This is a genomic window from Desulfoluna butyratoxydans (assembly GCF_900699765.1).
Lineage (GTDB): Bacteria > Desulfobacterota > Desulfobacteria > Desulfobacterales > Desulfolunaceae > Desulfoluna > Desulfoluna butyratoxydans.
In genome coordinates this window covers 1-57,671 of the sequence record NZ_CAADHO010000007.1, presented here as the reverse complement: position 1 = coordinate 57,671, position 57,671 = coordinate 1, and the positions used below count along the sequence as shown (strand labels likewise).

Here is a 57,671-nt window from a genome sequence, read left to right as displayed (position 1 = left end):
AAAAACCAATAAATATACACGTCACAGCGGCGACCAGCTTTCAAGATGGCTCACCTTGCCGCCGAAGGCATCGCTTTTGTATGTTTTATTGTAACTATTCAGCCTATGCCTCCGGCGGCCCTGCCGGGGGCTAAACTTTTGCCTGATTTTATAAAGGCGGGTTTAACAAACAGGTTTTAAAAAATCTTTTTGAGTGAACTTTTACTTTAAAGGCGGATGTGATTTGACCCGAGGAACGAGGGGCAAAACACATCTGCTATCTGCTTTCAAGGTGGCACACCTTGCCGCCGGAGGCTGTTTTTTTTTGAGCTGAATAGTTACGTTTTATTTTTGTACCGTCCCTTGCTTTTGCGCCGCTCTCTATTATCTATTCACCATTCACTACTTACCATTCACTACTTCCTATTCACTCTTCACTATCCCCCCATACGCCCCAACCCTAAGATCACCTTAAGCACCTTCTTTTTGCGTTCCTTCTTCCAGGATTTTACGCTATGACAGCTTTATGACCACTCTCATCCTCACTGAAAAGCCCTCCGTGGCGGTTGACTTCTCCAAGGCCCTGGGCGTCCGCACAAAGCGCGACGGCTATTTCGAGGGCAACGACACCCTGATCTGCTGGGCCGTGGGCCACCTGGTGGAGCTGTTCGCCCCCGAGGATTACAGCCCCTCCTTCAAGAAATGGTCCCTGGACACCCTGCCCATCCTGCCGGAGCCCTTTAAGTACAAGCCCATCAAAAAAAGCGGCAAGCAGCTCTCGGTCATCAAAAAGCTCCTCAAAACCCCGGGGCTCTCCCGGGTAATTATCGCAACGGACGCAGGGCGCGAGGGCGAGGTCATCGCCCGGACCATCCTGTTGCAGGCGGGCTTTACGGACAAGGGGCGGATCATGCGGTTCTGGACAAGCCAGGCCCTGACCCCTGCCGTGGTGAGAAGCACCTTGAATAAGCTGAAGCCCATCACCGACTACGACCGCCTCTGGCGTGCGGGGTACTACCGGCAGGTGGCGGACTGGATGGTGGGGATGAACGGAACACGGGCCCTTACCGTGCGCCTGGGGGATCTTTACTCCGTGGGCAGGGTGCAGACGGCGGTCCTGGCCCTTCTGGTGCAGAGACGGCGGGAGCGGGAGAACTTCAAGCCCGAGCCCTACCTTCTGATAAAAGTTCACTTTCAAAACGAGAAGGGCACCTGGATCGGCACCTGGTTCAAGGGCAAGGAGACGCGCCTCTTCGACCTGGAGACGGCCAGAGCCCTTGTGGAGCGGCTCACCGGCGACAACGCACCGGGCACGGTACTCTCTGCGGAAAAAGAGAAAAAGTCGGAGCCCCCGCCCTTTCTCTTCTCCCTCACCGACCTCCAGCAGGAGGCCAACAAGCGGTTCGGATTCCCCGCCAAAAAGACCTTGAGCGTAGCCCAGGGGCTCTATCAGGACAAAAAATGCCTCTCCTACCCCCGCACCGACTCCCGGGTCCTGGGCACCCAGAACCTGGACATGGTCAAAAAGCTGGTGGAAAAACTCGCCCCGTCAGCCCCGGCCCTGTTTGAAGGGGTGGACCACGGACGCATCTCCCTTAGCAACAAGCGGGTTTTCAACGACGCCAAGCTCACGGACCACCACGCCCTGATTCCCTTAAAGAACCTTCCCCCCAGCGCATCGGCGGACGAGGCCAAGATCTTCGAGCTGGTGCTCCGGCGGTTTGCCGCGGCCTTTCACCCCAACTGCCACTACGAAAACACAAAGATCGTCACCGGGTTCTCCCAGGAGACCTTCCAGACCACGGGCAAGATCATCCTCTCTCCGGGCTGGCGCGCGGCATGGCCGGTGAAAGCAAAAAAAGAGGAAGAGGCCCACATCCCGCCCCTGGCCAAGGGGGATCCCGCCCACAAACAGAAGGTGGCCCCGGAAAAAAAGGAGACCACCCCACCCCCGGCCTACACCGACGCCCTGATCTTGAAGGAGATGACCAACCCGGGCCGCTACGTCTCGGAAAAGGCCATGAAGGACCTCTTCCGCGGTGAGATCGGCATCGGCACCCAGTCCACCCGCGCCCAGATCCTGGAGATCCTCATCACCCGCGAGTACGCAAAACGCGAAGGCAAAACCCTCAACGCCACTGACAAGGGCTGCTACCTGGTGGAGATGCTCCAGAAGACCGCCGTCAGCAAGGTCCTCACCTCCCCTGAAGAGACCGCCCGCTGGGAGATGAGCCTCAACCGCATTGCCTTAGGGGAAAACGACGGCTCAAACGACACCTTCCTTGCCGCCATCAAAGGGTTCGTCGAAAAGTCCATGGAAGAGCTGAAAACCCTTGCCATGGAAGGCAAGGCTCCGGCCTCCCGGAAAAAGACCGGCGAGGTGGTGGGCCGCTGCCCGGCCTGCGGGGGCGAGGTCATCGAAGCTTACAAAAACTACACCTGCACCTGCGGCTTCACCATCTGGAAAAAAATGGCCGGCAAAACGCTGACGCCCAACATGGTGGGCCACCTCCTGCGCACAAAAAAATCCGGTCCCTACAACGGATTTCTCTCCAAAAAGAAAAAGCGGTTCTCCGCTGCCATCGTTCTTGTGCAGAAAGAGGGCACCTGGCAAACCACCTTTGACTTCGACTCCAAGCCCAAAAAGAGCGGCAAAAAAAACGACGGCCCCGTGCCCTGGGCCTCGGAGCGACCTGCCTCCGAATCAAACCAGGCCCAGCCGCCTGCACCCAGAACCCCCAGGCCCGACGCCCCCCAGAAGCCCCTGCCCCCTTGCCCGGCCTGCGGCGGCACCATCATCGAAGGCAAAAGAGGCTTCGGCTGCGCCAACTGGCCTGCCGACAAAGGCGGCTGCCGCTTTGTCATCTGGAAAACCCTCTTCGGCAGGGAGCTCACCCGCACCCAGCTCATCAGCCTGCTCTCCATGAAACCCACCCGGCCGTGCAACCTCACGCGCCCCGACGGCCAGCCCGTCAAAACCCGCATCCGCCTCACCAACACCCCCCAGGGTTGGGTGGCCATGGCAGACCCGGACGAGCAGGGGTATCATCATTTCCAGGCCGTTGCGTGCAGCCACGGATAAAAGACAGACAAACCGTCAGTGGCTACACTCTTAAACGAACGACATCGGGAGACTCCTCGTTGCTGCATTCACAGACAGACGCATTTGAACTGCTGAAAACCATGGGAGCACCCGGCCATCTCATCACCCACGCCAAGCTGGTGGGTGAAGCGGCAAACGCGCTTCTGACCACATTCGAAAAACTGAACGTTCCCGTCGATTCCGAGTTTGTACAGACCGCGGTTGTCATCCATGACATAGGAAAAATCGTCCACCCCCAAGAGATGTCGACGCCCGGTTCAAACCATGAGCCCCAGGGTGAAAAAATGCTGCTTGACCAGGGGGTTTCTCCGAAACTGGCCCGGTGCTGTTTGTCCCACGGCCGCTGGCATAAAATGGAATGCTCCCTTGAAGAGCTGACCCTTGCGCTGGCTGACACACTCTGGAAAGGCAAACGCATTGATGCCTTGGAGCTTAAGGTCATTGACCTTATCGCAGGTCACCTTCACAAGGACAGATGGGATGTGTTTCCCCAGCTCGATTCCCTGTTTGAACGTATTGCAAACGAAGGGGATAGCCGGTTAAGGCGAAGCATCGGCGGTTAGCCCGGCAGGCCCGGATAGTACCCGCCGGATTTGTTCGCCAAGATCAGTCTGTATTGGGCTCAAGGCAGATAACAAGCACACCCGAAACAACACCTGCCAGGGTCTCCAAAACCCGCTCCAAAATATCACGGTTCTCTTCTGGGCATTTCAGTGCATGGTTGTATAATCCCCCAGAGCATCCGGAAATATCTTTTTTTGTCTGTATGTAAAAATGCTGATGGCCCCTCCGGCCTATGCCTCGCAAAGACGGCCTGTCCCATCGTCTTTAGTTGCCTGACGCAAAACGCGAAACGTCAACAAGATGATTTGTTTTCCCGGAGGCAACCATCAGGGTGTGCATGGAAGGAAAGAGCAGTGGAACGCAGTGTGATGCGACACGTTTAAAAACAAGCCTGTTGCTTCCCTTGTCCAAGTCTATCAACTCACCGTGGCTATATCCTTGTCCCCATTTATCTTTAGAGCCCATCAGGATAATTGAGTTCGGCCGCCCTAAGGGAACGGCGGAATAGGCATGCTTGATACCCGACACGAAATGATATTCTCTCTCAAGGCCCGGGACACGCCAGCTGTCGATCTGGCCTTTTTGTGTCACGGTATAGAGTTTGTCGCATGTATCGTTAAATGTAACGCTGATGATCCAGTTCCCTTTTTCATAGGGTTGTATGGCCCCCTGTTTCACAAGAACAGGTTTATCGCCCTGACGCGTCACTTCCCAGACATCAATACCACCCGCCGAAGAGCCCACGGAGAGCCAGCGCCTGTCAGAACTCAAAGCCATTGATGTAGCAGAGGCCTCGAATTTATAAATATCGTCATAAATACCCCATCGGGTGTCAAATATCTTTACGCGGCCTGAGCCGCATGCAAATACGACCTTATAATCTATAGTTTCCTCATAGATTATTGACGCTTTACGCGCATCGGCAATTGTGGTTACCAAAGACCCTGTCTTGAGATCCCAAACTCTCGTTGCATCGTCAAAATAAGAATTTGTAAAGCCCATGGCACCGTCATCTGAGATGGCGATGTTGCTCACCCGCATGTCATGTGCCTTGAAGTTTTGAGGTGCTTTCATTCCGCTGGTATCATGCCACTCAACCATTCCGTTTTCATACCCCACACCCAGCATTCCGCACGTGGGGTTGTAGGCAAGCGCTTTAACCGAAGAGCCTTTATCATACTGCAACCCTTCGAGGTATGTCCGCAGATCGGATTTCACGGTTTCTGGTTTGACTTTCGGGGTTTCCGGAGCCTTTGATTTTACGAACTGAGGGACCAGCAGGATGCAGAGGGTAACAAGCAGGACGGCCAACAATCCCTTTTTTTGATTTTCATTCATCATATATTTTTCTTTCAGCTTACGCTTAAATGATCCATCGTTTCCACTGAAACACCGTGCTTTCAGTGGATAGCGGCCACATCAATACGAGAAATCAGCCCGAAGCATATTTTTCTCTTTATACTCATAATCAAATGCTTCCGGGAGCATGCCTTGATACACGGATCGATCAATTGCTTCCACGTGATATACAGGTGTATCTTCGCGGATCCCCGTTACTGTGGAGGCTCCGGAATCACAGCAGATAAGAACACCGCTTACCCTGACGTCGCTCTGATTATAAAAAGTCCAGTTAATCGATGTCTGGCTCTCAAGAACCAAAAAAACCGGGCCCTCGTCGGGTAAGTATACATGGACATTATTGTTATAGTCGGTGGTGGTTTCACCTGAAATGTGAACGGACCTGGCTGAATTACTTAACGCTTTTTCAAAAAATACCTGGAGGTCGCCTTTGCTGGATGCACCGGGATAGTTCACCACCGCTGCGTTAAAATTTGCTCTGTACCCATGGTTTTTGTACTCAATTCGCAGACGATGCGCTCCGGTTTCAAGGGGAATGGACAGGCTCCCATTGGAATCCAGCCCGTTGGGTATGGACACATCATCCAAAAAAAAGGCAGCCATACCGTGTGTTGTCGAAGCGAACGATATGGGCAGGCGGCATGCCTCCTGGGCGTCAATGTTCGCCTCCCAAACGGCCTCAAAGCTGCTGGCAGGAATTTTACAAAAAACGTCATTCTCATAATTAATGGAAGGATGCGTGACCATTTCGGAACTCACATGGTCCGTCCCGTTAAAATACATGGCTGAAAAGGTGCTGACTTTGTAAGGCCGTGGCAAATTCAAGAGAGGCGGGTCCAATGGTTTGCTGGTATCGGAAGAAGCGCTAAGGCTGACGTCCCCCGATTTTTTGAATCGCTGAAGCTCTTTGTTCAAATATGACAAACGCGATAGAGTTGATTGCGTGGCAAGGTTAAGATCAATGAAAAAACGTCCCTCATGATCTATAGAGCACGTCGCATTTCTCTCTTTCATCCATTGGATCTGTTCTTTATTTAGCTGTCTTTTCTGATCATCGGTCAGAAAGGAAATCAATTCACCATACGTTTCATTGAGCCGGGTATCTACGGCCAGATAATTTTTGGTGAGACAATAGACGCCATCAAAATCATTTGTTGGGTTGTCACAGTTTCCCGCCAAGACAAGCGAGGGCAGGAGAATAAAAGCCGTCAAAATAGCAAGCCGAAGTGTTTTCATCATATCCTACTTTTCAAAGTTAAACATCACTCAACATCCTCAAACTATAAACAACCTTACCCACCATTTTTCAAACATAGCGTATAGAACAAAGAGCAAAAAGTATATCTATATTATTCAACACTAAGAAACTCTACCCCCCCAAAAAAAACAAAGCAAAGGAGCCAGGCAAACAGCAAAAACCAGATAGCCGGGCCGTGTTATTTGTACGTGTGGACATACCGAGTATCCCCCGGCTCGGTGAAGCCGGCGACCTGCTGCTTCAGCCACCCCCAGAAACCTGCGATCCTTTACCTGAAGAGGCCAATACGGCCCATCCCCCTGACTCCGCCTGGCCACCGGCCTGTTCGATGCGTTTGGGCCCTATCTCCCCCTCATCCTCTCCTGCTCTTCCTTATAGATTGCCGCCATCCGATCGATCTTGGCATACTGACGGGCCAGGAGGTCCTCGGTGATGGTTCGGATGCCCCATTTCTTGAAATCGATCTGAAGGCCGTTGCCCCCGGGCGCTTCCGCGGCATCCAGCTCCGCATAAAAGGATCCGACGGACCTCAGCAGGCGGTGAATGTCCTTGATGGAGTCGCACAATTCTGAAATTTCGGTACCCTCAAACATCCCCGGGGAAGAGTCCATATCGGTTAAAGCCATGACAACCTCCTTTTATTCTGGTGAGAGGAAAACAGACACGGCCCGCATCTTCAGGCTGTTGCAGAGACCATCCCCTGATCCCCTCATCACGATCCGCCGTCATCGCGCATCCGTGGCGTCTTGCTCGTTCACGCCCCCGAAGGAAGGCAAACCAACGCGCGACAAATGTTTTTTTATAAGGAATAGCCGCCCCTCAACGAGGGAACAGGCTTGCCCTGAAAAAGGAAAAAGGGAAAACACCTCTTCGGTGAGAACATGAGGAAAAAGACGCAGCACCGCTGCCACCAACGCAGATCGAATACGCGCAGAATTCCGAAGAGGCGTCTTCCCCCGCCGTCAGTCAGAAATGCACGTGTTCACTGGCCATTTGAATCGGCAATTGTGAAGGTAAAAGGTGCGCGATGTGATGCGCATAAAGGAAAATACGACTTGAAATGGATCGGGGGGTGGTGTAAAAAACCGCTTAGCCATGACGACCTCCACGTAAGGTTGTTCTGGTCAGGCCTGGCAGGATGTTCCAGCATCCTGTCGGGTCGCTTCTTGATTCCCACAATAACTAGTTATTACGACTCACCATAATTTCATCCCGCCTGCGTGTCAATAGTTTTTTTAACGTAATAGTCTGTATTTATTCATTTCAACAACAATGGAAACAACATCCACTGCCCCGGATGCCTGCCGAAACCTTTCGCCCTCCACCGGCTCGCCCGAAGGGTGAGAAAATCAAACAGCAAACGCTGATTTACATTTTGCATTTTCACATCACTGAATCATACCCCACACAAAACCATAGTCACTCTTCATTTAGTTGTTGCCCCTGCCCATTATCTTTCATAAAACAACAAAGATAAATAATTCACCGTCAGACAAAGACCCAATCAGTAAAATCATGTCTTGAAATCTTACAGAGGAAAAGAATGAAGCCACAGCAGATCGCTCCGGTGGAAAGCAGCACCGAAACACACAAGCAGGATGCCCCGTCCGTATCCCTGTTTATAACCCTTCTTATCCTTTACTCAGTTGTCTGTTTTTCCATTGAAACCATACCGGACTTATCGGCGGGTATGCGTCGGTTTTTATGGTATTCCGAGGTATGTGTCGTAGGCATTTTCACCATCGAATACCTCTGGAGAATCTACACCGCCGAGAATCGCCTGAAATTCATTTTCAGCTTTTACGGTATTGTGGATTTCCTGGCGATTTTCCCCTTTTATATTGCTCCGGCCGTGGACCTTCGAACATTGAGGATTTTGAGACTTCTCCGGCTGACCAGGCTCTTGAAACTGGCTCGATACAACAGCGCTCTCCTGCGGTTCAGCAAGGCCATTGCCCTGGCCAAGGAAGAGCTGCTGATTTTCACCGTGGGCAGCATGGTCATGCTTTACCTTGCAGCGGTGGGTGTCTACCACTTTGAGCATCAGGCACAGCCCGAGGTGTTCCGCTCAATCTTTGACTGCCTCTGGTGGGCAGTGGCAACCCTTACGACGGTGGGTTACGGAGATATTTACCCCATCACCACGGGTGGACGGATGTTTACCTTTGTTGTTCTGATGCTGGGCCTGGGACTGGTTGCCGTGCCAACCGGTATTGTTTCGTCCGCGCTTTCAGCAATCCGACAGGAGCAGGAATCAAAGGGGTCGGGAAAAAGGTAAACCCGCTACCGGGAAGCACAGTCACTGAACGTCAGCCCATGGGGGCAGGGATTGGCGGGAAAAGAAGGTAGGAAAACCGTTTTTACAGACTGTAATAGACTCGTTTTTAAGCGGCTCCGGGGAGTTTCCCGGAGCCGCTTTTTTGTTTTCCAATGCCCAAGGCATGGCCGTTTAGATGGGATACATGCGATCACCCCAGATCACCTGGCCGATGATACGCAGGGCCTTGGCATCGGCTTCGTATGCGGGATACTGGGGGTTCTTGGAGATGACGCGGACACGGCCCCCGGGGATACGCTCCAGCTCTTTTATTATGATGGTGTCCTCCAGGCCCAGGGCGTAAATGCAGTTGTTTTTAATGTGCCTGCGGCCCAGGTCTATCATGACAGTGGCCCCGTTTCGGATCTCGGGCTCCATGGATTCGCCGGAAACACGCATCAGGATAAGCTTTTTCACCGATGTGGCGACGTTGGCAATGAAGGCCTTGCGGAAGGCATAGTAATCCCTGATCCGCTCGCTGGCCATGAAGGAGCCCCCCCCTGCCGACAGCTGGGCCTCAACCATGGGGATGTAGTCGTAGTGATCCACCTCGGGTGCTTCAAGGACGGGGACCTTCAGCTCCCCGTTCTCATCCTCTTCAATACGGCCTTCCTGGCGAACGCACGGCGGCTTGACCTGCTGTGACTCCTCTTCAGGCTGATGGCATGCACTCCCATCCTTACCGTCCCTGCCAATATATTTCGGCCCCACGCCATCCCTTATCCATTTGGGGTTAAGGTCATGGCTGTCACAGAGAGTCAGGAGCCAGGGGGCAGGAATCCCCTCTTTCTTCTTTTGATTCGAAATAGATTGAACAGAAACATTCAGCAAATCCGCAAGCTCTCTTTGCGAGCTTAAACCTGTGGCTTCCATGATTCTATCAATGGCCTTTACCGAATCCATAGCGCCTCCAAACCGGTTGCAACCGTTTAAACTTAAGATGCAATGGCACGCTCAAAAATAAACCTGAAGTGTAACCAGCAATTATTATTCATTATGTACATACCGGGGCCTTAAGTACACCAAAAATTAAACTTCATCATCAAAAATACACTTGACGTGAACAGATTTGTGGGCGATAAATCAACCCACGGTGTACACAACCCAGCGACTTGCACAATCATACATTTCATGTGTAGGTCAAATTGTAACCGAATCAAAGAGACACTAACACAAAAGTGTATTCCGTAACAACGGCCAAGCTGGTGGAAGATCCAATTCGACCACCATGGAATCAAACGATGAGTGTGAACTGGCCGCTGTACAGACAAAAGGCGCTCCCAGAGATTGCCGCCGCCCGAAAGGCCCCGGACCGGGCCGAAGACCTAATTGATCAATGGAGGTGAAGAGTGATGCAGGTACCTGAAGGATACATGAAGGACATGAAAGGCCACCTGGTCCCCATGGAGCAGGTAGAGGAACTGGACCTGATGCGGGACGACCTGGTCAAAGAGATCGTTGAGAGAGCCAAGGCCACCCAGAAGGTCCTGGCCGACTTCAAGGGCAGGGCCATGGCGGACACGGCGGCCTTTGTCCAGCTCTCCGGTGAGAAGTACGGGGTAAAAATCGGCGGTAAAAAAGGAAACGTCACCCTTCACTCCTTTGACGGACGATACCGGGTCGAACGAGCCATGGCCGACTACATCGTCTTTGACGAGCGCCTCCAGGTGGCCAAGGAGCTCATTGACGAGTGCATCCACGAATGGACGGACGGAAGCCGAAGCGAGGTAAAAGCCCTTGTGGACCACGCCTTTAAAACAGACTCCGAAGGCAAGGTAAGCACCTCCCGCGTCCTGGGCCTTCGCCAGCTGAAGATTGAACACCCCAAATGGAAAAAAGCCATGGAGGCCATCACGGACAGCATGAAAGTGGCCGACACAAAACCCTATTTGCGGGTGTATGAGCGGGACGAAGAGACCGAAGCCTACAAGCCTGTGGCACTGGCCCTGGCGGCGGTGTAGCGGATAGGCGAAAAAAACACGTACGGGAGATCGCAGGACGGGATGACCTGCCCTTGCATGACAGCAGAATACGGAGGAGAGATGAAACGAAACGCCGAACAATCAAAACTGTTTGACCCCAATACCATGGATGCAAAGCAGGTACTGAGCGGGCTGGACCCGTCGGTGAGGGATGACCAGCGCCTGTGGCCCACCCTCCTGGCCGAACTGGTGGATGTGGTGGATGATCATTTCCAGGACTGGGCCAAAATGGAGCCGGAGGAGGCCCTGGAGTGGTCCCAAAACGTCATCGTGGTCATTGCCCACTACCTGGGCGGACGCAACGTCTACCTTCCCAGGGACGATAAGTTAAAACGGGCCATCCGGGATGCCATGATCTTCCGGCTCTTTGACGGATGCAACCAGCGTGAGCTTTCCCGAAAGACCGGGTTAACCACGGCACAGATTTACAACATCATCAGCAAGCAGCGGTCCCTGCGAAAAGATCGAGACCAGCATAAGCGGTCCTTTGATTAGATGGGTGTACCGGCCTGCCCGGGCCGCCCACCAGGGCCAACGCATTGAACCATTCAGTTGCCCCCGGCGGCCAGGTGGGGGCACCTGGGAGCCTGTCAAAATACGTTAAAACCCTTTAAACCCACCCCCTGTTTTTTCTGTGTTTTTATACCTGCATGGAAAAAACACTCACCCTATACCTCACCCGATTACGCCAATCCGACCAGGGCACCGAAGGCATCCTGACGGTCCCCGAGCTTGGCTTTGCCTGCTTCACCCTGGAGCTGCCCTGGCGGGAGAATCGACCCAACGTGTCGTGCATCCCGCCCGGGACCTACCCCATGGCATGGCGGGTCACGCCCAGGCGTGCCACCTACCACATCCGCCAGGTTCCCCACCGCACGTATATCCTCGTTCACTCCGGCAATTACGCCGGGGACATCCGCAAGGGCCTCAAGACCCATGTGGAGGGATGCGTGCTGCTGGGAAGGCGCATGGGCTGGCTCAACGGCCAGCGGGCCGTCCTGGTGTCACGGGCCACGGTGAGGCAATTCAACAACCTGATGGCGGGCCGGGACGCCCGGATCACCATCATCGACCCCTGGGAAAACAACCATGCTTGAAGGAACCCTTTTGACAACCCTTTTCGGCGGACTGACCGGCCTTATCGGCACCGTCTGGTCCTCGTACAACCAACGCAAAATCAAGGCCCTGGAGATGGACGACCGGGACAGACAGCGGGCACACGACGTGGCCATGGTCGAGGCAGAGAGCGAAGCCATGATGGCCGAGGCCGAAGCCAACATCAGGGTCACCCGCACCCGGGTGGCAGGAGAGATTGAAGTGGCCGAAGTGGCGGCCTTTACCGAGAGCCAGAAAGCAGGTCAGGTGCGCATCTTTGACAGCGGCTACATGGACCGGCTCCTGGACATGACAGGCTGGGCAAAATGCCTCACCGTGCCCTTCGGGGTGCTCCTGGCCCTGTTCTTCGGACTGGCCGATGCCTTTAAATCCATGGCCCGGCCCGGGATAACCGCCTACCTCCTGGGCGTCTCCACCTGGATCACGGCAAAGGCGTGGCAGCTCCTGGAAGCGGTAAACGGCCCCGCCCTGACCCCGGCCATGGCCGGAGGCATCCTCTCGGACACCATCAACATTGTGCTGTACCTCACGGTGACAGCGGTCACCTGGTGGTTCGGAGACCGCATGGCGTCCAAGGGCCTTGCAGGCAACCTGAAGCTGGGGAGGGCGTAAGGCAATGGATATCTGTGACAAAGCAAACGATTACGCCGACCACCTGAACCGCAACGCCATAGCCAACCAGCTTGCAATGGTCCGGTCCCCCGCCGCCGAATCCCTCACCGAATGCGTGGATTGCGGTGAACCTATCCCCATGAAACGGCGCCAGGCCATGCCGGGCTGCGTGCGATGCGTCTCCTGCGAATCCCGGCATGAAAGGAAGAAAAGGTGAGCACACAACCGACGGACTATTCAGCCCTGCGGTTCTGGTTTGACGCGGGCCAGTACGGCCTCACCCTCGCCATCGGGGCGTACGTGTGGCTCGGCAGCCGATTCAACGCCAAGACCCGGGAAGTCAAAGGGGTCCATCAGGAGGTGTCGGTCATTGCCGAGCGTGTCACCAAATTGGAGACAAACATGGCCCATGCCCTCTCCCACGAAGACCTGGCAGCAGTCTACGACCGCATCAACGACGTGGCCGAAGAGGTCGCCGGGCTCTCAGGGAAAATGGACGGCGTCAAAGGGACCGTTGAAATGATCCAGGAATACCTCCTGAACGATGGATGCAAACGATGAACCGATTCTCATAACTTAAAAAAGGCCTCCGGCACCCCGCCGGGGGCCACGCTTTTACCTCATTTATAAGAAGCGGGTTTGAGGACGCCTTCGGCGCTCGCTTCCAGGCCTGGCAAACAAAAAGCCCCCCTGCTCTCCGCGCATTTCACCACATCACCCCAAAATTCCGGTTCCCCGACCATGGTGCACAGAGTGCACCCGACCAACACTCACGGGCGCAGCCCGTCAGCACATGTGACGCACCAGAGGAACGAAGGTGCGGAGCATGTGCGCACCTGGGGTCAAGGGACATAGCCCCTTGCCGCCGGAGCCATGCATTAAGAGTAAAACGCTTGAAACCCATGCCCCCGGCCACCCGTGGGATAGTACAGGCGTCAACAACGAAGGAGCACGACATGAAACGAATCAACATTTCCGAGAAGGAGGCATAGCCATGGCCTGGTGCACACAGGAAGACCTGACCCTGTACGTTTTGCAAGCTTACCTGTCGGTGGCTGAAGAAAAAAGCCCCGGGATCATGAATCGTGCCGTGGATGCAGTGAATGGGGAGATCGACGAGGCCCTTCTTGCAGGCGGGTATGCGGCCTCCGGCGCTTCGGCCACCCTCTGTCGCATTGCGGCGGCCCTTTCGGCCTGGCGAACCGTGGCGGCGGTGACAACCCTGGTGACGTCCGAGGCCGACACCGACAACGAATGGCTGCCCCTTCTCCACGAGCGCAACCGGGCGGAGTCCGATCTTGCTGCCATCCGCGAGGGCAAGCTTGATCCCTTCCCCAAGGCGCAAAGCAGCTAAGGAGGATGTTCAGGTGATGGAAGCACTCAACACCTTTGACAAAACAAGGCACAGCATGGAGGTGGCATGAGACAGCAGGCGGAAACATGGATCAGGGAAGTGGCGGTTCAGTGCGGGCTCAGCGCAGACAGCGTGATGGCCAAGCCGAACAAGCCGTCCCCCATCGATCCCAAAAAGCGCATTGAGCTTGAGTACCTGGCAGAAACCTTCATGTACGCCCCCCGGCCCCTTGCCAAGTGGACGCTGCCGGAAGGGACCCATCAGCGTGTCCGCAACCGGGTCTACACGGGCCGGCTCCCCGTGCGAGTCGAGGTGATCTCAGACGATGAGTCATGGCTGGACGCATTTGTCAACGCGTTCATCGTCACCCTGCCCCCCAAACGGGCAGACGCAGACAACAACCTTGTACAGATTCGCGTGGAAAAGGCCACGCGAGATGGCTTTACCGGCAACAGGACGGAGGTGTTCGTGAGGCGGAGCAACAGCCTTCACCTCACCTTTGAGTGGATGCTCTGTAAAGAGACCGACCTGCCCTTGATCCGCAAGGTGCAGTTCACCCCCAAAACCAAGGAGGCTTAAATGGCCAAAAAACAACAGACAAAGGCAAAGGAAGAGGAGCTGGACCTGGCGGCGCTGGCAGACAAAAGCGCCCTGCCGTCCTGGGAGCTTGCAGGACTGATGCAGGCCGCAGGCTGGGCTCCCGGCAAACAGATTACCGAAACCGCGTTTAACGACGCATTGAAACGATTCCGCAACCGCCCCCTGGGCGGTGGCCGAATCGTGTAAGGAGCGATTATGGGCGACGTATTGGAATTTTTGGTGGACGGGGCCAGCGGCCTTGCTCCCGGCGGGGTATCGGGCACGGCCATTGTGACCGGTGTCTGCTCCAAGGGCACCGTGGGCAAGGCATACCTGCTCGGCAAGCACTCGGACCTCGAAGGTCTCCTGGGTGTCGGCCCCCTGGTGGACACCCTCAAGGACGTATTTGCAACAGGGGGCCAGGAGCCTGTGGTCATCGCCGTGCCTGTTGAAGGCCTCTCCGGCGGGTACATCGGCAGCGTGCGCCACACGGGCACAGGACCTTCCGCAACGGCAACGGGTTCTCCCGCAGGCAACCTGGACGCGGTGCTGAAGATCAAAACCGCCGGTTCCCTGGGCACGGCCACAAGCGAGCTCTCCCTGGACGGCGGCAAGACCTTCGCCTCGGCGGAAGCCACCCCGGCCAACGGCCAGGTCACCCTGGGGGACTCCGGGGCCACCCTGGTCCTTACGGATGAAGAACAAAAAGAGGGCGACACCTACAGCGTCACCGTGCGCACCCCCATCGGCCCTGTGGAGAAAGTCGGCACCGGCCCGGACATCGATGTGGCCGGCACGGTAAAGGCAGCCGGTGAGCTGGTCCTGAAGATCGTCAAGGCCGGTGGCCGGAACCAGGGCACCTACCAGCTCTCCCTGGACGGCGGTGACTCCTGGGATGTCGAACGCACCCTCCCCGCCGACGGCCTGATTGCCGCCGGTTCCACGGGAGTTACCATCACGGTTCCCGCCTCGAACATGACCGTCGGCACGGTGTACACCTGCCGCCTGGCTCCCCCTGTGCCCAGCATCAGCGGGGTGATGGCGGCCCTTGAGAAACCCCTGGAGCGCTATGACGTGGAGTTCGTTCTCATCGTGGGCCCCTCGGACAGCAGCGATTGGGCGGCAGCCGGTGCCAAGGCCGATGCCTTGTGGAACCTCCACCGCCCCACCTACTTCAAGATGGCCTACCGCCTGCCCCAGGACGGAGAAACCGTGGATGACTGGACCGCGGCCTGCAAGGCCGAGCTGGACAGCTACGCCCACCGGTTTGTTCAGGTGTGCGCGGCCTACGGCGAGGTGTCGGACCCCTCGGGCAAGCGCCTGATGCGCAACTGGGCCGGGCTCCAGGCAGGTCGGGTGCTCTCCATTCCGGTATGCCGGGCCACGGGCCGCGTCAAAGACGGTGGCATCTCCCAGGGGACCCTGGACGAGGACTTCAACGAAGCCCACCAGAAGATCCTGGAAAAGGCAGGCGCCCTGACGGCCAAGCGTTATGCGGGCCTCTCCTCCGCCTACTGGGGGGACTCCAGGACCCTGGCCGATCCCACCAGCGACTTCCAGTACGAAGAGGTGGTGCGAACTGTTTTCAAAGCGATTCGGCTCTCCCGCATGGCAGCCCTCAAGAGCATGTACGACGAAGCCGGGGACCCCACCCTGGCTGACAACGGAGGCAGCGGCCTCAACTATCTGAAAGCCTGCATCGAAGGGGCCCACGGCACCATGATCGCAGCAAGACCCCAGGAGCTGGCCGCCTCCAAGGTGGAGATCCCCGCCGGCCAGGACATCGTTAACAACGGGGTTGCCGTTGAGTTTACCCTCATCGGCCTGCCCATTATCCGAGAGATCCGACTCTTTGCCCAGTACGTGTACGCGGGCAGCCGTCAGGATCCGAGACTGGAGGTGGCCTAATGCCCATCAACGGAAACACCTATGACTGGGAATCGGTAACCATTGATCTTAACGGCACGACGGCAATCGATATCGAAGAGATCAGCTACAACGACAGCCGGGAAATCGATCTCGTCTACGGCAAAGGCAGTATTTCCACGAAATACGGACGCAAGAACTACAGCGCTTCAGGGTCCATGAGCCTTCTCAGGGAGGAGTTTCAACGCCTTCGCAAGAAGCTGGGCGGCAGCGTCTACAAGGGTGAACCCTTTCCCATCAGCGTGAGCTACGGCGACGAGGGCATGGACACCGTCACCGACACCCTGCCCAAGGTGAAAATCACCAAGCAGGACACCAGCGCCAAGCAGGACGAGTCAGCCACCGGCAAGGTGAAACTCGACTTCAAGATCCTCTCCCCCATCAAGTGGGGAGGAGATGCGGCCCTTTAACCCCAACCGCCCCATGCCCTTGCATGGGGCGAACCGGTAACGATTCAGCCCATGTCTGCCTCCGGCGGCAAGGTGAGCCACCTTGAAAGCTGGTTACCGCTGCGCTTTAACCCTCGTTCCTCGGGTTAAATCACATCGGCATTCATGTGTGATGTGAATATTTATTTTTTGTCTGAACCCTTACACCATCCAAGGAGAACAAAGCATGACCACAGAAAATCCCAATACAACCGCACCCGAAGCAGACATCTCCTACGAAGGCTACACCCTTATGGAACACACCTTCAACGACCGGTTTGCCGGAAAAGAGGTGACCATCAGGCACCACTTCAAACGCCCCAACCGGCCCCAGATCTCCCGTGCCCAGAAAGGGGCCGGCAAAGACGCCATGAAAGCCTTCGGCAACTTCGTCTCCGAAATTGTGCACCCCGACGAAAAAGAGGCCCTGGCCGCCAACATCAAGATCTACCCCGGCCTGGCCGCCACCTTCGGCAACGCCATCATGGGCGCCGTGGGCGTGGGTGACCTGGGAAACTGATCCGGCGCGCCCGGGAAACCCTGGACCCCATGGACCAGTGGGAGGCCATGATCTCCCACTGGCTCGGCCAGGAGGCGGCGGAGGACCTGGAGACCTTCGCCTCCCAGGTTGCCCGGGCAGAATGGTTGGAGAAGAGACACCTTGAATCGTTGCAGCGCCTAATAGGAGGAGTCAGTTAGTGGAAGCGCTTAGCATTTTACAAGACTTGGGGATGGCAGAGTCTGTCATCGGGCCTTTGGAAAAAATGAAGGGAGCTTTGGACGAGGCAGGAATCGCAAGCAGCAAATTCGGTAACTGCATGGCAGGTATCTCCAAAAAGATGCTGCCCTTCCTAGTCGTCGCGAATATGTTCCTTTCCGTCCTGGCCCCCGCCATTTCGTCGGCGGCCGATTTCGAGACCAAGTTGTCCAGTCTGGGAGCTGTCTCAAAAGCCAGCGCCAGCGAAATGGCCCTAATGAAACAAAGCGCCTTGGACTTGGGGGCCAAAACAGGTTTCGCTGCGGGGGAAGTGGTGGCGGCCCAGGAGCAACTGAGCCAAAGTGACTTCACCCCCGCCCAGGCCGTCAGCGTCATGCCGGATATCCTGAACCTGGCCACGGCAGCCCAGTGCGACCTGAGCGCAGCGGTCTCGGTAAGTTCCGCAGCCATGGGTGCCTTTAACATGAAGGCCTCGGAATCAGGTAAGGTGGCCGATATCCTCGCCTCGGCCGCCGCCTCGGGCATGAGCCTCACAGACCTCGGAACGGCACTGGAAAAGGCTGGAAACACGGTGGGCAAATCCGGGGTCAGCTTTGCCGAATTTGCGGCCATCACCAATACCATGACCGGAGCCAACATCACGGCGGCGAATGTGGGAAATGCCACATCCACCATGTTCAACAAGCTGACCGCACCGACGGGTGCCGCAGCAAAAGCACTCTCGGACCTGAATGTGGCAACCAAAGACTCCAACGGTAAGATGCTTCCCTTCCTGGATATTATGGGAAACATGGAAACAGCCCTTGCCGGAGTGGGGGCGACGGAAAAGGCCGCTACGCTGAAAACCGTCTTCGGGGACAATGCCCTTGGACCTGTCAACGCCCTGTTGAATGAGGGGATCGGCAACCTCAAGAAATTTGCCAAAGCGGCGGACAACGACACAGGCCGGGCAGCGGAAATGGCCAGGGCAAAGCTCAACAACCTCAATGGGTCCCTCAAGATCCTGAGCGCAGCAACCACCAGTTTTTCCATCGTGGTGGGCAGTGCCTTCACCCCCATTTTAAAAGTCTTAACGGACGCGCTTGTCACAGTGGTGGGCTGGCTCACGACCATGGCAGCCCACCCCATCGGAAAAGCCGTCCTGCTAATGGCCGGCGGATTTTCCGCGGCGGTGGTCGCTCTGGCAGTCTTTCCCGAGGTGATGATGCTAGCCAGTATGGCTGTATCCTTTTTTAACACGATGGTTTTGGCCAACCCCATCGCTCTGGTCGCCATGGGCATTATCGCACTGGGGGCTGTAATCATTGCCTTCTGGGACAAGGTTGCCGAGTTTTTCAAACCGTTGACACTGATCGTCCAGGGCGTCATCTCCGTTTTTAAAACCCTTTCAGGCACCATCGGCACCATTGAAGGCCAACTGGCAAAGGACGTGCAAGCGGCCGGATTGGTGGGCGTGATTACCACGATCTGTCGCGTGATCTATCGCATCAAGGTGGCCTGGGATACCGCCTGGGACGCCATGGTCACCACCATGGCGGGTGTCGGGAGTATTTTTACCCCCATCATCGACACCCTGGCGGGTGCCTTCCGGCCCCTGTGGAAAATCATCACCTACGTATCACGCGCCCTTTTCGGTGCGGCAGAGTCCACAAGCGTTTCAAGCTGGCAGACCTTCGGTGCCATCGTGGGCGTTGTGGTTGGCTCGGCCTTTCAGGTATTGGCCTGGGCCGTTCGTCTTGTTCTTAGCCCCTTTACGCTTTGCATCAAGATGGTGGGCCATTTGTTCTCGGCATTTGTCTGGCTTGGGGAAGGCATTGGCAACGCTGCCGGTTGGATCGTGGAGCATGCCGCTTCCATCGGCAACGGCATCAAGTGGGCATTTCTCAACCTGACGCCTTTAGGATGGATCATCCAAGGCTTTAACGGCGTCAAGAATTTCCTGTCCAACATCAACCTGGCCGAAATCGGCGTGAAGATTATGCATTCCCTGGCATCGGGCATCAAACGTGCCGTCATGATGCCCTTTACCATCATCAAGGGAGGATTCAGCAAAATTCGCAACTGGTTCTCCTCTTCGGACGACAAAGAGGGGTCGCTGGCGAAGCTCACTGTTCCCGGCTCACAAATGGTGAATACCCTGTCCACAGGAGTCCGGGGCGCAACGTCGGTACTGGGGAAAGGGGCCGCTGGGGCGGCAGTCGGAGTTGGCCTTACCCTCGGCACAGCCATGGCCGATCCCGGGCAATACACGTCCGGCATCAGCTCCCTTCCGGCCGTTGCCACCCCATACGAACAGGCGGCTGAAGGTGCCAGCGGCCCGCAGCATGCCGCTGAAAGCGGTGAGGTGCGAAGCCAGGGTTCCAAGGTTGTTATTGAACATTTACATGTGCAGCTCCCCGATGTGTCGGACGCGGACTCTTTTGTCCAGGCCCTGCAGACACTGGTGAGTTCTTACGGAGGACAGGACTGATGGATGGGTACTTGAAATTTTCAGATGGTGAGGTGTCGTTGGGTGGAGTGACTGTCCCCGGGATTTTGTCGAGTCTCTCCATAGGAAGCGAGGTGATCTTCGATGAACCCAAAGAGGAGGGCAAACCCGGCACCACCAAGCTCCCCATGGGATGGGAGGATTCGGATTTTTCCCTGTCCCTGGTCCTGGTGAGCGACGAAAACGGCACCTGCTACGACAAACTGAAAAAGCTCGTAGCGGTCTTCAAAGGGACCAATGACAAGAAAAACCCGAAGGTCTTTACCATCGCCAACCACCACATCTCGGCATGGGGCATTGACCATGCCGTATTCAAACGTTTGCAATCCAGCGAGGACAACAAAACGGATACGATCAAGGCCACCTTGTCGTTTACCGAGCACAACCCGCCCATCCAAAACCAGGCCCAACCTCCGAAAGACGGAGGGGCCTCCGGAAAGGCGGAGAACAAGACGCCCGGTACCACGGCCAAAGAACCGGAGCTGTCCCTTAAAATCAATGTTGGGAGGTAGCCATGGGAGTCATTGCAGGCATCCAATTGGACATCTTCCTTGGGGAAAAGCGGGTCACCCGCTGCCCGGAGTGCGTGGTGACCGCATCGCGGCGGTCCGTGCTGACCGAGGCCAGCATTGCCGTGCCCGACCCCATGGGCGAGGTGCATCAGGCCCTGGACAAGGGGCAATCCCTTTCCGTTCGGTTCGGGTATCGGGACCGGGACCGGGACCCGGGCGTGTTCACCGGTACCGTCACCCGATGGGCGCCCTCCTTAAAGGCCAGGGAGCATGTGGTGATCCATGCCGACGGCCCGGAGCGCGCCCTCTTAACCACGCATCTCACGGAGTCGTGGTTTGAGGAACCGGCGGATGTCCTTGCCAGGCGCATGCTTGCCGCCTCCGGGCTTCCGGTGGGGCATGTGGACCTGCCTGACACCCTCATTCCGCGCATGAGCGTCAGCGGCAGCCCTGTCCGGGGAGCGATCATGGGGGTGATGCACAGCTTGGAGAGCGGCTTTTCGCAGGACTTGAGCGGGTCTTACCTGCGGCTTGAAAGCGGGGCTCTGGTCCTTTCAGATGCCCCCAGGGAGGGGGCGGTCCCGGTCATTTCTACGGCCGGGGGCATCATTCGCCACAAGGTCCGCACCGAAGGGCCCAGTGAGGTGGAAACCTTCCTCACGCCCTGGATGCTGCCCGGCATGCAGTTTCAATTAAACGACACCCGCAAGGGGGTCCGGGGGCTGTTCATGGCCGACGCCGTGACACACGTCCTGCGTCCCCGCTCTGTGCGCACCTTTCTTTCCTACGGAGGATCGTATGACCGTTTCCAATGTTGATGATTTCTTTCGGCTTTTTCAAAAGGCGGTGGAGCTGGTGCGGCCCAACCTCCGCAAGTTCTATCGGGTGGTGCGCAAGGCCGAGGTGATCCGAAGCTATCCCAGCGACGGGCAGTACTGGGCCGATGTGCAACCGCTCTTAAACGATGAAACCCCGGACCCCGACGAACCGGTGATTCCCAAGGTGGAGATCCCGGTGCTCTGGGCCGGGCCGGAACGCGGCGTGGTCTGCCCCCCTGCCCCGGGTACCCGCTGCGATCTTTCATACTACGACGGGGACCCCAACTTTCCCCGCATCGGCAATTTCAGGTGGCAGGGCAACAAGGCCCCCCAATGCGACCTGGGGGCCTTCATCATCCAGCTGGAACCCGGGGTCTCCATCGAGATCGAGGCGGACAAGCGCATCGTGACCCTCACCTCGGCCAGCGCGGAGACAGAGGCCGGGGACAAATGGACGGTCAAGGCAGGCAGCGAGGCCACCGTGGATGCCCCGCTCATCAAGCTCAATCAGGGCACGGGGGTGGTGACCGGTGCCTGCGTCTGCCATTTCACAGGGCTTCCCCACGGGGATGTGTCCTCAACGGTTTTTGCCGGGAAATAAGGAGAACAACAAAATGAGTCTGAGCAACAGCGCACTCAAAGGGTTGATCGTCGGTGAGATGACCGCCCAGGGAATCGAGGTGGCAGGCGACCATGCCTGGGCCGAAAAACTGGCGACGGCCGTGGCAAACGCCGTGGTGGCTCACATCACGGCAAGTGCCCAGGTCACGGTAAGTGGCGGGTCCAGTGCCGGCACATACAAGGTGGCATAATGGAACATATCTTCGGACAAGACATCAAGCTGGACGGCCAGGGCCATGCCCTCATCGCCGCAAACGGTGAACTCGTGCTCACCGAGGACGTAGACACCGGCCTCCAGGACATTCGCGAGGCCCTGAAAACCCCTGTGGGCACCCTCTTCTACGATGAAACCTACGGTGGCCGGATTTACCACTGGATCAAGGACGAAAATACGGAGACCCATCGCATGGGCTTCACCGCGGAAGTGAGGCGCATCTTAAGAAACGACCCCAGGGTGGAGGCCGGAAGCGAAACCTGCCGCATCCGCTCCTGGGACGAGAAAGGCATCGAAGCCGAAGCCGGCTGGCAATGGATCGGCCAGTCCCACATGAACAACCTGGTGATCGGAATCGATCCCGCAACCATGGAGGTAGTGATCAAAGATGGCTGTTCCCATTCCACGAGTTTCTAAAACATTGGACGAATGCCGCCAGATGGTCTTCGGCAGGGTATCTGACGTACACGACGAATACATCGCCAAGGGGTGGCTGCCCCGGGAGATGAACCTTAACAAAGGCGTGGTGAGGGGCATCCTGGAAGTGATGAGCTGGAGCCTGCACCAGGTGTACCTGCTCCTTGCCGACCAGGTGCGGCTGGGGATTCCCGGAGAATCCCACGGCACGTGGATGGATCTCCACGCCGACCAGGTGGAGGCCCCCCGCCAGGCCATGGGCAAGGCAAAGGGCATGGTGCACTTCACCAGGGAAGCAAGCAGCGGCAACGTCTCCATTGCCAAAGGGCGCATCGTCAGGACCCAGCCCGACGGCACGGGCAAGGTCCACCGATTCGTGACCACCAAAGATGCCGTCATGCAAAACGGAGACAACGAGGTGGCCGTGCCCGTGGAGTCCGAAGATTACGGGGCCTCTGCAAACGTCACCCCCGGCCAGATCTCCGTCATCGTCACCCCCGTGCCCGGGGTGGATGCCGTCACCAACCGGTCCGGCTGGCTGCTCACCGAAGGGGTGGACACCGAGTCCGACACCAGCCTCAAAGAGCGCTACAGGCTCCAGTGGAAAGGCAACGACGGCTACTCTTCCAACGCCTACAAACGATGGGCAACATCTGTTCCCGGCGTTCTGGACGTGGCCGTCAACGACCAGCACCCCAGGGGCCAGGGCACGGTGGATATCGTCATCCGGGGCATGGCCGGGATGCCCACCCACGAACTCCTTGAAAAGGTGCGGGAGGCCATCGCCCCCAACGCCCACCAGAACGACGACTGGCAGGTCTTGGCACCCAGCCCCGTGCATGTGGACATCTCCCTTGCCCTCCACCTGAAACCCGAGGCCGTGTGGGAAGAGATCCGGCCCAAGGCGGAGTCGGCAGTCCGAACCCTCTTTGTCAAGCCGGACGAAAGCGCCCAGGAGGCCTATATGTTCGGCGTGGGCGAAGACATGACCCAGGACCGCGTTGTGGGGGCCATCATGAATGTCTCGCCCCACATCAAAGAGGTGGAGTGGCTCGCCCCCACCACAAACATCACCGTGGGCCAAAACGGCCTGGCCATCCTCACCGGCCTGACCCTGGCCCATGTAACGGAACCGGAGGCATAGATGGCCCTTTTCTGGAAGTACATACGCAACCAGCTCCGCTTCCGCCCCGCCCTTGCAGGCGGCCCCGTGGCCGTCATCCTCAAGGGCATGGCAAAAGCCTTGGACGATGTGTGCGCCGACATCGTGTGGGCCCGGGACCAGATGAACCCCAAAACCTGCGATGACGAGCTTGTGCCCGCCTTTGCACAATCCAGGGGCATCCGAAAGCACCCCGCCGAAACCTTTGACCAGTACCGGACCCGGGTGGTTGACGCCTGGGCCTGGCATCGCATGGCGGGCAGGCACCCCGGCGTGGAACGCATCCTGGACCACTATGGCCACGAAGGGTGCACCCTCTCTTCCATGAAGCCCGTGGACAGCACCAGATGGGCCGAATTCGAGGTGTCGGTTCCCGCAGATGCTCCCATGGACAAGACAAAATACGACGCCATCCGAGACGTCATCAACGGGGCCAAGGCCGCCACGGCCAAACTCGCCCGCGTGAGCACCAGGACACAGACACCGTCCCAGATCTTTGCGGCAGCCGGCCTTCGCGTCAAAACCCATATCAGACTGTAAGGAGAAGACCATGTTGAGATGGACCCCTGCCGGGCTTCAGGCCATTCAAGAGGCTGAATCATCCGGAACCAAAATCAAAGCCACCCACATCGCCATCGGGGACGGCGGCGGGCAGACGCCCGACCATTCGGGCAGCACCATGCTGGTAAACGAGCTCTACCGCCAGCCCATTGACACCATTGCCATGGTGGATGCCCCGGACGTCCCTTCGGGTAAAGTCGTGGAGTTCGGCGTCAGCATCCCCGAGACAAAGCCCGAAACCGGCAGCTGGATGATCCGCGAAGTGGCCATTCTGGCCGACGACACCGTCATCGGCATCGGCCCGCACCCGGAGCTTGAAAAGGTGGGCAAGGACTCCCCCAAGGGCACCATGACCCACACCATCACCGCCCCCATGGTCGTGAGCAACGAGGCGGTTATTTCCCTTGCCATTGCCCCTTCCGTGCATGCCACCATGGAAGCCCTTTCCGACCACAACGAAGACAGCCAGGCGCATCAGGATATCCGGGAAGCCTGCACAACAGCCATCTCCGAGCACAACCGGAATGATGGAGCCCATAAGGATATTCGCCAGGCTCACCAAACGGCTGTGGACGAGATCACCGCACAGAAAGAGGCGCTGGAGACGCTTGAGGAAAAGGTGGTCAATACGGGGGTCAGGCAGGCTGTTTTGTCTTATGGCGAGGGTATTTCGGTTGAGGCGACCGAGGTGAAGGGCATGGATTCGGTTGATTATATGGGGGACGGTCAAGCTGGATTACCCGTTAATCTGGGGATGCCGTTCGCTGGTGGAGAGTACGGTGGGATGGTGATGGCCTGCACCCCTTCATTCCAGGGGAATAGACTAATTCAAGATACCATTTTAGGTGTAGATAAGTATATACGTTCAGATAGTGCAGCCCCCATAGAGACCGCGACTGGTGGAGTGCGGGAGTGGACGAACACGGGGATAACCGTTGGCAATAGCGACTATTTCAACAAGGCAAATCAATCTGCCAATATTATAGCTTTTCAGACGACCAACATACTCCCAATGGACAAAATCATCGCGAAGTCGGTCTGTTTTGACTTCGCAAACAACTGGTCTGGTACCAACTCCATTGCCATTCGCTCAATTGAGTTTTTAGATAAACGTGGCGAAGTAATCCCAATGCGCCAAGGCGTCGATTTTGGTGCAATAGCCACATCGAAATATAGTGAGAGTTTCGATCCACACTTTGCATTTGACACGACCAAAACCAAAGTTGGTAATTGGACGGATAACTCCTGGCTCTCCCACAGTGGTATTTCCACAAACCAGCGTCTTACAATAGTCTTCAACACCCCACAAACATTCTACGGAATCCAAATCAATAACGGCCACGCCAGCGGCACCGCAAACGATGCTGTGTATGGCGCAAAGGACTTTGCCATCTACGCCACAGACCAAGCGGTTGAACTCGTTGTCGGAGGTGGCTTTGGCAATACTGGCAACGGCCTTACCAAACTTGTTGGAGCACGTCTGAGAAAACACAAACTTATCGACGCCTCAGACCCCATCCATGTCTTCGGGGATTACTGGCACTTCAATCCCGCCACGGGTTTCGCGATGGTGTTGTATCACGGATGGGGTGTTACACGAGCCCTTAAGCATCCAATGGGAAAACGGTTAGCCCAAGGTTGGTTTAAAAAAATCGACGACGCAATGAGTTGGTATGTGTACTCCGACAAAATCGGGGGGGAAAAATACCTTTGTCTCGACACAGATGACACTCCCAAGACAAACCCTGGTGATACTGGTCTCTTTTGGGCTAAGAACACCACCGAAAATGAGATCTTTTTGGGGGTCAATGAAGCCACCAACAGCAATGACAATGAGTACATGTTTTACGGCTGGTTTGGTGATGATCTTGGTAGCACCACCCCCGGAATGACCGGAGTGCTGGGATCAACGGCATTTGTATCTATGAAAGGTGGTGAGACCGTTGGCCTTGGATTTGAGGCCGAGACAATAATCGCGAAAGCCAAAAATACAGGACATTGGCATGTGGTGTCCCGTGACCGTGGTTGGGATAAATTCACTTTACTCAACTCCCCATGGACCGAAAGTGACCTGTCAAAACCTCTCCTTGTCGAAGGAACTAAACTTACTCTGCAAGACAACTGGGGAAGTTCCGAAGGCTACATAATTATGGCCATTGGCAAACAGGGCCAACTTCCAAAGGGCCGCTCAATCCAAATCAAAGCTAGTACCGAATCCCCATTCGTAGCAAACATCTCTAAAGGATTCGGTCCTGAGGGAAACCGAGACAAAATCATTTACAAAGATACTCCAGCCATCTACCCACAGACAAAATCGGATGGCAGATATGACCTGGTTTTGCTCGACAATGGGGCTGTCGATTTGATTCCTGAAAAAAGTTACGTTACGGATATAGTTAAGTGGATGAATGACAAACTGATTATCGGGTCTTGCAAAATCTCCGATGGCCTGGTCGTTGATCTGGAACTTATGCCTACCGGTGATGAGTATGAGACGCCCTGGTTCCCAGTAACTCTCAACACTAAGTATATTTTATCAAATCTATTTCAAACCCCAAAATCTACATTCGAAATTTATTGGAACAGTGCGCCAACAGATGAGAATAAAAGATATTGTGGAGGGCAGTATTATTATCAAGCCAGAACCATTGGCGCATACAAAAGAGTAAACAGCAATGAATTGATAGTGGGTTCAGGGTCAAGCTATACTTTCTCTAGCAGATGGGGAGCAGACCCTGTTCAATCTGCTGAGGGTTTCTATAAGCTCAAAGTCAAGCGAGGTTTCTAAAATGGAAAAACTTGAAATTCAAAACACCTGGTATGATAGAACTACGGGAGCGAAAGTCATCAACTTCATCAAGAACTCAAGAATACCTGAAAATTGCCAAGAAACGCCTCCTGATATCGCCCCTGAACCCGCCCCCAACGACATCCCTCTCTGGGATGTCGACAACATGGTGGAGGAGTCTCCGACCCTGGCAAAATATTTTTTGAAATCCCAGGGAATTGAATAGCAGGACAGGTGACGTTAGCCCCAACCGAAAAAACCCGGCCAACAAGACGGGCTGACAAATAAGGTCAATCAGAGCCGCGTAGCCCTTTCTTACATCAATAGCGGCAGGCACCACCTTTCAAAGATTCAACCCTCCATTGCCCGAGCATCGCACGCAAACCAACCCCTTTGTGCGGTGACTCGGGCTCCTCTTTTTTCCAAGCAATTATCCAATCAAAGAGACAGATCTTTTATTCGGCGTTAAAGGCATAACAGAACCATGAGCGACACCGTGTCCGCCACAAAAGAAGTCTAAATGTTGCGCGGTTTGAACCGAGGAAACGGGATTGAGGGTCAGGCGGCGCACCAGCGCTGACCCTCAGCCCGTTTCACAATTCCAGCCCGAACCGCATTAAGATCCATATGGGCGAGGCAAGTGATCAACGTGTTTCCCTTCTCAACGAGCACACCCTTGAGGCGCTCTCCCCAGAGGACCCCTATTCGATTTTCCGAGAAAAAAAGATTGCAAAATCACACAGCATCTGGTTTGTTTGGGTCGCCTAAAACTTAACGACACAACAACAAATTATGAGTCCCCCGAAATAAACACAAAGAAGGAAGCCAATGAAACCGTCCCACATTGCAACAGCCGTCTCAACCCTCATTCAGATTCGTCAACCCACGTTTTTGTGGGGGCCTCCCGGCATTGGCAAAAGCCAGGTGGTCAGGCAGACGGCTGACGCCATGGGACTGGAACTCATCGATATCCGGGCCATCCTCCTGGACCCGGTGGACTTGCGGGGCATTCCCCGCATCGGGGATGACGGCACGTCCACGTGGTGCGCGCCGTCCTTTCTGCCGCGTTCGGGAACCGGCGTTCTTTTTCTGGATGAGCTCAACGCGGCCCCTCCCCTGGTCCAGGCGGCATGTTACCAGCTTGTTCTGGACCGGCGGCTCGGGGAGTACACCCTGCCGGAGGGCTGGGCCATCATCGCTGCCGGAAACCGGGAGCAGGACCGGGCGGTGACCCACCGCATGCCGTCTGCTCTGGCCAACCGGTTTGTGCATATCGACTTCAGCGTGGACCATGAGGAGTGGCTCACCTGGGCTGAAGCACACGACATCGCCCCGGAGGTGACCTCCTTTATCCGTTTTCGTCCCAAGCTTCTCCACGATTTTGACCCGGAGCGGGCAGACAAGGCCTTTCCGTCTCCCAGGTCCTGGGAATTTGTCTCTCGCCTCATGGGTGGGGGAATGGAAAAGAGCATGCTAAGCGAGCTGGTGGCAGGCACGGTGGGCAAAGGAGCCGCTGCCGAGTTTTGCGGGTATGTCACCATCCGGCACCAGCTTCCGGACCCTGAGAGCATTTTATCCGCCCCCAACCTTGTGGATGTCCCCACAGACCCTGCGGTCCTGTTTGCCCTGTGCGAAATGCTTGCTCTGTCGGCAGATTCCGGCACCATGGATGCCTTGCTGACCTTTGCCTCCCGGTTGCCCGATGAGTTCAGCGTTCTGCTCATCCGAGAGGCGGCCCGCGCAAACAATCGAATCGTAGAAACCGATGGGTTTGCCCGGTGGGCGGAAGACCATGCAGAGGTTCTTATGTAAGGCCTGTAACCCTCTGAAAGAAAGCGACCCGCCGGAGGCTGCCAAGTTAACGATGCCTCAGGCGGCCCTGCCGGGGCCAAAGGTTTACCCATTTTATGCGTTGGGTTTGACAAACTGGTTTGGGGCGGTTTTATGAACATCTTCGCGGATGTTTTTCACTTAGGAACGAGGGGAAAGCATCCGCAACCTGGGGTTCAGGGATCATCCCCTGGCCACCGGAGGCTGCTTCCCCACCCCAATTTACCCATAGAAGGCAAGCTGAACCGGCACAACTTTTTTACAGCATCCCGCCCGGAACAACGACATGGCAACCATGAACCCACAGATCAAAGACACCAACGCGTACTCCAAAATTCTGAGGGCGCGCACCTCCCTGGTCATCAACCACCCGTTTTTTGCTTCCCTGGCCCTGCGGTTGAAGGTCAGGGAGGACTATTCGTGTGAAACGGCCTGGACCGACGGCAAGGTATTTGGCTACAACCCCCTGTATGTCCGGGTCCTTTCGCCGGACAAGCTGGAGGGGCTTACCGCCCATACGGTGATGCACCCGGCCTGCGGGCACCACACCCGTCGGCAGAACCGGGACCACGACCTCTGGAACAGGGCCTGTGATTATGCCGTCAACGGCATCCTGCTGGAGTCCGGATTCACCCTTCCCGACGGTTTTTTGCTGAACGATGCCTATGACGGAAAAAGTGCGGAGGCCGTCTACACCATTCTTGAGCGCGGCCTGGATGATTCGGAACAAAGCGAAGAGGAATCAGATCCGGAGGCAGGAGATAACTCAGCGGCCTCCGGAGATGACACATCCGAGCTTGAGGCATCGGCCCTCCCCGAAGGCCGGGAGGAATCAGAGGAAGAGTCGCAGGAGGCTTCTCCCTCGGGTGATCCCGGAAAATCAGGGGAAGTCCGTGACACCCCTGCGGGAGGAGAAACAGATCCGGGCCATGAAACAGACTGGAATGAGGCCCTTACCCAGGCCTTTGTCAATGCCCGGGGCATGGGCAAGCTGCCTGCCGGAGTGGAACGGTTCATCCATCGCCGGATCAACCCGAAACTCAACTGGAGAGAGCTGCTGGCACGATTCATCGAGCAGTCCGCTCGCTCGAATTACTCCTGGGTATCCCCCAACAGGCGGTATATTCACCAGGAGCTCTACCTGCCCTCGCTCCAGAACCAGGAGCTGAGCACCATCGTCGTTGCCGTGGATACCTCCGGCAGCATCGAACCGGCTGAGCTGGCCCAGTTCAGCGCAGAGGTATCCGACATCATGGAGCGCTACCCGGCTACCCTCCATGTGATTTACTGTGATGCAAAGATTTCAGGGTACGACGTCTTCAACCGCTGCGACCTGCCCGTGGCCCTTCGCCCCAAAGGGGGCGGTGGAACGGATTTTCGTCCGGTCTTTGAGCTGGTCGCCAAAAACGGGCTGATGCCGTCGTGCCTGATCTACCTCACCGACCTTGAGTGCCTCTCCTACCCAGACCAGCCGCCGCCCTATCCGGTGCTGTGGGTCAAAACCGGCAACAGCGACAACCGGGCGCCCTTCGGCGACGTTATCCAGTTGTAAATGTGACTGAACCCAAAAGGAAAAACCGTGCGTATTCAATGGAGCATCGATAAAAAAAGGGGCAATTTCAGGCCCACCCTGACGTACACCATCACCCTGGAGCCCTTTGAAAAAGAGCTGGCCGTCAATGCCCTGACCGTCAAGAGCCTCATACCCCGCATCCCCCATGCACGTCGCCCTTTCTGCCAGCCCGGGGAAGATGAGAGGACCGGGGCATGGGTACCGGAGCGGCACCACTACCTCTGTATCCCAAGCGCGCCCTACCTGAAGGACAATGAGATCAAAAACGTCATCCGCCTGCCGTTTCGCGAGGAGGGGGAGTACCCTGAAGTTGAAGACTCCTTTGAGATGTTGAGGCATGCCTATGAAGAGATCGTCAAACAGGCATACGGCCATGGCCCGATATCCCGGCAGGGTGACATGGAGATGACCCCGGAGACCAAACGAACCATCGCCGCAAAGGTAGCCCGTGCAAAGCTGCTCAATCTCTACGGCACCGATCGAATGAGCGCATGATAGCGGCTTTGGAATGGCGCTGCTTCCAAATTGAAGGGTTCAGCCTTTTCAGCTACACCTTAAACCGCCCGACGATTCCGTTCACCCGGGCGGCCATCTCCCGAAGCTGTTCCGCATGGGAACTCAGCTGAGCGCTTGATCCGGCAATGTCCCCTGCTTCCTGGTTAATCTGAGAGATATCCTCGGTCAGGGCCTTGGACACGGAGAAGCTCTGGGTTACGTTCTCGTTGATGTCTGAAATCCCCCGGGAGACAAACGAGATATTGTTGGCAATATCTTTTGTGGCCGTGGACTGCTCGTTTACGGACGAGGTGATGGTGGCCACAATGGCATTGACCCGCTCGATAATCCCGGCGATCTGATCGATCTCCCCTGCGGTTTCCGAGGTGGTGCCCTGGACGGTTTCGATCTGCTCCTTGATGCCTTCGGTGGCCTCGGCCGTCTGGGCGGCGAGTTCCTTGATCTCGTTGGCCACCACGGCAAACCCTTTTCCGGCGTCTCCGGCCCGTGCCGCCTCGATGGTGGCGTTCAGGGCAAGCAGGTTGATCTGCTCGGAGATGGCCGAGATGGTTTCGGTGACCTGGCCGATCTCTTCGGCGGCATGGCGCAACGCCACCATCTTGCCGGCGGCCTCTTTGGACTGTGACACCGCCTCATCGGAGATCCCCCGGGCCTTGGCCGTGTTGTCCACGATCTCGTGGATGGTCACGCTCATCTCTTCGGCGGCCGATGCCACCATGGTGCTGTTGGATGACGACTCCTCAATGGCTGCGACAATATTGGCCAGGTTCTCACTCATGCCCGTCGCCGCCCCGGACAGGGCCTCGGCGCGATCCGCCGTATTTTCCGCCCCTGTCGAGAGCCGACCGGAAATATCGATCAAGGTGTCCGAGGAGCCGTCGACCTTGGTGCTTGTGGCCCCGATATCCTTGATAATGGCCTGCAGTTTTTCCATGAACAGGTTGAACCACCTGGCCATCTCCCCCACTTCGTCCTTGGTGTCCACCACCAGGCGCATGGTCAGGTCCCCTTCCCCTTCGGCAATGTCCCTGAGCCCCGCCACAACCTGCTTGACGGGCTTTGAGATGGACCTGGAGATCAGGAAAATCACCAGCCCCACAAGGGCAATGGTGGCCAGGGTCAACCCCAGCAGTAAATTCCGCAAGGTATAGACTTTGGAGTGCAGCTCCTGCTCATCGATGACCGTCACAATGGACCACCCCGTGGTCGGCACCTTGGAAAAAAACGCTATTTTGCTCTCCCCGCTGTCCGTAAATTCATAGATACCGGTGCGGTTACCCTTCATGTATTCATCAAGCCCCCCAAGACGGCCGCCGCTTATCTCGCCAAGTTTCTCCTTCATGACAACGGAGGTATCCGGATGCACGATGATGGTTCCGTCCTGGGCCAGGACGATGCCGTAGCTCTTGCCTGTCAAGCCCAGGGCGTCGATGGTCTCGGAGACAAAGTTCAACTGGATGCCGGCCCCCACCAGCCCCTGGGGCGTTCCCCGGTCATCGGCAATGGGGGCAACCATAAAAATCGTGGCCTTGCCCGTGGTTTTGGAGATCAGGGGCGGGGTGACAAAGGAGGGCCCACCTGCCATCAGGTCCTTGAAATACCCCCGGCTTGAAATGTTGCCCACAAAGCTGCTCAGGGACTGGTCGTTTTTATCCTGCTGAATGGTATGGTAAACACCCTGGCTGTTGGCGGAGTAGATATCCGAATAATCGTTGGGGTAGGCTTTTTTCAAATAGAGATACCGGTTGCGGTTCAAGGCATCGATCTCATCAAATCCCGTGTTGATGTTTTTCGCCTGGGGTGTCTGGGCGATGGACTCGGTTTCGATGAGATGTGTCTTGATCCATACGTCCACCACCGTGGATTTTTCCTGCACGGTTTTCAGGATATTGTCGGACAAGTCCCCCCGTATCAGGTTGCTCATATAGACATACGTCGTCCCCCCGAAGACGAAAAGGCACAACAAAACGATGGGAATAACGGCAAAGCTGATCTTTTTGTTCAGTGTTGCATTGATCATGGCAGGTCTACCTTTCATCCGGTCTCAGAGTCTCGTGTTTCCCCCGGGCAATTGTTCCCTCACGAGTCAAATCAGGTCAGCAAAATAATAACTAACCTTAAATACTTCCAAAGACTGTGCCATGCCGTATTGTTTTCTTAAGTAAAGAAAGAGTGTTTCCTATATCACCATTAAAAACAGCCCGGTCGAAGACAGAGCCCCCTTTCACACCAGCCTCACCCATCAAAAGAACAGCCATGGCATGCCCACCGCTCCGGATGCGCCACGGCATCGCAACACAGGCCGATTTCGCAGCAATTATTCCTAATATCTGCCCATTACAGTCATGATGCAAAACAGAATCGGGTATGCACGGAGGCATCACATCACATGCCGCTCCGACCTTGTCAAAAAAACATCCCCTATCCCGGATATTTCATGAAAAAACGACCATAATAAGCCAAATAAATCGTCATCTTTGGTGGTTACTGAGAAAAATATTGATAGTCCATAAATCCAACATGTAATTTTCCGTCTAAGGCACGCGTTTCTGCCTTCGGGCAAGCCGAGCCCACCCATCTTCTGTGTTATCAGAGCGTTGAAGTAAAGAACTGCATCAGCAGCTCTGATGCCTTAAATCTGGACGGACTCGACGCGTGAAATATCCGGACTATGCTAAACTCCTTTACTCATATATGCTCTGCCCGGGCCTTCCCGACTATACGGGACCAAGCACATCAAAATGCCCAACACCCCATCGGGGCAGACAAAAACCCTCTGTACGGGACCCTCCCCGGCAGCTTTTTTCTATCTTGTATGCAGCACACACAAAGGAAAAATCAGTGAAGATTCTAAAATTAACCGTGTCACTTTTGATCATTGGAATTCTATCGGGATGCATCGGTGCAAGGCATGAGGAGCCTGTGTCTCGAAACGCATTGGAAAATAAAACCGACGTGACATCTTTGACTAAGACAATCGCTGACATCGAGCAGGCCCTTGGCAGCCCCGTGGGCGTCTCGATCTATGATGCCAAAACAAAAACAACATGGAGCCATCATGGGGATCGGCGTTTTCCCCTCATGAGCACATTCAAAACCCTGGCCTGCGCCAAGGCACTTCGTGATATCGAAGCCGGGGCGCTCTCCTTCGACGATTCAGTCGTCATAGAAAAAACATCCCTTGTTACCTGGTCGCCCGTCACCAGCAACCACGTCGGGCAGGCCTTCTCACTGAAACAGGCCTGTGAATCCATGATGACCATGAGCGACAACACGGCAGCCAATATTGTCCTGACCCAGACAGGAGGCCCCCAAGCGTTGACCTCCTTTGCTCGGTCCATAGGCGATACCGTCACGCGCCTGGACCGCATGGAGCCAGACCTGAACGAAGCCCGCAAAGGGGACCTCCGGGATACCACCACCCCCGACGCCATGGCGGGTAACCTCAGGACCCTGGTCCTTGGAAACGAGCTGTCAGACGCATCCAAGGCCCTGCTGACAAATTGGATGAGGGGAAACAAGGTCTCAGGAAGCCTGCTTCGCTCGGTCCTGCCGAAGGGCTGGGACATTGCCGACCGGTCCGGTGCAGGCGGCCATGGGTCCAGAGGTATTGCCGCCGTTGTCTGGCCCGCACCGGAGGAACCACTTGTGGTCTGTATCTACCTAACCCAGACCACGGCCTCCTTTGAGGAGCTAAACAAATCCATTGCGTCCATCGGCCGGGCCATTTTCGCCCTTTACCAATAGATCAAATCCCCTTGAGGAATCACCCGGTGAAGAACTATTTTGAAAGCCCCTTTGTGGGGAAACAACTGAAAGACCAGGTAACAAACCCCAATATCATTGTCGGAGACCACAGCTACTACTCCGGCTACTATCACCACCACAGCTTTGACGACTGTGCCCGGTACCTGATCCCGGACCGGGACGACGTCGACAAGCTGATCATCGGCCGCTACTGCTCCATCGGATCAGGGGCTGTGTTCATGATGGCCGGAAACCAGGGGCATCGAAACGACTGGGTAAGCACGTTTCCGTTCTATTACCAGGACAACCCGGCCTTCTCCGGGGCAGTCGACGGCTTCGAAAGGGCCGGAGATACAGTGATCGGCAATGATGTGTGGATTGGCACCGAAGCCATGGTCATGGCGGGTGTGAAGGTGGGGGACGGCGCCATCATCGCAAGCCGGGCCGTTGTCACCAGAGATGTCGAGCCTTACTCGGTTGTGGGGTCAAATCCGGCGAGGCATATCCGGTATCGGTTCACGACAGACCAAATCGACATGTTGCTGGAGATGAGATGGTGGGACTGGAGCGACGCCCAGGTCAACGCCGCCATGGGCTTGCTGTGCTCCTCGGATATAGCAGGCCTGCACGCCCACTGGAAAACCTCCATAGGCAAATAACCGGGCCGCCGTCGGGCAAGAGTCGCCCATGCGGCCCAACAGCCTTGCCTTCAACGAATCGCCCGTGATACTATGAGCAATATCATTCGTTTACATTCAACACGACACAACCTTCTCCGTAAAAAATCAGCATTTCGTCCACCAGGGCCCGCCCCGGTTTTCCGGCAGCCACGGGTTAACGGCCTCACCCATGCCCGTGGAGCCACCACCCCAACGAAACGCTGGCAACACCTTTCACTTGCCTGATCCGCAACGACCCGCCAATGCCGAACAGAAGAGGGATTATGCAACGACTTTGCTTCGTCCTCACCATCTTCCTGCTTGCAGGCTGCACCGAGCCTCCCCCTCCCAGCCGCCTGGACGCGGATACCCGGGCAGCCCTCGATGGGGTGCTCCAATCGGCGGTGAAAGAAAGCGGCGTTCCCGGTGTGGTTGCCATGGTGGTCGATGCGGATCACATCCTCTACACCGGCACCGCAGGCGTCATGGACAGCCGGGGCAGTAAAAAGATGCAGGAAGACGCCATCTTCCGTATCTTTTCCATGACAAAACCCCTCACATCCCTGGGGATCATGATTCTCGCCGAGGAGGGGCGCCTGTCCCTTGACGTACCGGCCTCTGACTACCTGCCGGAAATGGCAGAGTTAGAAGTTCTCACAGGTATCGACGATAAAAATAAAACCATCATGACCCGTCCTGCCTCACGGCCCATAACCATCCGGGACCTTTTGTGCCATACGTCAGGAGTCGGATACGTCTTCTGCAGCCCCGAGCTGCTTCGCATCTCCCAGCTTACATCGGCCCCGGCACACGAGTACCCAACGCTCCACGACCCGGGAGCCCGATGGACGTACGGCATGGGGACCATCTACCTGGGCTGGATTATCGAAAAGGTTTCCGGGCAATCCCTTTCCACGTTCATCGACACCCGTATCACCGGGCCCCTGGACATGAAAGACACCTCCTTTAAGCTACCCTCACGAAAGCACGACAGGCTGGTGGCAACCTACCAGCGAACCGCCGAGGGCCTGGAAGGGCAAGCCCGGCCCAAAAAATACAAACCCTTCATGCGGGGAGACAGCGGCCTTCTTTCCACCGCCCGCGACTACGGGCGATTCATTCAGATGATCCTCGGCCAGGGACAACTCGGTAACACCCGAATCGTAGCGCCCGCCTCCGTTGCCGAGATGTCTCGAAACCAGCTGAACGGTTTCACCATTGAGGAGCAACCCGCAGCCCTTGCGGGCATGACGCGTCCCTTTCCAACAGGGGCTGGACAGGACGGGTTCGGGCTCGGATTTCAGGTAAACAGAGGCAAAAGCAACGACGGGCGTTCTCCGGGCTCCCTGAGTTGGTCCGGAATCCAGAACACACACTTCTGGATCGACCCCTCACGCCAAATCGGAGTCGTTCTGTTATGCCAGCTGCTCCCCCACTACGATGAAAACGTCATGGCCCTGTTAACAGACTTTGAGCGGGTGCTCTACACAACCCTTCCTCGATAGAAAAGGATTCCTCACCCAGGCGTCAGCCAACAAACAGCATGGGAGATCCAAATGAACCCTGGCCAATTTGAAGCCCTTCCAATCCATTGGTTCTATGTCGGCACCGCGATACTCATGATCCTGTGTTACGAACTCGGCTGCCAGATCGGCCTGCGCCTGCAAAGCCGCCAGGAGGAGGAGACCCAGACCTCCCTGGGGACCCTGGTGGGAGGTTTGCTCGGAATGCTGGCTTTTGTCCTGGCCTTCACGTTTTCCATGGCCCTGTCCCAGCACGACCACCGAAAGCAAAATGTTCTGGAAGAAGCCAACGCCATCGGCACAGCCTATCTGCGAACCGACCTGATTGATACGCGACATGGCATGGAAGTAAAACGGCTTCTCAAGAACTATGTCGATATTCGGTTAAAAGCCGCCTTAAGCGGCAAAGACATCGACATTGCGGTAAAAAAATCCGTGGAAATCCATGACCTCCTGTGGGAACAGGTCGCAGAGGCAGCCCTGGAAGCCCCCACCACAAATACGTCACTGATGGTCCAGGCCACCAACGAGGTCATCGACATGCACGAAAAACGGGTAACGGTTGCCCTTCACAATCGTATTCCCCGAAGTGTCTGGGTTGCTCTTGCCGCCATCACGGCACTGACCATGCTGACCCTGGGCACCCAGATCGGACTGACCGGCAAGCGGCGCATTATTACGGTGGTTCCCCTGCCCCTTGCCTTTGCCGTGCTTATCACACTCGTTGTGGACCTCAACCGGCCCCAGTCCGGCCTCATCACCGTCGGCCAGCAGTCCATGGTCACACTCATGGAGAACATGGAACAAGCCACGGAATGATCCATGCCCCACCGTAAAGTTAAGGAGCCGTCACCGTCCCACCCAGGCCCTTCGAGCCCCCTCAACGAATCACCCCCTTGGTTTATGAGAAACGATCCAGTGCCTCAGGCAAAGCTGCAGGAGGCACTTCGACCCAATCCAATAACCAACAAATGACGACAGCGCACTCTGTCTGTTCAGCGTAAGTGGCACAGCCCGGGCAGAACAATCGTTTGTCAGGAAATGTCCCCGCCAAACAGGGCCGAATCAGGCCTCATCCTTCCCCTGTGAGCCCCCACCCTCAAAGGCATCGTACCAGTCGACCTTCCTCGTGATGAGCATCACCGCAACGAGAACCAGAAAGAGCCCCGCCGACCCCAGGACCAGGGCAAAACGCTCCAGCTGCAGGATGACGTAAAAAACCCCGAACAGGGAAAAAAGCAGTGCGAACAGCCCGGCAGAGTCTTTTGTGCCCGAAAGAAAACCGGCAGAGTAAACACTGATGGATGAGATGCTCGCGGCCCCGGCAACAAGGTAGGCCCAGGAAAAGCCCAGGTGCTCGGAAAGGGAGAGCAGGAGCAGGTAAAACAGGGAGAGGGAAATCCCCACCAGAACGTACTGCATGGGATGGATCCGGCGATTTTTCACCACCTCGAAAATAAAAAACGTCAAAAAGGTGATGGTGATGATCACCAGGGCGTACTTCACCGAGCGCTCGGATTTTGTGTAGAAATCCACGGGCTGGACCAGCTGCACCCCGAAGGAAAGCGGATCCAGAGCCGATGAGGAGATGAATGTATGCTCCTTGCCCGACGTCCATGCCCGGGCAAGGAGTCCGTCGTAATTGGTCACATCCCAATGGGCGGTGAACCCTTCCGGACCGATCTCCCTGGATGTGGGAAAATACCGTCCCTGAAAGCCGGGATGCTCCCAGGTGGAGCGAAGATCCACGGTATTGGTGTTGCCCACGGGGGTCACATTCAGCCGCCCGGCCCCCTGGAGGGGCAGGTAAATTTCAAAGGAGAAGGGGTGAACGCTGTCATCCGGGGAGCCCTGGGCATGCAGGGCCCGTCCCAGGGTACTGTTTTCAAGTAGCACCGAGGCGTGAAGACCCTGCAAAGGCGCCCCCGGTGTTTTGCCGTGTCGAATTCGACACGGCTTATCCTGCCAGAGAAACCGGGCTTTGCTCTGAACACCCTGGAGCTGCGAAATGCCCGCACTCAAAAACGCCTTGTCCCAGAGAATCCTGTCCACGGCCGGTTCACATTCAAAAAAAGCCGGAAGCGCAAAGGACCCTTTCAGCGTTATCTCCGATGTATAGACAACCACCTCATAAATTCCCCGACGCCTCGTTTCAGGAACAAGGGCCCCTTCCGCTTCAAGGACGTCGGGCAGCAAGTGAACGTACCGGGTTGCATTCTCCTCGTCCACAAAGGGGATGGTCAGAACGGGACCTGTGACCGTCTGGGCCCCGCCCCAGGTTTGCGACACCTCTCGAATGGCCTCCCTGCTCCGTATTTTCCGCTCGCCCACAAGGGATTTTATGGCGGTGAGCGGCACAAGCAGCATCACGATCAACGCGGCGATAATCCCGGTTTTCTTCAGAAATAATTGATTCATGGTCCATTCTCCTGGCAGTGCTTTTTTATTGATATGATCCCCGGCCAAGGCTATAAACCAAGGCCTGAAGGCATGCGCCGACCCCTTGCAGATCCCCGGTCGCCCAGGGGCCCTCACACGCCTCTTTTTCGCCCGGAGACATGAACCCAGTATGAAGTGGATATGAAAAGAGTATGAATTCTCTTGTCCTGATCGTGGAAGACGAACCTGCCATTGCGGAAAACATACGATACGCCCTGACCACGGAAGGGTTCGAAACCCTGTGGGAAACCGGGGGCATGGGGGTGATGACGATTCTTGATGAATCGCCTGTGGACCTCATCGTCCTGGATATCGGCCTGCCCGATGTAAACGGAATGGAGCTGTGCAAAACCATCCGCAAAACCCGCACGGTGCCCATTATCTTCCTGACGGCACGGTCCGAGGAAGTGGACAGGATCGTGGGGCTCGAAATCGGGGCGGACGACTACATGGTCAAACCCTTCAGCCCGAGGGAGCTGGCCGCACGGGTCAAGGCAGTCCTCCGCAGGACAGGGGCAGCCATCACACCAGACACAGACGTTAAAAGCAAAGCAGAATCGGGTAACGCTGCCTTCCGGGTGGACGACGCACGGCTTAAAATCAGCTATTTTTCACAGCCCCTCGACCTCTCCAGATATGAATACAGGATGCTGTCCCTTTTTATTGCCCGCCCGGGCCAGATCTTTTCCAGGGACAGGCTCATGGAGAGGGTCTGGGACGAACCGGGCATGAGCATGGACAGGACCGTGGACGTGCACATCAAAAACATCCGAGCCAAACTGAAAAAAATCCGGCCGGACCTCGACCCCATCCAAACCCACCGTGGCATCGGCTACTCCCTGAAAGAGACACTATGAAACTTGCGGCCCGGATCCTCATCGCCTTTTCCCTGATCCTCTCCCTTGGGTTTTACTACCTTACCCACGATGTCTTGACGAGCATACGGGTCCGCTACCTTGAAGGTGTGGAAGAGTCCCTGGTGGACGGAGCCCGAATCATGGCTGCCATGGTCTCCCAAGATATGGAAACCGGTACCTTTGCCCCGGACACGCTCCGGGCAACCTTCACAAAGGCCTACGCCCGGGAGTTTGCCTCCAAAATCTATCACCTGAACAAAACCAGCGTGGACATGCGGGTCTACATCACGGACAACCGGGGACGCCTTCTCTTTGACTCCCTGGACAAAGCCCCGGCAGGCACCGACTACTCCCAGTGGCGGGACGTCTCCCTGACCCTTGAAGGAAAATACGGAGCACGCTCGACCCGGGAAGGCGAAGACCCGAACGAACCAACCGTGCTGTACGTCGCCGCCCCCATCCTCATGGGAGACCAGATCACCGGGGTCCTCACCGTGGGCAAGCCCACCACCAACATCAACAGCTTCCTGCGCATTGCCAAAGCGCAAATCATCAAACGAAGCGTCATCGCCCTCACCGCAGCCCTTTTCGCAGGCTTTTTCCTTATCCTCTTCATCACGCGGCCCATCAAAAGGCTCACCCGATATGCCCACGACGTCCGAAAAGGAAAAAAAGCGGCCCTGCCCACCCTGGACCGAAGTGAAATCGGTGAAATGGGGCGGGCCTTTGAAAGCATGAAAGACGCCCTTGAAGGGCGCAAATACGTGGAGACCTACGTCCAGACCCTCACCCATGAAATCAAAAGCCCCATCTCGGCCATCCAGGGAGCCGCAGAGCTTCTGGAAGAGGAGATGCCCGCGCCGCAGCGCCAGCGATTTATTAACAACATCCAAAACGAATCCCGGCGAATCAGGCAACTTGTGGACAGAATGCTCCAACTGGCGGCCATCGAGAACATGAAGGGCCTGAAAGAGCCTGAACCATTGGCTGTAAAAGCCCTCATCAACAGCGTCACCGAACGGCTCATGCCCCTTGTCGCCCAAAAAAGTATCCACCTTGCCCAGGACATCGACACGGACCTCACGGTGACAGGGGACGCGTTTCTCCTGAAGCAGGCCCTCTCCAACCTCATCCAGAATGCCATTGATTTCAGCGCCCACGGCGAGACCATCCGAATCGCTGCAAACAGAAAGGGCTCCCTGGCCTCATTCTCGGTGGAAGACCGGGGCCCCGGCATTCCCGACTATGCCCAGGACCGGCTCTTTGAAAAATTCTTCTCCCTGCAGCGCCCCGGAGACCACAAAAAAAGCACGGGCCTGGGACTCAACTTTGTCAAAGAGATCGCAGAACTCCACCGTGGCCACATCACCCTTGAAAACCGAACCAACGGTGGCGCCCGGGCCATCTTGACCCTGCCCCTGAGTCAGGAAAAACAATAGCAGATGCCTCTTGCGGCCCTGCCGGGGAGCCAACCTTTTGAAAAGTTAGACAAACAGGTTTTGCATAAGGCATAGCCCCTCTTCTTTTTTTATTTACCGGAACGTTTTTGCGGAGCTTTTTTCAAAAAGCGACCCGCCGGAGGCAACTGAAGTGTTCCATGCGTTGACCCTGCCGGGCCAAGACCTGTGGGGATGACTTTTTCCATGGATGCTGTATACTCCTTTTCCACGGCGCACGTTCCGCCCCACACGCTGTTGTGGGCGCTAAAAATACTATTCATCCAGGAAAAAGGATTATCAGAATGTCGGACAGAGAAGATTTACTGCGCATCAACGCCAACATCAGCATCACCACAGCCACCCTGCAGGCCATTGTCGCCAACGTCAAACGCAAAACCGGGAAAGATGAGAGAGGAATTTACCGAGTGGACACCGCGGATGCGGTGAGCGACATGATCACGAAGTTCCTTATCGAACAGGATTTTGAATCCTATGCCATGGACGAAGCCAACTACTGATGCCTCCCCGCACAGGCGAGGCACACCCTGAAAAAAGGCGAAACACATCGCCCGCAAACCGGTGTTGCGGGCGACGCCCGGACCAGGCCCCGAATCAGGAAAAGATATCGCTGGGCTTATAGGGGTGCGTGCCTTCCACCACCTCCACCCCGGCCTTGGCCTTGATCTTCTTGATCAGGGTCTCGCTGTGGGGACAGTGGTCGGTGATACAGGGGGCAATATGAACCTTGGTGGGGGTCTCACCCATGGGCTTGTTCCACAGGTTCACCTGGGCCAGCCGCGTCACGATGGTGGCCCCGGGGCAGTCCCCGCAGTTCAAGAGCCCCATCAGCTCGGCGTCTTCTTCATACCGCTGAAACTCGCCTTCACGGCGATTAAACCCCACCATGCACCGCGAACAGCCGATGCACACATCATCCATGGCCTTCTTGCAACCGACAATCAGAATCTTTTCCATGTGCTCCTCCGAAGGTTGATATGATCAGGACCCGGGCACAACACAATGGCTGGAATCCGTGGATGTGAGCTGCCATTCTGGTGCTGCGGATTCCCACCCGCCACACATGCCGGGTTGAAAATGCCCTTGCTTGCGATCCCTGGCCCTTTACTTTCCAGCCCACATTTCCTACGCTGATAATACTTAAGCCATATCTCCATAGATTTGCAAGAAAGGGATTATTTTAATCAGGAGTCGAAACAACATGAACCACTCCCTTCCTTTCTCTTTTGCTCATCCGATTCATTTCTGCTATAGTCCGTCGTTTTTTGCCGGAGCCATACCTGACGGACGAATCTCACATGCCCTTTCCCCACGGTCAAAAGCACCTGCCAAGAAAAATTCAAAAAACGTTTACCCCGAGATTGATAAATCATCATGGCTCACCGGTCATGCCATCTGAATTGAGCCCATTTGCGGAGTGTTTCCATGGAGCAGTTTCATACAACAAACAAAATCACCTTCGACCCTCAGGACATCCGGTCCATCAAGGCAGGCCTCCGGACATACGGTCGCCTCATACGCTCTGAAGAGGCCTTTACCGAGGACATGTTCTCCTACTGCAACATATATGTCGAAACCGAGTCCGGGACGGCCATAACCCTTTCGGACATCGATAACACCTCCCTTGCCGAGGAGGTCTACCGGTTCAAAAGGGGCTCGGCCGCACCCGTGGAGAGCACCCGCCTCGATGAGTTTCTCTATTCCGAGACCCACCTCTTTCTCAAGGCCTGTGACCACCCGGAGCTGAAGGCAGACATCCTGGACGCGGCCATGGCCATCGTGGAGTACGCCCGCAAGCAGAACGACACCTCGGCCATGTGGATTGACGATGTCGCCGTGTTCGGTGTGGACATCCTGTACATCATTGCGCGCAGGTTCCCCGAGTACACTTATCTCCTGGGGGCCTACTTCATCCCTTACTGGGACACGGAGCACGCCGACTACATTCTGGGCTACCTTCCCATGCTCGTGCGCCGGTGCGGCATCACCCGGGACCTCATCAAGGCCTTCTGTTACTGCGACAACGCCGAGGTACGAACCATGATGTTTGCCTCCCACGGCATGGACACCGAAGGGATGATGATCGATGCATCGGAAGAAGAGCGCGACCTTCTGCAGCACCTTCGCAAGCACCCCGACGACCACGCCTACTTCAAAGAGGCCATGAAGGAACGGTTTGCCAGCCAGCCTTTCCTCCAGTACAGCGAAGATGAACGGGACCATGTGGAGCGCCCCATTGACGGGTTTTACATCACCATGCTCACCAGCGGCGAAGAGTATGTCGATGAAGACGACCACCTTGAAATCCTCAGCCGAAAAGGGGTGCGGGACCAGGCCGACAACGAGGCAGCAGAGCTCCACGACGAGATCGAGGCATTCCTGGGTCGCCCCCTGGTCTCTCCACGACCCGCTGAAGAAGAGGATGACGACGACTGTTACTACTACCGTGGAGAGGCCACGGAACAGTGGCAGTCTTTCATTGAAGGGGCCTTTGACAACGGGGAGGCCATCTGGGCTTATGTTGAGCACGGGCATAAACCTGAGGTCCTTGACACCCTTGCGCCCTGTGATCCCATGGACCTGGCCGGAAAAGGCAATCACAAGATCCTGAAAACCTTTACCTGGTATGTGGGAGGGTTCGACAGCCTCCTTGAAGAGTTCCACCACACCATCCGGGACCTTGTCTACGACCACTGCGACGAGGACCTCACCTCCGCAGAGATCACCCGGGGAGAACAGTGCATCCTCCGATTTCTGGATGTGTTCCACCGGTTTTTCGGCAAACAGCCCTTTGCCATGGACACGGTGGATTTCATCACCGATGAATGGGAGATGCTATCCGAAGCGGACTTCCAGACCCGATACGGCTCAGACTGGCGCCAGGCCTTCAAGCAGAACCTCGACGCCTTCACCGGAGACAACGACAACGTCTTCGGCAAAAACCTCACCGCCTGTACCAGGCTGCTGCGCGAGCACCGGGAGGACGCCTCGTCCCTCCTGGCCGATCTCTTTTCCCACAAGGATCCCGGTCTCATGACCCTTGCCGCGTGCGCGCTTCACACCGACTTCACCGAAAACGCCCACGACACCCTCACCGATACCCTCGTCACCTACGTGGAGACCCATTTCCTCCCCTTTTTCTTTGACGAGGTGGAGGACCACTCCAGCTTTATCTGCGCAGAAAAAGCCCAAAAGCTCCGTGATCCGAACCGACCCCAGCACATGCGCCCCACACCGGAAGAGGCGGATAAGCTGGAAAAAGCCCTGGCAGACTGGAACCGAGTCAAAACCTACGTCCGCGGGGTGAAGCCTGCGGCCCCTCCAAGGGACCTCATCATGAAAGCCATGAAGGTGGGCAAAGAGGGGCTCACACCCGAGGAGCTGGCTCAGCTCCAGCCCCCCAAGGGGGAACGCCTCACCCACGAGGAGGCCCTTGAGATCATGAAAACCCGCCTTGGGGTCCGTGACAGCCGAAGCCATGCCAGGCAGGCCCATTATGAACTCTTTACAGGCGTCTCCGACCACATTCAGAAGATCCAGATCACGGCCTATTTCCTGGCCCTCATGCCCCTTTCCATCAGCAAAGCCGCTTCTCGCGCCTTGATGCTCATGGCTGACCTGGCCCCGGTAAAGAGCCTGCGAAACCTGAGTTTCATCCACCGGGCCTCCTACCGCGACGAGTTCATGGACACCGTCACGGACGAAATCACCTTTGAGGACAACCTGGAGAGACTCAAATTTCCAAAACCCGGTATCTGGGCATGGAAGGTGGAGCGGTGCCAGAACAACGAGGACAAGGCCTCCCTTTACCACAGCCTCATGGAGATGTTCACCGAAGGGGAGACAGAGGAAGACCGCACCTTCTTCGGAAAAATCCACGCCAACAACAAGCGGGACCTCAGGGACGGACTCGGGCTGCTGCCCAAGTCCACACAGCTCCAATTTTTCAAAGACACCCAGGAGGCCTTTCCCGACTTTGGGTTCGACCTGGGCCGGGAGCTCTTTTTCGACACCCTCGCCACCGTGCTCAACTCAAGCCTGACCTGCCCGGAAAGCGTCTTTGTCAGCCGCGCCCGAAGCCATGGCGCCATCCTGTCAGTGGCAGACCCCACAGCCAGCGCCCCCATCCTTGAGAAGGTGAGCCCTGTCCCCTCCGAGGCCGAAGCCCTGGAGCAGGCCGAGCTGGAAGAGGCCGCCAACCCGGGGGACAACGGCTACCGATGGCTTCTCCTCCAGGAGACCGACACCGGATACGTCCCCCTTCTCCGCCCCTGGATCGTGCCCATCCTCTTCAGGGAGATGACCCAGGGGTACGGCTCCTTCCTGTACAGCACCCGGGTGGCGGTGGTCTCGGCCTCCTGCCCCCCTGAGCTGATTGAAACCCTGCACCGGGAGATGACCCGGGATTCCTTCAAAGCCGCCATGGCCGACGATGCCCTGGCCTATGTCCGAGGAGAAAAGCCCTTTGAAGAGGTGGCCCCCATTGCCGCCGACGCCATTGAGGAGCTCTCCTTCGAGATGGAGAGTTACTACGACTGCAGGATAAAAGACTTCATCTGGACCATGGACGAGCCCACGCGCCTCCGCGCCCTCACCTTCCTGGCAGCGGCCAGCCCCGAAGGCCTTGAAGCGGGCTGGGAAGAGTTCCAGGGCTCCTTTGACGCGTATATCGCCTACATCAAGCAGGTGAATCCCCCTGTGCATTGCCTCTTTTCCTTTATCCTGGACTGCGGGGAGGCAAAGGCCCTTCTGGAGCTGGCAAACGAAGCGGATCTCGTCCCCTGCCTTGCAGGCCTCAAGCCCCAAAAACGCCTTGAGGCCCTTCAGCTGATCGACGAAGAGCCATCGGCCCTGCCCCTTCTCCTGGCCTTTAAAGACGACGGCTCAAGGAAAATCCGTGACCTGGTGGCCCGAGCGAAAAAAGCCGCCCCCGAGGCACAAGCCCTTCCCAGGCTGACCCTTGTGGACTTCGGTCCCTACGTCCTGGAGCCTGACGCCTGCGACGAAACCCCTGCACCGGGTGCCTCGATCATGGCCCACAACCCACGGATCCTGGAGGAGACCCTCCTGATACCGGCCCAGGTCGGTACCAGCTTTGGTATCCGGTTCACCTGCAACGACGCGGACGCCCCCGAGGTGCTGTCCCATCGCGTGCGGATTCTCCACCCCACCCTTTCGGGCGAACAGGAAGCCGTCACCAGAACCGAATGGGCTCAAAACGGTGTGGGCCAGGGACGCATCTTCGCTGGCTGGACCTTTGAGACGGCAGCCGAATGCGTACCGGGCATGTGGACCATCGAAATCCGGGACACGGACAACACCCAGACCCTGCTCACGCAAACTTTCCGGGTGGTGGCCCCTGCCGCCGCACCTGACGGACTGGAGCGCATCATCCGCGAAGGAGCCGCCGCCCCTGGAATCGAGGAAATCCAGGCCCCGGGATCCCTCCACCTTGTTTCTGGAGAGCTCGTGGTGTGCGATGCAAGCCATCCGCACAAGGCGATCAGCCTGGTTCACCCCCTGCCCAACGGCACCCCCTCGGTCCGTCTCATCTTTCAAAAAGAGACCCGAAAGATGGCCTTTGGCGAAATCCGGTACAGCAACGACGCCGTTACCAGCTGGCACCCCGCGCCTTTTTCCCATGAAGAGACAGGCAACTGCCCCGAGGTCTGCATCACCTCGGGCACCCTCTGCATCATGGACCGGAAAACCCACGACCTGTGCATGGCAAAACAGGTCTCCTTCGGAGAAGCCACCGGCCCCCTCATGCAGCCCGACCCGAACAAAGCCCACAACGCCTTGGTGTTAAAGGCAGGCACCTCACGCGTCACCTGTCACGGCGGGTACAATGTCTCAGGGGAGTTGGCCACCCTGGTCTTTGCCTTTGATGACTAAATAAAGTGATGCCTTATCTGGGCAACGTGCATAAAAAAGCCTGCGGTACAAACCATGCCGCAGGCTTTTTGAGAGTTTGTTGTAGCTGTTCAGTCGCTAAAAAAGGCCCCATGGGGTGCCCAGCATAAAGAGCCTGTCCCCTGTTTTACCCGTTTTACCCGTTTTACCTGTTTTACCTGTTTGCCAAAGCCTACCCCCAAAATGTTCCGCCAGAGAAAACATATCGCCACGTGTTCCCCTGAAGCAAAAAAAAACCTGCGGCACACAAACAGCATGCCGCAGGCTTTGATGGCTTACTTCAGGTGGCGTCAGGTCGCCGGATATACCCCTTGAACCGCGCCCGTGAACCGCCCGATGTAACCTGGGAATCTTTTTTCACCCTCTTCCAGGATCTCCCGGGCCTTGCCCGGCTGATTGAGTTCCGAGTAAACCACGGAGAGGTCATAAAAAGAGTCCATGTGCTGGGGCGTGGCCGCTTCGGTGGCCTTGAGCAGACTTGCGATACCCTCCTCGGTGCGGTTGAGCCGGTGAAGGCTCAGGCCAAGGCCCTTGAGGGCGTATGGATTCTGCGGATCCATCTTCAGGACCTCTTCGTTGGCCTCCTTGGCCTGTGTGAAATTGTTCAGGTTGTAGCTCACGAACCCGAACAGCTCCAAGGCATCCACCCGCTGCGGGTCCAGCTCCAAAACGCGCTTCAACGTGAGGGAGGATAGCTGCCACTTCTGCTGGTTGGCATAGGCCCAGGCCGTCTCCATGAGTTCCGCCGGATCGTTGTAGCCCTTCAGCTTGCTCCGGGTGGCCTCCATGGTGGTGTGGTAGACGCAGTACTGGTTCTCCGCATGGATGGAGCCATTCAGGGTCAACCGGGTGTTGGGGCAGCCGCCCAGGCAGGCGTCGCCGTATGCACACTCTCCGCACAGGCCGCCGAGGTCCGACTTTTTAAGGCTGCGGGACCAGGAGAAGGCATCGGGGGCGTTCCAGATCTCCGTTAAGGGGCGCTCCCTGATGTTGCCCTCGATCATGCCGGTATCCCGAATGGACGTGCACCCCAGGATGTCCCCGTTGTGAAGGATCCCGAAGCTTCGCTTACCGGCGTTGCACCCCTGCCACAGCACGGCTGTCGGGACATTCATGCTGATCTGGCGAACGATGCTCTCCTTTTCGGTGTAGTACCCCAGGCAATCGGCGGGAAAGACCTTGATGCGCCCCTCCATCGTAACCTGGTGGGAGTAGTCGATGAGGTATTCGATGACCGAAGGTTCCACCACGGACTCCCGGTCCTCGGCCATGTTCCCCATGGGCAGGCCGATCTGGATCTGCCAGAGGTCCACGTTGTTTTCCAGGAGGATCTCTTTGATCTCGTCGAGCTGGTGGAGGTTGTGCTTGGTCACCGTGGTGTTGGAGGCGCTCACATGGTTGCAGGCGTTAAGCACCTGAAAGGCGCTGATCACCTTGTCAAAGGCCCCTTTTTTCCGAATGGCGTCGTGGGTTTCACGGTTGCCGTCCAGGGAGATGGAGATGGTCTCCACCCCGTTGGCCTGGGCCGTCTTTACCATCTCCTCATTGACCAGCCAGCCGTTGGTGATGATGTTGGGCTTGATGCCGTTGGCGGTGAGGCGCCCTGCAAGCTTCGGCCAGTCGGTCCGGGTCAGAGGTTCCCCCCCGGAGAGGGTGATCCATTTGAGCCCGACCTCTTTCAAATCGTCACAAAGGGCCAGGGCCTCATCCGTGGTCAGCTCATCCGGCAACGGCTCCGCACAGGACGACCCGCAGTGGTCGCATCGCATGTTGCACCCCATGGTGATTTCCCAGACAGCGGTAACAGGCAAATAATCCATGCTCCGATCCTTTTCGTATGTGGGTTCCGGGTCAGGGGCTGCAGCCATGGGGTCCTCCCGGTGACTGCAGCCCGAAGCCGTTAACAGCAGCAGCCTGTGGCGGGGTTACAGGGTGCGGCGTAAGGGGGCATGGCAAAGGATGCCTGTGCCATGGGCGCAGCGTACAAAGCCTGCACCGGCGTATAGGAGGGTGCGGCGTACAACGGCTGTGCAGACGCACCGCCGCGGATCATGGGAGCGGCATAGAGAATGGTAAAGGGCGGCAGTCCCATTCTGGGGTCTGCAGGCTGGCAGGTGGCCGGGGCCGCATACATGGGCATGGGTTGCGGCATGGGCGCGGCATAGACCGGCTGAGCCATGGCATTGGCCTGCATCATGGGGGCCTGATAGAGCATGCTCACGGAGGCGGCGGCCGTGCACGGGTCCGTGGCGCAGGCACCTACGGGTGCTGCGTACATGGGCATGGGCTGGGTCATGGGCGCCGCATAGACCGGCTGGGCCATGGCGTTGGCCTGCATCATGGGCGCCTGGTAGAGCATGTTCACGGAAGCGGCGGCCGTGCACGGATCCGTTGTGCACGCGCCGAGGGGTGCTGCGTACATGGGCATGGGCTGAGTCATGGCGTTGGCCTGTGCCATGGGGGCGGCGTAGAGGTTAGTCACCGTCGCCATGTTTGCCTGGGCCATGGGCGCGGCATAGAGAATGACCGGGCCGCAGGATGCGCAGGTAGCCTGTCCGGCGCTTGCCATGGGCGCCGCATAGGCGAGCATGGTGGCCGAGGCATCCATTCCACCCATGGGGGCGGCGTATTTCAGGACAGGGGAAGCCATGGGCGTGGCATACTTCAGCACCATGGAGGGGCCGGACTCCGGGCTCACGGCATCGGCACTGGTGAACCGCTGGGACTTCATGGCCTCTTCGATGTCGTCGGCCGCGGTCTTGGAGGGCGCTTTGATCTCTATGGTATAGGTCTCGGTCTGTGCGGGCTCTTCCATTCGCCACGGGGCAATGAGGATAAACTCAACCTTATAAGTTCCCTCCTTCAGTGCCACAAAGTCAAAGGCATGGTTGGAGGGACCACCGTAGGCAGAGGAGGCTGGTGTAACGCAGGAGCCAAAAAGTGCGATTCCGCCGTCCAGAAAGGAGAGATACCACCCGTACCCGGTGGACCCCACATTGGACTGCAGGACAATCTGGAGCGGTTGCCCCACAATAGCCGTTACGCATTTTTCTTGCGACATGACAGTTCTCCTTTGATTCATTGGGTTATGGAATGCCCGAGGCGTCGCGTAGATTCTCAAGGGCGGATACCTCAGACGAATGGGCAATGTCCGGGTAATACTTCAGGATAGGTTCGGGGGTGCAGCTCTGGATCATGTCCGGCGGGGCCTGAGCCTGAAGATCAAGGATATGCCGGGTCACCTCGTGGACCTCGGACGGAGCCAGGGGAATCCCGCTTCGAAAAAGATAGTTGCTGCCGAAAAAGCCAAAATCGTCGTAAAGGGCCTCATGGAGTACTTCCTTTCGGCGTTGCTCCTCCCAGAGCCTGGAGCCGGGAATCTGGCAATACCACTGGATCAACACCTGGACCCCATATGTTTCATAAAGACCTGCGGCAAAGTCCACGGTCTGCATCACCTCGGCACGTGTCTCCCAGGGCAGGCCGATGATAAACGAGAAATCGGCCCGGCCCGCAATGCCGTACTCCTTCAGCAGGGCCGCGGCTTTGGTGATGTTCTCCGTGGTGGTCCCCTTGCCTGCCTTTTTCAACCCCTCGTCGTAGCCGCACTCCGCCCCCACCAGAAATTGATGGGCATAGGGCAATGCCGACTCCACAAAGGCCCCGTTGAGCATATCGTTGGCCCGGGAGCTGAAGATCGCCTGCACGGGAAGCCTTTTTTCACGGAACCCCCGGAAGATCTCCACGGCCCGCTCCTGTTTCACGCTGAACTCATCGTCGATGATCTGGATGATGCCCTGGGTCGTAAGGGAGAGGTACCCCGTCAACCGCTCCACCCGGCGGACAAACTCGGCCGGAGAAAGCCCCCGCCATGTTTTCCTGTAAGCCGTGGAGCAGAAGACGCAGTCAAAGGGGCAGCCCCTGGAGGACTCGATGCCCAGGCTGGGGTAAATGCCGGGATGGAGGCAGCCGTAATCTGGTATGGGAAGTGCCGCCATCTCGGTTTCCGACATCAGCGGCGCGGTTGGCGTCCTGCGAATCCTGCCGTCTCCTCCCATGACGGTCAGGTTGGGGACCCGGGCCAGGTCTCCGCCGCTCTCCAGCGTCTCGCAGAGCATGGGCAGGGCCTTATCCCCCTCCCCGCGAATGCAGTAATCAGCCGATGTGGAGGCAAGCAGGTAGGTGTCGAACATGGTGGCATGGATGCCCCCCAGCACAATGGGGACACGGGGGTGATACCTTCGGACCTGATCGATGCACGTCCTGGCCGTGGGCCAGGCAAGGGAGGTGGTGCCGATGCCCACAAGATGGCTGGACATGATCAGCCCGGCGTGGTGGGACAGCTCATTGGACCCCTGGGCGATGAGATCAATGATGATGACCTCGTGGCCATGGTTGCGAAGAATCGTGGCGAGCAGATAGATGCCGTAGGGCGGACAGGACCTGACCGCGTCCATGGCAATGGGGGTGAGTGTCCCCCCATGGTAATCCATCAGGGGAGGTGCTATCAGCGTAATCCTCATGGGTTTGTCCTTGAAAGACAGATATATGGAAAGAGGCTAAGGGCTAAGGGCTAAGGGCTAAGGATGTATAGGCGCTGTGAGCGCGCGTCGCAAGGGTGCGAAAGGCAAGGACTCTGGAAGCGAATTTGGGCCGTGGGGCCCATGGGCTCAGGAATGCGAAAATTCAATCTATGCGTTTAAATTTTAGGCATTTGCGATTGGTATTTTGGTGCAGATTAACGTATCGTCAACCAAAAATCAACCACTATATCCCATGGGTTTCGCAGAGGGTCTGCGGGCCCTTTCCAGGACCGCCCCAGGGCCTTTTGAGCTGAATTGCTACAACAAAACTAAAACAATTGACATATTCCCTCATCCCCGTTAGAAATTCAGGAAGGTTTACGGAAGAACACTTTGTTTACATCCATTCAATTCAGGAATGGATGCCGTGCAGTAAAAACCATCGTATCACGTCTTTATGTTACCCAGCCCACGCCTTGGGCTGATGCGTCCGGGCACCCACAGCCCGCTCACCCGGCGGAATATCTTACCGCCACCTCACGTTCACCAACACAGAGGTAACCATGCTGACACGACGAATGAAAGGTCTGGTTGCAGGGGCACTGTTTCTTTTTGCGCCTGCGGTGTATGCATCCGATGTTTCCGACTACAAAGGAAGCTGGGAGTATCGCGCCCTGTCTTACCAGGGTGAAATCGATCGCAATGCCCCCTTTGGCAAGGCAAGCTTTCTCACCACCCACAACTCGTACAACGCCGGGGTCTACTCCCAAAACGGAAGCTACATCGACCCCAACCACAAAATCAGCCTCACCGACCAGCTTCAGATCGGCATCCGCGCCCTGGAGCTTGATGTGCACCACACCTTCTCGTCAAGCGGGTTCTGGCCCTGGGAATGGAAGTTCTCCCAGGAGCTGAAGTTGAGCCACGCCAACGGGGACACCGGCACCCATCCCAACGACCGCTTCTTCACCCAGGGGCTCCAGGAGATCAGAAACTGGCTCAACGCCAACCCCGACGAGGTCCTCATCATTTACCTGGAAGACCACATGGAAGGCCACTACGACAAAGCCATCGGCGAAATGAACGGGATCATCGGCGATCTGGTTTACAAGCCCGGCGGATGCAAGCGCCTTCCCATGGACCTCTCCAAGGCCGATGTCCTGGCCGCAGGCAAGCAGATCCTTCTCATCGGCGGCAACTGCGCCACCACCAACTGGGCCAACTACGTCTTCAACGGGCATTTTTCCTCCACGGAATCACTGGAGAACTTCGTGCCCTGCCCCACCTGCACCGCAGGCAACAAAGACGTCGCCTATATCCAGAGCCACCTTGTCCGCATTTATGAGGATTCCACCACCCTCTCGGCCCTCTTCGGGGACCCGGGCCCGCCCATTACCGCGGCCGATGCGGCCCAGATGGCCGAATGCGGCATCGGCGCCATCGGCCTGGACCAGGTGGTTCCCTTTGATTCGCGCCTCAAGGCCCAGATCTGGAGCTGGGGAGAAAACGAGCCCAACGACGCCGGGGGCGAAGACTGCGCCGAGCAGCGCAGCGACGGAAGGTTCAACGACCTGCCCTGCTCGACCATGCGCTGTGTGGCCTGCATGAACCCGTCAAACGGAGACTGGTTCATCACCGACGGTGCCTACACCTGGGCTGAAGCCCGCACCGCCTGCGACACCGAATTTCCAGGAGAAGGCCTTGTCTTCGGCGTCCCGGTCAACGGCTACGAAAACGCCCTGCTTCGGGACCTCAAAACCGGCCTCGGCATCGACGCCGTCTGGATCAACTACTCCGACCGCCTCAACGAAGGCCAGTGGATCGCCAACCCTTACGACAACCGCGCCCTGGGCAAGCCCACCGCCCAGTCTTCCACTTACAACGGCACCGCCCACGCCTCCCGCGCCGTGGACGGCAACCCCAACGGCAACTGGGCCGCAGGCTCCGTCACCCACACGAACAACGACCCCAACGCCTGGTGGCAGGTGGACCTGGGCGCCCAGACCGACATATCCAGCATTGACATTGCCAACCGCACCGACTGCTGCGCTGAGCGCCTCAGCCACTTCTACCTCTTCATCTCCGACGCCCCCATGGACAACCGCCCCCTTGCCGACCTGCTGGTGGACGACTCGGTGACGCGCCACTACCAGGAATCCCTGTCGGAAACCACCCTGACGCTTCCCGTCTCCGCCCAGGGCCGTTACGTGAAAATACAGCTCGACGGGACGGGTATCCTCTCCCTGGCTGAAGTGGAAGTTTACGGTGAGTAAGCATTAAATGGAGCTGCCCTGACTACAATTGCCTCCGGCGGCCCTGCCGGGGGCTAAACTCTTGAAAAGTTTAACAAACAGGATTTAAGGCCCTATTTTAAATTGACGCCGACACAAATACGGATGTGATTTGAGCCGAGGAATGAAGCGCAAAGCGTATTCGTAACCAGCTTTCAAGGTGGCACACCTTGCCGCCGGAGGCTTTTTTTGAGCTGAATAGTTACAATAGTTTTTTAGAATTTAACCAATTTCAAAAGGTTTAAACTCAGTGTCTTCAAAAATAACTATGAATGCATAATCATATGGGAATCGTGCAAAGCATTGGTTTTGAAAGATGTGGGTCATTATTTGGTCAGATTTGCAATAGCCTACTTCGAGCGGAAAAATAGTCTTTTTTGATATAGGAGGCTTTGCAAATTCTATATAGCCATCAGCTCCAAAATTACCTCCGGTAAAATTTGCTTCTATGATTTGCCCTGGGTATAAATTTACGAGATTTGAAATTATTGAGTTGTTACCTTCAATATCAGCGTCCTTTTTAGCTTGATCCGGTATAGAGATAAAACCGTATTGAAGTTTACCTAACAAAATTTGCTGCCAAGCCAAAGAAGCTTCAATAATATCGATGAAATTGAGTTCCATATTTTTTGGCAATTGACAATAAATATCGATGAAGGGTATTTCAATTCCGTTATTATCTGAGAGTGTACAGGTTTCAGCTCTGAAAATTTTTAATGCCTCGAAAGCGTAATCTCTGTACTTTTTATCATCTAATCTCTCCAGTAGAGCGTCTACATATACATCTCGGAGCATAAAGTAATTCCTGCAGTGTTGCTTGATACTTGTATAACGCGTGGCTAAGCGGCCCCAAAAAACTGATAGCACCAGCGATTGAAGCTACTGAAAACGTGTGACAAAAGAGATAAGCTCTTCATGAACAATAGACTGGGGAAAGCCCTAAAACACGGTGAACGCAATAGCCATATGCGATGGTCACCCCTCCGTCAATCGCTTTAAAGAATACATCCCTTCAATTCCCATGACACGCTGGGGGATCTTTTCCCGTGTTGCCTGAAAATGTCCCTTAAACATCTCATACCGGGCTTCGACAAATGCCCTGGACCCGATAATCCCGGAATCCGTAAAGTACCGGGATCTGTATCGCAGGCGCCTGACGCGATTCATCTCAAAGCCTCGCACCGTCTCTTCATCAAGAACACGCTTGGATATCCTCGCCTTGCACCTCTTCTCAATGGCCCCGGCATGATAGAGATACTCCCTGTATACCCTGAGCTGTGTGGCGGCATCGTCCACACCGAAATCCGGGGTCCCAAGGTCCGATGAAAGAAACCCGCCCTTGTTGCCCGTCTGAATATGATACCCGATGGAGCACCAGCGATAGTCCTCCGGGCGCTTCACGATACCCGCCCTCACCGCATTCAGGTCAATATAAGCGAGACAATGAATCAAGGTATTGCCCTCCTCGACAATCACGCTCTTGAAGCGCTCACCCCACAAGGTCCCTTTACGCTTTTTCCTCTTGTTATAAAAGCAGGAGAACCGCTGTTTGATATCCTTTACGTAAGCCGACAAGCTACAAAACCGATCCCGATAGTCTCCAAGCCGCCCGTCGGGAAATTCGGTTTCTTCACCATAGAGCAAGTGAAAACGTCGTCGCACTTCGTCATTGGACATGCCGTCTCCAGGGCTCATCACGACCAGCAAATGAAAGTGATTGCCCATGATGGCAAACCCCATCACGTCAACACAATAAACATCGGAAAAGTTGCGAATAATGCGCACCAGCTCATCTTTTTCGACCTTGCCAAACGGCAGACCGTCCAGTGCCGTTCGACTGATCACATGATAGGCAGTTTTCTGTCCTGAATCCGTCACGACCATACGGGGAACTCGCGGCATAACACCCTCCTTCCCAGTTTTACAGGCTCTGATATGGGTTCGGCCTGGAATGTTTTTTAGAATAATTAAGACATGATATCGACTCAACCAACTATCTCACAGGGGAACAGGGGATGTCCAGCATAGAGAGCCTGTCCCCTGTATACTTATTGTTCTGCAGAGTTTTTATTCACCTTTCGGTAGTCGATCCTTTAAGTATGTAGACAGCAGAGAGCTAACAAAAGAATCTTTCACATTCAGGGCTAAATACTTTGCAATTAGATCAAAATCATCCGATACGTATGAGGCAATTTCATGCTGATCCGTAGATTGGCTTGTAACCAAAAATGATTCTTTGCAGACTTTTTCAATCAGTTCGATTAAATCATTAGATGCATTATGATTCGCCCAGGCTTTTTCTATTTTTTTGTAGGAAGTAATCCAATCTTGATCAAAAGGATTTTCATCTCGGAGATCTAATATTGCATCAAAATCTTTATTGCTAAAACACACATCGCTAAGAATAGATCTCTGAATAATCGAATTTAAAATGCTTTCTATTTTTTTCATATCTATTTCAGGTGCAGAACGTTTGGCATAAGGCGCGGCGGCTTTTTCCCGTCGCCCTTAATGCCTTGGTTAGGGGGCTGCTTACTCAAACTGCATTCCATTTTCTTCAGCAAACTCTACAAAATAGTTGTATGCATCGGCGTATGATAAAGCACTATAGAACCGCAGCACATCACCATATCTGGAAGGAACTTCAAGCGCTTCGTGTTCGTATAAATGACCTGTTCCCCACTTCGAGATAATACGTGCGCGATCACCTACGATACCGATATGCTCAAACTGTTCGTTTGAAAAATACAACACGAGATCACCTGCGTTTCCATGCGGTACCGCGATGAGGTGGTTACGTGCAAGTAGCCAATCTATAAAAGTGGCTCCAGCGAATATACGGCCAGATCCAAAACTTGCGATTGCTGTGTAATCAGGCTTCTCTGTAAAATCGAACGCATGCATTACACATGTATACCTGTCGATCGGATACCCGGACTCAAGGATACGAATAGAATTCTGGACATCTCGGGTTAGCTGCATCAGTAGTGCAGGATGCTGAGAGACGTCGTTAACGTCGGTCATTTCTTGTAGACGATTACGAAGCATGGCCTGTTTGCCCCCTAACGCCGCGCTTCACCCGACGGGCGCGGAATGTGAAAGTGTTTGAAATACGCCGGACGTCAAAAAGCTGCACCGCTTGAAATGCAGCACTTGCGCCCGGTCGGTGTGGAAGTGCTTGTTCGGCGGCTAAACCGCTGCCCACAAAGACTCATCATCAACCCACTTTAACAGCAATTGTGACCGTACCGATAAGAGTGGAGCCAACTCATCTTTTGATGAATTACCCTCAATAGCCCCCTGTGTCAGGGTAGTTGTCGCCTCGTATGAAATTGTATAAAACAAAGCGGGGCGGATTTGGAAAAGTTATGAATCACTATTCCCCAGCATACAAGGCAGAGCTCATTCAACGTATGTCGCCACCGGAAAATATTCCCGTAAAGGAACTCGAGAAAGAAACTGGGATA

Annotated in this window: 52 protein-coding genes; 38 read left to right on the top strand and 14 right to left on the bottom strand. The window is 56.2% G+C overall.

What is annotated here, in order from left to right; translation table 11 throughout:
• Positions 1 to 505: 505 nt before the first annotated feature.
• Entirely contained in the window at positions 506 to 3,061 is a 2,556-nt protein-coding gene (gene topB / locus MSL71_RS18275; protein WP_180143145.1) for a DNA topoisomerase III, read from the top strand.
• Entirely contained in the window at positions 3,046 to 3,645 is a 600-nt protein-coding gene (locus tag MSL71_RS18270; RefSeq protein ID WP_218951074.1) for an HD domain-containing protein, read from the top strand. Before topB ends, MSL71_RS18270 begins: the two co-directional genes overlap by 16 nt.
• A 265-nt stretch (positions 3,646 to 3,910) precedes the next feature.
• On the opposite strand, the gene MSL71_RS18265 is transcribed toward MSL71_RS18270, so the two are convergent.
• The 3 genes from MSL71_RS18265 to MSL71_RS18255 form a co-directional block, all read right to left on the bottom strand.
• Positions 3,911 to 4,987 carry a WD40 repeat domain-containing protein gene (locus tag MSL71_RS18265; RefSeq protein WP_180143143.1) on the bottom strand — a complete coding sequence of 359 codons (1,077 nt, stop codon included), beginning with the start codon at positions 4,985 to 4,987 and terminating at the stop codon, positions 3,911 to 3,913.
• A gap of 78 nt (positions 4,988 to 5,065) precedes the next feature.
• A complete protein-coding gene (locus MSL71_RS18260) occupies positions 5,066 to 6,244 on the bottom strand; it encodes a lysozyme inhibitor LprI family protein (protein ID WP_180143141.1) in 1,179 nt (392 codons plus the stop codon).
• A 360-nt stretch (positions 6,245 to 6,604) separates the two neighbouring features.
• The gene (locus tag MSL71_RS18255) at positions 6,605 to 6,889 is read right to left on the bottom strand and encodes a hypothetical protein (RefSeq protein WP_180143139.1); all 285 of its coding nucleotides are present in this window, start codon (positions 6,887 to 6,889) and stop codon (positions 6,605 to 6,607) included.
• A gap of 917 nt (positions 6,890 to 7,806) precedes the next feature.
• Here MSL71_RS18255 and MSL71_RS18250 point away from each other — a divergent pair.
• Positions 7,807 to 8,541: an ion transporter gene (locus tag MSL71_RS18250; protein ID WP_180143137.1), complete on the top strand. Its 735-nt coding sequence runs from the start codon at positions 7,807 to 7,809 to the stop codon at positions 8,539 to 8,541.
• A gap of 171 nt (positions 8,542 to 8,712) precedes the next feature.
• Here MSL71_RS18250 and MSL71_RS18245 read toward each other — a convergent pair whose 3' ends face one another.
• On the bottom strand, positions 8,713 to 9,483 hold the full coding sequence (locus MSL71_RS18245) for a LexA family transcriptional regulator (protein WP_180143135.1): 771 nt from the start codon (positions 9,481 to 9,483) through the stop codon (positions 8,713 to 8,715).
• 449 nt (positions 9,484 to 9,932) lie between these two features.
• On the opposite strand from MSL71_RS18245, the gene MSL71_RS18240 reads away from it, so the two are divergent.
• From MSL71_RS18240 to MSL71_RS18120, 25 genes are all read left to right on the top strand, one after another.
• Positions 9,933 to 10,541 (top strand): DUF3164 family protein, encoded by a 609-nt coding sequence (locus MSL71_RS18240; protein ID WP_180143133.1) that lies wholly within the window; start codon positions 9,933 to 9,935, stop codon positions 10,539 to 10,541.
• A gap of 81 nt (positions 10,542 to 10,622) precedes the next feature.
• Entirely contained in the window at positions 10,623 to 11,057 is a 435-nt protein-coding gene (locus tag MSL71_RS18235; protein ID WP_180143131.1) for a Mor transcription activator family protein, read from the top strand.
• Positions 11,058 to 11,212: 155 nt separating this feature from the next.
• Positions 11,213 to 11,659 (top strand): DUF5675 family protein, encoded by a 447-nt coding sequence (locus tag MSL71_RS18230; RefSeq protein WP_180143128.1) that lies wholly within the window; start codon positions 11,213 to 11,215, stop codon positions 11,657 to 11,659.
• A complete protein-coding gene (locus tag MSL71_RS18225) occupies positions 11,652 to 12,290 on the top strand; it encodes a hypothetical protein (RefSeq protein WP_180143126.1) in 639 nt (212 codons plus the stop codon). The genes MSL71_RS18230 and MSL71_RS18225 overlap by 8 nt, the downstream gene beginning before the upstream one ends.
• A 4-nt stretch (positions 12,291 to 12,294) precedes the next feature.
• Positions 12,295 to 12,507 (top strand): TraR/DksA family transcriptional regulator, encoded by a 213-nt coding sequence (locus MSL71_RS18220; protein ID WP_180143124.1) that lies wholly within the window; start codon positions 12,295 to 12,297, stop codon positions 12,505 to 12,507.
• Complete coding sequence (locus MSL71_RS18215; protein WP_180143122.1) at positions 12,504 to 12,851, top strand: DUF2730 family protein; 348 nt, start codon at positions 12,504 to 12,506, stop codon at positions 12,849 to 12,851. Before MSL71_RS18220 ends, MSL71_RS18215 begins: the two co-directional genes overlap by 4 nt.
• 433 nt (positions 12,852 to 13,284) lie before the next feature.
• Positions 13,285 to 13,644, top strand: coding sequence for a hypothetical protein (locus MSL71_RS18210; RefSeq protein ID WP_180143120.1), 360 nt, complete (start codon positions 13,285 to 13,287; stop codon positions 13,642 to 13,644).
• Between the two features lie 66 nt (positions 13,645 to 13,710).
• A complete protein-coding gene (locus MSL71_RS18205; RefSeq protein WP_180143118.1) occupies positions 13,711 to 14,223 on the top strand; it encodes a hypothetical protein in 513 nt (170 codons plus the stop codon).
• Positions 14,224 to 14,430 carry a hypothetical protein gene (locus MSL71_RS18200; RefSeq protein ID WP_092215598.1) on the top strand — a complete coding sequence of 69 codons (207 nt, stop codon included), beginning with the start codon at positions 14,224 to 14,226 and terminating at the stop codon, positions 14,428 to 14,430.
• Positions 14,431 to 14,439: 9 nt separating this feature from the next.
• Entirely contained in the window at positions 14,440 to 16,131 is a 1,692-nt protein-coding gene (locus tag MSL71_RS18195; protein WP_180143116.1) for a DUF2586 domain-containing protein, read from the top strand.
• Positions 16,131 to 16,559: a hypothetical protein gene (locus tag MSL71_RS18190; protein WP_180143114.1), complete on the top strand. Its 429-nt coding sequence runs from the start codon at positions 16,131 to 16,133 to the stop codon at positions 16,557 to 16,559. The genes MSL71_RS18195 and MSL71_RS18190 overlap by 1 nt, the downstream gene beginning before the upstream one ends.
• A 205-nt stretch (positions 16,560 to 16,764) precedes the next feature.
• Positions 16,765 to 17,097, top strand: a complete 333-nt coding sequence (locus MSL71_RS18185; protein WP_180143112.1) for a DUF6848 family protein — start codon at positions 16,765 to 16,767, stop codon at positions 17,095 to 17,097.
• A gap of 211 nt (positions 17,098 to 17,308) precedes the next feature.
• A complete protein-coding gene (locus MSL71_RS18180) occupies positions 17,309 to 19,765 on the top strand; it encodes a phage tail tape measure protein (protein ID WP_180143110.1) in 2,457 nt (818 codons plus the stop codon).
• A gap of 11 nt (positions 19,766 to 19,776) precedes the next feature.
• A complete protein-coding gene (locus MSL71_RS18175; protein WP_180143108.1) occupies positions 19,777 to 20,295 on the top strand; it encodes a hypothetical protein in 519 nt (172 codons plus the stop codon).
• Positions 20,296 to 20,297: 2 nt separating this feature from the next.
• Complete coding sequence (locus tag MSL71_RS18170; RefSeq protein ID WP_180143106.1) at positions 20,298 to 21,113, top strand: hypothetical protein; 816 nt, start codon at positions 20,298 to 20,300, stop codon at positions 21,111 to 21,113.
• The gene (locus MSL71_RS18165) at positions 21,094 to 21,714 is read left to right on the top strand and encodes a baseplate assembly protein (RefSeq protein WP_180143104.1); all 621 of its coding nucleotides are present in this window, start codon (positions 21,094 to 21,096) and stop codon (positions 21,712 to 21,714) included. Before MSL71_RS18170 ends, MSL71_RS18165 begins: the two co-directional genes overlap by 20 nt.
• 13 nt (positions 21,715 to 21,727) lie before the next feature.
• Positions 21,728 to 21,925: a hypothetical protein gene (locus MSL71_RS18160; RefSeq protein WP_180143102.1), complete on the top strand. Its 198-nt coding sequence runs from the start codon at positions 21,728 to 21,730 to the stop codon at positions 21,923 to 21,925.
• Complete coding sequence (locus MSL71_RS18155; protein ID WP_180143100.1) at positions 21,925 to 22,365, top strand: baseplate assembly protein; 441 nt, start codon at positions 21,925 to 21,927, stop codon at positions 22,363 to 22,365. The genes MSL71_RS18160 and MSL71_RS18155 overlap by 1 nt, the downstream gene beginning before the upstream one ends.
• On the top strand, positions 22,337 to 23,509 hold the full coding sequence (locus MSL71_RS18150) for a baseplate J/gp47 family protein (protein ID WP_180143098.1): 1,173 nt from the start codon (positions 22,337 to 22,339) through the stop codon (positions 23,507 to 23,509). The genes MSL71_RS18155 and MSL71_RS18150 overlap by 29 nt, the downstream gene beginning before the upstream one ends.
• The gene (locus MSL71_RS18145) at positions 23,510 to 24,067 is read left to right on the top strand and encodes a phage tail protein (RefSeq protein ID WP_180143096.1); all 558 of its coding nucleotides are present in this window, start codon (positions 23,510 to 23,512) and stop codon (positions 24,065 to 24,067) included.
• A 10-nt stretch (positions 24,068 to 24,077) separates the two neighbouring features.
• Complete coding sequence (locus MSL71_RS18140; protein ID WP_180143094.1) at positions 24,078 to 26,876, top strand: phage tail-collar fiber domain-containing protein; 2,799 nt, start codon at positions 24,078 to 24,080, stop codon at positions 26,874 to 26,876.
• Position 26,877: 1 nt separating this feature from the next.
• The gene (locus MSL71_RS18135; protein WP_180143092.1) at positions 26,878 to 27,102 is read left to right on the top strand and encodes a hypothetical protein; all 225 of its coding nucleotides are present in this window, start codon (positions 26,878 to 26,880) and stop codon (positions 27,100 to 27,102) included.
• Positions 27,103 to 27,704: 602 nt separating this feature from the next.
• Positions 27,705 to 28,688 (top strand): AAA family ATPase, encoded by a 984-nt coding sequence (locus MSL71_RS18130; RefSeq protein ID WP_180143090.1) that lies wholly within the window; start codon positions 27,705 to 27,707, stop codon positions 28,686 to 28,688.
• 304 nt (positions 28,689 to 28,992) lie between these two features.
• Positions 28,993 to 30,258: a vWA domain-containing protein gene (locus MSL71_RS18125; protein ID WP_218951073.1), complete on the top strand. Its 1,266-nt coding sequence runs from the start codon at positions 28,993 to 28,995 to the stop codon at positions 30,256 to 30,258.
• A gap of 27 nt (positions 30,259 to 30,285) precedes the next feature.
• Positions 30,286 to 30,774 carry a hypothetical protein gene (locus tag MSL71_RS18120; protein ID WP_180143088.1) on the top strand — a complete coding sequence of 163 codons (489 nt, stop codon included), beginning with the start codon at positions 30,286 to 30,288 and terminating at the stop codon, positions 30,772 to 30,774.
• Between the two features lie 52 nt (positions 30,775 to 30,826).
• Here MSL71_RS18120 and MSL71_RS18115 read toward each other — a convergent pair whose 3' ends face one another.
• Positions 30,827 to 32,815: a methyl-accepting chemotaxis protein gene (locus MSL71_RS18115; RefSeq protein ID WP_180143086.1), complete on the bottom strand. Its 1,989-nt coding sequence runs from the start codon at positions 32,813 to 32,815 to the stop codon at positions 30,827 to 30,829.
• Positions 32,816 to 33,717: 902 nt separating this feature from the next.
• Here MSL71_RS18115 and bla point away from each other — a divergent pair.
• From bla to MSL71_RS18095, 4 genes are all read left to right on the top strand, one after another.
• On the top strand, positions 33,718 to 34,542 hold the full coding sequence (gene bla, locus MSL71_RS18110) for a class A beta-lactamase (RefSeq protein WP_425484439.1): 825 nt from the start codon (positions 33,718 to 33,720) through the stop codon (positions 34,540 to 34,542).
• A gap of 26 nt (positions 34,543 to 34,568) precedes the next feature.
• Entirely contained in the window at positions 34,569 to 35,201 is a 633-nt protein-coding gene (gene catB, locus MSL71_RS18105; RefSeq protein ID WP_180143084.1) for a type B chloramphenicol O-acetyltransferase, read from the top strand.
• Between the two features lie 284 nt (positions 35,202 to 35,485).
• The gene (locus tag MSL71_RS18100) at positions 35,486 to 36,706 is read left to right on the top strand and encodes a serine hydrolase domain-containing protein (RefSeq protein WP_180143081.1); all 1,221 of its coding nucleotides are present in this window, start codon (positions 35,486 to 35,488) and stop codon (positions 36,704 to 36,706) included.
• Between the two features lie 51 nt (positions 36,707 to 36,757).
• Positions 36,758 to 37,543, top strand: coding sequence for a bestrophin-like domain (locus MSL71_RS18095; RefSeq protein WP_180143079.1), 786 nt, complete (start codon positions 36,758 to 36,760; stop codon positions 37,541 to 37,543).
• 246 nt (positions 37,544 to 37,789) lie between these two features.
• Here the strand turns inward: MSL71_RS18095 and creD are convergent, their stop codons facing one another.
• Positions 37,790 to 39,142, bottom strand: coding sequence for a cell envelope integrity protein CreD (gene creD, locus MSL71_RS18090; RefSeq protein WP_180143078.1), 1,353 nt, complete (start codon positions 39,140 to 39,142; stop codon positions 37,790 to 37,792).
• Between the two features lie 173 nt (positions 39,143 to 39,315).
• On the opposite strand from creD, the gene creB reads away from it, so the two are divergent.
• The 3 genes from creB to MSL71_RS18075 all read left to right on the top strand — a co-directional run bounded on the left by creB (position 39,316) and on the right by MSL71_RS18075 (position 41,977).
• Entirely contained in the window at positions 39,316 to 40,020 is a 705-nt protein-coding gene (gene creB, locus MSL71_RS18085) for a two-component system response regulator CreB (RefSeq protein ID WP_180143076.1), read from the top strand.
• Positions 40,017 to 41,459 carry a two-component system sensor histidine kinase CreC gene (gene creC, locus MSL71_RS18080; protein ID WP_180143074.1) on the top strand — a complete coding sequence of 481 codons (1,443 nt, stop codon included), beginning with the start codon at positions 40,017 to 40,019 and terminating at the stop codon, positions 41,457 to 41,459. The genes creB and creC overlap by 4 nt, the downstream gene beginning before the upstream one ends.
• Positions 41,460 to 41,761: 302 nt before the next feature.
• Positions 41,762 to 41,977, top strand: a complete 216-nt coding sequence (locus MSL71_RS18075; protein WP_180143072.1) for a hypothetical protein — start codon at positions 41,762 to 41,764, stop codon at positions 41,975 to 41,977.
• 94 nt (positions 41,978 to 42,071) lie between these two features.
• Here the strand turns inward: MSL71_RS18075 and MSL71_RS18070 are convergent, their stop codons facing one another.
• A complete protein-coding gene (locus tag MSL71_RS18070; protein WP_180143070.1) occupies positions 42,072 to 42,434 on the bottom strand; it encodes a CGGC domain-containing protein in 363 nt (120 codons plus the stop codon).
• Between the two features lie 244 nt (positions 42,435 to 42,678).
• Between MSL71_RS18070 and MSL71_RS18065 the strand changes: the two genes are divergently transcribed.
• Together MSL71_RS18065 and MSL71_RS18060 are read left to right on the top strand one after the other, a co-directional pair.
• Positions 42,679 to 42,876: a hypothetical protein gene (locus tag MSL71_RS18065; protein ID WP_180143068.1), complete on the top strand. Its 198-nt coding sequence runs from the start codon at positions 42,679 to 42,681 to the stop codon at positions 42,874 to 42,876.
• Between the two features lie 26 nt (positions 42,877 to 42,902).
• Positions 42,903 to 47,372, top strand: a complete 4,470-nt coding sequence (locus MSL71_RS18060) for a DUF3859 domain-containing protein (RefSeq protein ID WP_180143066.1) — start codon at positions 42,903 to 42,905, stop codon at positions 47,370 to 47,372.
• A 308-nt stretch (positions 47,373 to 47,680) separates the two neighbouring features.
• On the opposite strand, the gene MSL71_RS18055 is transcribed toward MSL71_RS18060, so the two are convergent.
• Genes MSL71_RS18055 through MSL71_RS18045 form a run of 3 tightly spaced genes read right to left on the bottom strand, consistent with a single transcriptional unit; the run spans position 47,681 to position 51,913 of the window.
• Complete coding sequence (locus MSL71_RS18055; protein ID WP_180143064.1) at positions 47,681 to 49,258, bottom strand: radical SAM/SPASM domain-containing protein; 1,578 nt, start codon at positions 49,256 to 49,258, stop codon at positions 47,681 to 47,683.
• A 32-nt stretch (positions 49,259 to 49,290) separates the two neighbouring features.
• Positions 49,291 to 50,451 carry a protease inhibitor I42 family protein gene (locus tag MSL71_RS18050; RefSeq protein WP_180143062.1) on the bottom strand — a complete coding sequence of 387 codons (1,161 nt, stop codon included), beginning with the start codon at positions 50,449 to 50,451 and terminating at the stop codon, positions 49,291 to 49,293.
• A gap of 25 nt (positions 50,452 to 50,476) precedes the next feature.
• Positions 50,477 to 51,913 (bottom strand): B12-binding domain-containing radical SAM protein, encoded by a 1,437-nt coding sequence (locus MSL71_RS18045; RefSeq protein ID WP_180143060.1) that lies wholly within the window; start codon positions 51,911 to 51,913, stop codon positions 50,477 to 50,479.
• A 563-nt stretch (positions 51,914 to 52,476) separates the two neighbouring features.
• On the opposite strand from MSL71_RS18045, the gene MSL71_RS18040 reads away from it, so the two are divergent.
• Complete coding sequence (locus MSL71_RS18040; RefSeq protein ID WP_180143058.1) at positions 52,477 to 54,186, top strand: discoidin domain-containing protein; 1,710 nt, start codon at positions 52,477 to 52,479, stop codon at positions 54,184 to 54,186.
• A gap of 240 nt (positions 54,187 to 54,426) precedes the next feature.
• Here the strand turns inward: MSL71_RS18040 and MSL71_RS18035 are convergent, their stop codons facing one another.
• The 4 genes from MSL71_RS18035 to MSL71_RS18020 all read right to left on the bottom strand — a co-directional run bounded on the left by MSL71_RS18035 (position 54,427) and on the right by MSL71_RS18020 (position 57,252).
• Positions 54,427 to 54,999: a hypothetical protein gene (locus tag MSL71_RS18035; protein WP_180143056.1), complete on the bottom strand. Its 573-nt coding sequence runs from the start codon at positions 54,997 to 54,999 to the stop codon at positions 54,427 to 54,429.
• A 180-nt stretch (positions 55,000 to 55,179) separates the two neighbouring features.
• Positions 55,180 to 56,106 (bottom strand): transposase, encoded by a 927-nt coding sequence (locus MSL71_RS18030; protein WP_180143054.1) that lies wholly within the window; start codon positions 56,104 to 56,106, stop codon positions 55,180 to 55,182.
• Positions 56,107 to 56,271: 165 nt separating this feature from the next.
• Entirely contained in the window at positions 56,272 to 56,655 is a 384-nt protein-coding gene (locus MSL71_RS18025; protein WP_180143052.1) for a hypothetical protein, read from the bottom strand.
• Positions 56,656 to 56,736: 81 nt separating this feature from the next.
• Positions 56,737 to 57,252, bottom strand: a complete 516-nt coding sequence (locus MSL71_RS18020; RefSeq protein ID WP_180143050.1) for a hypothetical protein — start codon at positions 57,250 to 57,252, stop codon at positions 56,737 to 56,739.
• Positions 57,253 to 57,671: the final 419 nt, after the last annotated feature.

Bases quoted from the DNA above. Each gene is read 5' to 3' on its own strand.
- topB (WP_180143145.1), top strand. From the start codon at position 506: ATGACCACTCTCATCCTCACTGAAAAGCCCTCCGTGGCGGTTGACTTC.
- MSL71_RS18265 (WP_180143143.1), bottom strand. From the start codon at position 4,987: ATGATGAATGAAAATCAAAAAAAGGGATTGTTGGCCGTCCTGCTTGTT.
- MSL71_RS18260 (WP_180143141.1), bottom strand. From the start codon at position 6,244: ATGATGAAAACACTTCGGCTTGCTATTTTGACGGCTTTTATTCTCCTG.
- MSL71_RS18255 (WP_180143139.1), bottom strand. From the start codon at position 6,889: ATGGCTTTAACCGATATGGACTCTTCCCCGGGGATGTTTGAGGGTACC.
- MSL71_RS18250 (WP_180143137.1), top strand. From the start codon at position 7,807: ATGAAGCCACAGCAGATCGCTCCGGTGGAAAGCAGCACCGAAACACAC.
- MSL71_RS18245 (WP_180143135.1), bottom strand. From the start codon at position 9,483: ATGGATTCGGTAAAGGCCATTGATAGAATCATGGAAGCCACAGGTTTA.
- MSL71_RS18240 (WP_180143133.1), top strand. From the start codon at position 9,933: ATGCAGGTACCTGAAGGATACATGAAGGACATGAAAGGCCACCTGGTC.
- MSL71_RS18235 (WP_180143131.1), top strand. From the start codon at position 10,623: ATGAAACGAAACGCCGAACAATCAAAACTGTTTGACCCCAATACCATG.
- MSL71_RS18230 (WP_180143128.1), top strand. From the start codon at position 11,213: ATGGAAAAAACACTCACCCTATACCTCACCCGATTACGCCAATCCGAC.
- MSL71_RS18225 (WP_180143126.1), top strand. From the start codon at position 11,652: ATGCTTGAAGGAACCCTTTTGACAACCCTTTTCGGCGGACTGACCGGC.
- MSL71_RS18220 (WP_180143124.1), top strand. From the start codon at position 12,295: ATGGATATCTGTGACAAAGCAAACGATTACGCCGACCACCTGAACCGC.
- MSL71_RS18210 (WP_180143120.1), top strand. From the start codon at position 13,285: ATGGCCTGGTGCACACAGGAAGACCTGACCCTGTACGTTTTGCAAGCT.
- MSL71_RS18205 (WP_180143118.1), top strand. From the start codon at position 13,711: ATGAGACAGCAGGCGGAAACATGGATCAGGGAAGTGGCGGTTCAGTGC.
- MSL71_RS18200 (WP_092215598.1), top strand. From the start codon at position 14,224: ATGGCCAAAAAACAACAGACAAAGGCAAAGGAAGAGGAGCTGGACCTG.
- MSL71_RS18195 (WP_180143116.1), top strand. From the start codon at position 14,440: ATGGGCGACGTATTGGAATTTTTGGTGGACGGGGCCAGCGGCCTTGCT.
- MSL71_RS18190 (WP_180143114.1), top strand. From the start codon at position 16,131: ATGCCCATCAACGGAAACACCTATGACTGGGAATCGGTAACCATTGAT.
- MSL71_RS18185 (WP_180143112.1), top strand. From the start codon at position 16,765: ATGACCACAGAAAATCCCAATACAACCGCACCCGAAGCAGACATCTCC.
- MSL71_RS18180 (WP_180143110.1), top strand. From the start codon at position 17,309: ATGGCAGAGTCTGTCATCGGGCCTTTGGAAAAAATGAAGGGAGCTTTG.
- MSL71_RS18170 (WP_180143106.1), top strand. From the start codon at position 20,298: ATGGGAGTCATTGCAGGCATCCAATTGGACATCTTCCTTGGGGAAAAG.
- MSL71_RS18165 (WP_180143104.1), top strand. From the start codon at position 21,094: ATGACCGTTTCCAATGTTGATGATTTCTTTCGGCTTTTTCAAAAGGCG.
- MSL71_RS18160 (WP_180143102.1), top strand. From the start codon at position 21,728: ATGAGTCTGAGCAACAGCGCACTCAAAGGGTTGATCGTCGGTGAGATG.
- MSL71_RS18155 (WP_180143100.1), top strand. From the start codon at position 21,925: ATGGAACATATCTTCGGACAAGACATCAAGCTGGACGGCCAGGGCCAT.
- MSL71_RS18150 (WP_180143098.1), top strand. From the start codon at position 22,337: ATGGCTGTTCCCATTCCACGAGTTTCTAAAACATTGGACGAATGCCGC.
- MSL71_RS18145 (WP_180143096.1), top strand. From the start codon at position 23,510: ATGGCCCTTTTCTGGAAGTACATACGCAACCAGCTCCGCTTCCGCCCC.
- MSL71_RS18140 (WP_180143094.1), top strand. From the start codon at position 24,078: ATGTTGAGATGGACCCCTGCCGGGCTTCAGGCCATTCAAGAGGCTGAA.
- MSL71_RS18135 (WP_180143092.1), top strand. From the start codon at position 26,878: ATGGAAAAACTTGAAATTCAAAACACCTGGTATGATAGAACTACGGGA.
- MSL71_RS18130 (WP_180143090.1), top strand. From the start codon at position 27,705: ATGAAACCGTCCCACATTGCAACAGCCGTCTCAACCCTCATTCAGATT.
- MSL71_RS18125 (WP_218951073.1), top strand. From the start codon at position 28,993: ATGGCAACCATGAACCCACAGATCAAAGACACCAACGCGTACTCCAAA.
- MSL71_RS18115 (WP_180143086.1), bottom strand. From the start codon at position 32,815: ATGATCAATGCAACACTGAACAAAAAGATCAGCTTTGCCGTTATTCCC.
- MSL71_RS18100 (WP_180143081.1), top strand. From the start codon at position 35,486: ATGCAACGACTTTGCTTCGTCCTCACCATCTTCCTGCTTGCAGGCTGC.
- MSL71_RS18095 (WP_180143079.1), top strand. From the start codon at position 36,758: ATGAACCCTGGCCAATTTGAAGCCCTTCCAATCCATTGGTTCTATGTC.
- creD (WP_180143078.1), bottom strand. From the start codon at position 39,142: ATGAATCAATTATTTCTGAAGAAAACCGGGATTATCGCCGCGTTGATC.
- creB (WP_180143076.1), top strand. From the start codon at position 39,316: ATGAATTCTCTTGTCCTGATCGTGGAAGACGAACCTGCCATTGCGGAA.
- creC (WP_180143074.1), top strand. From the start codon at position 40,017: ATGAAACTTGCGGCCCGGATCCTCATCGCCTTTTCCCTGATCCTCTCC.
- MSL71_RS18075 (WP_180143072.1), top strand. From the start codon at position 41,762: ATGTCGGACAGAGAAGATTTACTGCGCATCAACGCCAACATCAGCATC.
- MSL71_RS18070 (WP_180143070.1), bottom strand. From the start codon at position 42,434: ATGGAAAAGATTCTGATTGTCGGTTGCAAGAAGGCCATGGATGATGTG.
- MSL71_RS18065 (WP_180143068.1), top strand. From the start codon at position 42,679: ATGAACCACTCCCTTCCTTTCTCTTTTGCTCATCCGATTCATTTCTGC.
- MSL71_RS18060 (WP_180143066.1), top strand. From the start codon at position 42,903: ATGGAGCAGTTTCATACAACAAACAAAATCACCTTCGACCCTCAGGAC.
- MSL71_RS18055 (WP_180143064.1), bottom strand. From the start codon at position 49,258: ATGGCTGCAGCCCCTGACCCGGAACCCACATACGAAAAGGATCGGAGC.
- MSL71_RS18050 (WP_180143062.1), bottom strand. From the start codon at position 50,451: ATGTCGCAAGAAAAATGCGTAACGGCTATTGTGGGGCAACCGCTCCAG.
- MSL71_RS18045 (WP_180143060.1), bottom strand. From the start codon at position 51,913: ATGAGGATTACGCTGATAGCACCTCCCCTGATGGATTACCATGGGGGG.
- MSL71_RS18040 (WP_180143058.1), top strand. From the start codon at position 52,477: ATGCTGACACGACGAATGAAAGGTCTGGTTGCAGGGGCACTGTTTCTT.
- MSL71_RS18035 (WP_180143056.1), bottom strand. From the start codon at position 54,999: ATGCTCCGAGATGTATATGTAGACGCTCTACTGGAGAGATTAGATGAT.
- MSL71_RS18030 (WP_180143054.1), bottom strand. From the start codon at position 56,106: ATGCCGCGAGTTCCCCGTATGGTCGTGACGGATTCAGGACAGAAAACT.
- MSL71_RS18025 (WP_180143052.1), bottom strand. From the start codon at position 56,655: ATGAAAAAAATAGAAAGCATTTTAAATTCGATTATTCAGAGATCTATT.
- MSL71_RS18020 (WP_180143050.1), bottom strand. From the start codon at position 57,252: ATGCTTCGTAATCGTCTACAAGAAATGACCGACGTTAACGACGTCTCT.